The sequence below is a fragment of the Polaromonas sp. P3_B1 genome (genome assembly GCF_056402935.1).
The window spans coordinates 1-40,438 of record NZ_JBFUGK010000048.1 but is presented as its reverse complement, the minus strand read 5'-3'; the positions used below and the strand labels follow the sequence as shown (position 1 = coordinate 40,438).

Genomic DNA, 40,438 nt, shown 5'->3' with positions numbered 1-40,438 from the left:
GTCGTAGCCCTTGGCTTCGCCGCCGAACTTCGATGCCAGAACGGTCGTGATCGCCGCCGTCAGGGTCGTCTTGCCGTGGTCCACGTGGCCAATCGTGCCTACGTTGACGTGCGGCTTGGTCCGCTCAAATTTGCCTTTTGCCATTTTTCAACTCCAGAAATTTATAAAGAGTTACAAACCAATTAACGAACTACAGCCGGCGACAGCGCCTTGCACGCCGCGCCAGCTCAAAATATGGTGCCCTTTGCGGGAATCGGACCCGCGACCTCTCCCTTACCAAGGGAGTGCTCTACCACTGAGCCAAAAGGGCTTAAATTTTCAAAAGTCAGAAGACTTCAATCCCACCGCAATTCAACGCAAGACCAACCAACAGAACCTGCAACACCCCGAAACCGCAGCTTCTTGGAGCGGGAGACGGGAATCGAACCCGCGTCATTAGCTTGGAAGGCTAGGGTTCTACCATTGAACTACTCCCGCGCAGCTCTGCCAATTCAACTCACATCAAACCACTCACAGCCCAAAACCCGCTTTACGCGACTGCCTTGCGCCGTCCGCTTGCCAAAAATCAACAAAAATCTGGTGGATGAGGCTGGATTCGAACCAGCGTAGGCGTTAGCCAACAGATTTACAGTCTGCCCCCTTTAGCCACTCGGGCACCCATCCTTCAAGCGAACCTCGGATTATGCCACGGTTTTATGTCGGACGGAATCCCCGGGCATCCCAAAAAGCATTAAAAATACCTCATGAGCACCCCGCCCCCAATTCCCTCGCCGCCAGACCCATCCTCCCAGCGCCGGGTCAACCTGGCCCTGCAGGGCGGAGGCTCGCACGGCGCCTTCACCTGGGGCGTCCTGGACGCCCTGCTGCAGGACGAGCGCATCCAGTTTGACGGGATCAGCGGCGCCAGCGCGGGCGCGGTCAATGCCGTGGCGCTGGCGCACGGATTCGCCGTCGCCGCGCATAAAAACAGTGGAACGCCCAACCCCCGGGAAGCCGCCCGCGCATCACTGGCGCGCATCTGGCAGGGCGTGGCCGCCATGGGCAGCCTGGGCTCCATGGCCGACGGCATCAGCAGGATGCTGCTCGGTGGTTGGCCATCTGACAAAGTGAGCACAAACTTTTTCAGTAACGCCATGAACCAATGGCTCTCGCCCTACCAGTCCAATCCGCTGGACATCAACCCCCTGCGCAAGCTGCTGCAGGCCGAAATCGACTTTCCTGCCATCGCCGCCTTGCAGTTGCCCAAGGCTTTTGTGTCCGCGACCCATGTCAACACCGGCCAGGCCGAAATCTTTTCAGGCAAGCGCCTGACATTGCAGGCTGTGATGGCCTCCACCTGCCTGCCTACGTTATTCCAGGCGGTGGAAATTGGCGGCCAAGCCTACTGGGACGGCGGGTTTTCCAGCAATCCATCCCTGCTGCCCCTGATCAGCGAATGCAGCAGCCGCGACATCATCGTGGTGCAGATCAATCCTTTGCGGCGGCCCGAGGTGCCCCACACGCCGCACGACATCATGGACCGGGTGAACGAGCTGACCTTTAACGCAAGCCTGCTGTCGCAGATGCGCACCATCGATTTCATCAACCGCCTGCTGGCGGACGGACGTTTGCAGGAAGGCGCGAAGTACAAAAGCCTGCTGCTGCACCGTATCGACGGCGGCGAGGCGCTGGAGAACCTGCCGCCGTCGAGCAAGCTGTCTGCCGATGGGGCCATGATTGAGAAATTGTTTGAGATGGGCCAGGGCGCGGCCAAACGCTGGCTGCGCCGCCACTTTGAAGCGCTGGGCCTGCAAAGCACGGTCAATATCCGGCGTGACTATGTAGGCAGCCTCCCCCAGGAGTTCTAGCGGGGGCCCTCACAAAACCCTCCTGGCGTTGTTGCGCCGCCTAGCCAGGACCGCTTCGCCGGGTTTTGTGAGGCCCCCCGGCGGCTGCCTATCTATCTAGTGGGTTTTTAATGTTCCGCGCCGCGGCAACCATTTCACACCCACACGCCGGCTAGGGTTTCGGGTGCGCGTCGCGCCATTCCCGCGCCTGCGAGAAATGCCCGCAGCCGATAAAAGGCAAAGGCGGCCGCAGGGCCGACAGTGGCGAAGGATGGTTGGCCACCAGCACCTTGTGGCGCTTGGCATCAATCAGAGCCCGCTTGCTTTGGGCATGGGAGCCCCACAGCATAAAAACCACCGGGTGGTCGCCATCGGCCACCTGGCGGATCAGCGTGTCGGTCAGCACTTCCCAGCCTTTGCCGGCATGGCTGGCCGGCTGGCTTTCTTCCACCGTCAGGCACGTGTTGAGCAACAGCACGCCATGCGTAGCCCACTTCACCAGGCTGCCGCCGGGCACGGGAAACGCGGGGGGCGGCGTGCCCAGATCGCGCTGCAGCTCCTTGAAGATGTTGCGAAGCGAAGGCGGCAAAGCCACGCCGGGCGCGACGGAAAATGCCAGCCCCTCGGCCTGGCCCCGGCCGTGGTACGGGTCCTGGCCCAGGATCACGACGCGCACATCTTCGGAGGGCGTGAGTTCCAGCGCGCGCAGCGGCTGGGGCGGGAAGATCACCGCGCCTTGCGCGAGCCGGCCCTGCAGGAAATCCAGCAGCTTGCGGCCGGTGGGGGAAGCGAAAAAGGCCTCGGTGGTGGGACGCCAGCCGGGCGCCACCGGCCAGTCCGCAGGGTCCGCGCTCAGCAGTTGGTCCGGAGGGTTCATCTGCACCGCCTCCTGAATTTACTTACCGCCGAACAGCTGGGCCAGCGCCAGGCCCGGCTCGTCGGCGCGCATAAAGGCCTCGCCGACCAGGAAAGCGTTGACGCCGGCGTCCCGCAAGCGCTTCACGTCGGCCGGCGTGGCGATGCCGGACTCGGTGACCAGCAAGCGGTCCGTCGGCACCTGCGCAAGCATGCCCAGCGTGGTATCCAGGGAGACCTCGAAGGTTTTCAGGTTGCGGTTGTTGATGCCGATCAGCGGCGTCTTGAGCTTGAGCGCGCGATCCAGCTCAGCCTTGTCGTGCACCTCGACCAGCACCGCCATGTCCAGCGACATGGCCAGCGCCTCCAGCGACTTCATCTGCGCGTCGTCCAGGCAGGCCGCGATCAGCAGGATGCAGTCGGCGCCCATGACACGCGCTTCGTAGACCTGGTACGGGTCGACCATGAAGTCCTTGCGCAGCACCGGCAGGCTGCACGAGGCCCGGGCCTGCTTCAAGTAGTCGACGCTGCCCTGGAAGAACTGCTTGTCGGTCAGCACTGAAAGGCAGGCCGCGCTGAGCGTGCCGTCGCCTTCGGCATAACTTTGCGCGATGTCGGCCGGGATGAAGTCGGCGCGCAGCACGCCTTTGGACGGGCTGGCTTTTTTGACTTCGGCGATCACCGCGGGCTGGCCCGCCGCGATCTTGGCGCGCAGCGCGCCCACGAAGTCGCGCGTCAGCACGCGCGATTCGGCGTCTTCACGCATCACGGCCAAGGGTTTCTTGCGAATCGCTTCAGCGATTTCCTGCCGCTTGACGGCGATGATTTTGTCGAGGATGTCGGACATGGTGTTCAGGCCGCGAGTTGTTGGGTGGTGGAAACCAGTTGCTGCAAGCGGGCCTTGGCCGCGCCCGAGGCCAGAGCTTCACGGGCCAGGACTATGCCGGCCTTCATGGAGTCGGCCACATTGGCGGCGTACAGCGCCGCGCCGGCATTGAGGATCACGATGTCGCGCGCCGCGCCGGGCTGGTTGTCCAGCACGCCCAGCAGCATGGCCTTGGACTGCTCGGGCGTTTCCACGCGCAGCGCGCGGTTGCTGGCCATGGGCATGTCGAAGTCTTCGGGATGGATTTCGTATTCGGTGATTTCACCGTTTTTGAGTTCACCGACGACGGTGGCCGCGCCCAGGCTGACCTCATCCATGCCGTCCTTGCCGTAGACCACTACCGCATGCTCGGCACCCAGGCGCTGCAGGGCACGCACCTGTATACCCACCAGGTCGGAATGGAACACGCCCATCAGGATGTTGGGCGCGCCGGCCGGATTGGTCAGCGGGCCCAGGATGTTGAAGATGGTGCGCACGCCCAGTTCCTTGCGGATGGGGGCGACGTTTTTCATCGCCGGGTGGTGGTTGGGCGCGAACATAAAGCCCACGCCGACCTGTTCTATGCATTTGGCGATGGCTTCGGGCGAAAGGCCGATATGGATGCCCAGCGATTCGATCACGTCGGCGCTACCGGACTTGCTGCTGACGCTGCGCCCGCCGTGCTTGCTGACCTTGGCGCCTGCCGCCGCGGCCACAAACATGGAGCAAGTGGAAATATTGAAGGTGTGCGAACCGTCGCCGCCGGTGCCAACGATGTCAACCAGGTGGGTCTTGTCGGCCACATGGACCTTGGTGGAGAACTCGCGCATCACCTGCGCGGCGGCGGTGATCTCACCTATGGTTTCTTTTTTGACGCGCAGGCCGGTGATCAGCGCGGCCATCATCACGGGCGACATCTCGCCGCTCATGATGAGCCGCATGATGTGCAGCATCTCGTCATGAAAGATTTCGCGGTGCTCTATGGTGCGCTGCAGCGCTTCCTGCGGGGTGATTTTGTGGGTATGGGGCATGGCTTGTCTCGCTTCCTGGTGCTTCTTTTACGGGACTGGATGGGATGGCTCAGTTCGCGGGATTATCGGTAAAGGCGAGCTTGAGGCCGAAGGCAATGAACATCGCACCGGCCGCGCGGTCCAGCCAGTGCATGCCGCGCTGCACGGCATCGCGTTTGGCCATCCAGGCGGCCACCAGCGCCCAGCCCGAATTCACCGGGATGGCATTCAGGTTGAACAAGACACCCAGCAGCACAAAAGCCAGGGCTTTGTTGTCGGCGTCAGGGGCGATGAACTGCGGCACAAAGGCGAGGAAAAAAATCGCCACCTTGGGATTCAGGACATTGGTCCAGAAGCCCCCCATGAAAACCGCTTTCAGGCGCCGTTCCGGCTGGGCCGCAGCCGCAGCGACGAGGTCGGTGGTGGCCTGCGGCGCTTTGGACAACAGGATCTTCGCGCCTATCCACAACAGGTAGGCCGCGCCCATCCACTTGAGCACGGTAAAGGCAAGGGCCGAAGTGGCCAGCAACGCGCCGACGCCTACGGCCGCCGCGAAGATGTGGACAAAACAGCCGGCTGTAATACCCAGGCCGGCCACGATGCCGGCGCGCGCGCCTGAACGCAGCGAGTTGGTCACGATGTACAGCACGTCGGGGCCCGGCGTCAGGTTGAGCAGCCAGCCGGCCGCGATAAACAGCAACAAGTGTTGAAAATCAGGCATGGCTTTGTCCTTTAAGCCTTGATATGGAAGAACTGCCGGATGGCGGCCACGGCGCGGTCCACGCCGGCGGCGTCTACATCAAGGTGCGTCACAAAACGCAGCCGGTACAAGCCCGTGGCCTGTATGCCCTGGCTGCCCAGGTGCTTGAGCAGGGCTGCGGACTGCTCGCGCGCCGCGCCCGTCAGGTCCACAAACACGATGTTGGTTTGCGGCACTTCGACCTGCAGGCCCTCGATGCCGGCCAGGCCGTCGGCCAGTTGCCTGGCCAGCGCATGGTCCTGGGCGAGGCGCCCCACGTGATGGTCCAGCGCGTGCGAAGCCGCCGCGGCCAGCATGCCGGCCTGGCGCATGCCGCCGCCGGCCATCTTGCGGATGCGGTGCGCCCGCGCGATGAACTCGCGCGAACCGCACAGCGCCGAACCGACAGGCGCGCCCAGGCCCTTGCTGAAGCAGACGGACACACTGTCGAAACAGCCGGCGATACGTTTGGCTTCGGCCAGAGCGCTGCTTCCCGTTTGCGCGGCCTGCGCGACGGCGGCGTTGAACAGCCGCGCGCCGTCAAGGTGGCGGGCCAGGCCGTGTTTTTTCGCGAGTGCGGTGGCCTGCTGCACATAGTCGAAAGGCAGCAGCTTGCCGCCCAGGGTGTTTTCCAGCGCCAGCAGGCGTGTGCGCGCGAAATGCGCGTCGTCGGGCTTGATCGCCGCCTCAATCTCGGACAGGGCCAGCGTGCCGTCGGTATGGTGGTTCAGCGGCTGTGGCTGCACGCTGCCGAACACCGCGGCGCCGCCGCCTTCCCAGCGGTAGCAATGCGCCATCTGGCCGACGATGTACTCGTCGCCGCGCTGGCAGTGGCTCAAGATGGCGCAGAGGTTACTCTGCGTGCCGGTGGGCACAAACAGCGCGGCTTCAAAGCCCAGCAGGCCGGCGATCTTTTCCTGCAGCGCATTGACGGCGGGGTCGTCGCCGAACACGTCGTCGCCCAGCGGCGCGGCCAGCATGGCCTCGCGCATGGCGGCGGTCGGCCGGGTCACGGTGTCGCTGCGTAAATCCACAAAAGCCTGGCTCATGCGCTTTGCTCCAGGAAATTTTTCAGCATGGCATGGCCGTGCTCGGTCAGTATCGATTCAGGATGGAATTGCACGCCCTGGATGGGCAGCTCCTTGTGGCGCACGCCCATGATCTCACCGTCATCCGTCCAGGCTGTGACAGCCAGGGCCTTGGGGCACGATGCCTTGTCAATCGCCAGCGAGTGGTAGCGGTTGACGACGAACTGCTCGGGCAAGTTGGCGAATACGCCCTCTTGCGTGGTGGTGATCACGCTGGTCTTGCCGTGCATGAGCTGCTGGGCGCGGATGATGTTTCCGCCGAAGGCCGCACCTATGCTCTGGTGGCCCAGGCAGACGCCCAGGATGGGCAGCTTGCCGGCGAAATGCTGGATCGCCGCAACCGAGATGCCGGCTTCGGCCGGCGAGCACGGCCCGGGCGAGACCACCAGCAGGTCGGGCGCGCGGGCGGCGATGTCCGCCACGCTGATTTCGTCGTTGCGAAACACTTCGACCTCGGCGCCCAGTTCACCGAAGTACTGGACGATGTTGTAGGTAAAGCTGTCGTAGTTGTCGATCATCAAGAGTTTGCTGCGCTTCATGGCTCAGGCCTTTCCGCGCAGGCGTTGGAACTCGCCGCGCTCAAAGTCAATGGATGCGGCGATCATGGCGCGGTAAGCCGCTTCCATGACGGCCTCGGGAGCACCGGCTTCGCGGGCCTGGGCGCGTACGCGGTCCACGATGAACTCGATGCGCGCGTTGTCGACGATCTCGCCAGCGTGTTGCTTGATGCGCGCCGCCTGCGCGACGTAAGCGCTGCGCTCTGCGACCAGCGCCACGATGCGGTCGTCGAGCGCGTCGATGTTGCGGCGCACGTCGGCCATGGTGTGGCAGTGTTCGATGGATGGGTAGGTGGCCGCGCTCATTCGAGGCCCTCCTCGACGAGCTCGGACGCCCGCAGCAACGCGCGCGCCTTGGCTTCTGTCTCTTTCCATTCGAGCTCGGGCACCGAGTCTGCCACCACGCCGGCCGCCGCCTGCACATACAGCGTCTGGTCCTTGATGATGCCGGTGCGTATCGCAATCGCCACGTCCATATCGCCGGCATAGCTGAGGTAGCCGCAGGCGCCGCCGTAGAGGCCGCGCTTGGTGGGCTCGAGCTGGTCGATGATTTCCATGGCATGGACCTTGGGCGCACCGGTCAGCGTACCGGCCGGAAAGGTGGCTTTGAGCACGTCCATGCTGGTCATGCCGTCCAGCAGCACGCCTTCGACATTGCTCACGATGTGCATCACGTGGCTGTAGCGCTCGACCGCGAAGGCTTCGGTGACCTTGACCGTGCCGGTCTTGGCGATGCGGCCTATGTCGTTGCGCGCCAGGTCTATCAGCATGACATGCTCGGCGCGCTCCTTCGGGTCGTTGACGAGTTCGTGCTCGACGGCCTTGTCGGCCTCGGGCGAGGATGCGCGCGGGCGGGTGCCGGCCAGCGGGCGAATCGTGATCTTCTGGCCTTCCGCCACCCTCTCCTGCCGCACCAATATCTCGGGCGACGCGCCCACCACATGGAAATCTCCGAAGTGGTAGTAATACATGTAGGGCGAAGGATTGAGGGAACGCAATGCACGGTAGAGGCTGAGCGGCGACTCGGTGTAGCGCTTCTTGATGCGCTGCCCCACCTGCACCTGCATGAAGTCGCCGGCTTCAATCAGGCGCTTGGCTTTTTCCACCGCGGCGATGTAGTCGGCCTTGGCGAAATCGCGCTCGGCCGGGTAGCCCTGCGAGGGCTTGACCACCGGGGCGCTGACCGAGTACTTGAGCTTTTCCTTGAGCTCGCGCAGGCGCTTCTTGGCGGTGGCGTAGGCCTCCGGCTGGGCCGGGTCGGCGTAGACGATCAGGTAGAGCTTGCCCGAGAGGTTGTCGATCACCGCCAGCTCTTCGCACTGCAGCAGCAGGATGTCGGGACAGCCCAGGGTGTCGGGCGGACAACTGGCTTCGAGTTTTTTCTCGATGTGGCGCACCGCGTCGTAGCCGAAATAGCCGGCCAGGCCGCCGCAGAACCGCGGCAGGCCGGGACTTAGCGCGACCTTGAAGCGCTTCTGGTAGTCAGCGATGAAGTCCAGGGGGTTGAGCCCCGAGGTTTCCACGACCCGGCCGTCCGTCACCACCTCGGTGAGGCGGTCTGCGCCGAAGCCCGATGCGCGCACCAGCGTGCGGGCCGGCAGGCCGATAAAGCTGTAGCGGCCAAAGCGTTCGCCGCCGACGACGGACTCCAGCAGGAAGCTGAATTTGCCGCCGTCCTTGGAGTGGGCGAGCTTGAGGTACAGGGAAAGCGGCGTCTCAAGGTCGGCAAACGCCTCCGCCATCAGGGGAATGCGGTTGTAGCCCTGGCCGGCCAGGCTTTTAAATTCGAGTTCAGTGATCACGGTAAATCCTTCGCTAGGGGGCCAAGCGCCTTGGGGCGCGGCCGCCAGTCATTCACACACCCCGAAGACCGGGGCCGGGATGCACCGCCGGGTTGCGGGGCATCGATGGAAGAGGGGAAAGGGGGTGCCGCAGAACCTGCGGCGGTTGTGCGGACCGATGGCAGCGTCTTGACGTGCCGGCCGCATGCGCTTCAGGCGTGCGAGAAATGACAGGTACGCCAGGGCCAGGCTCCCCGGTCGCCACAACCTGTTTGAATGATGCGATGAATAAACATGTAGAGCAAAGTGTAGCAAAGACCGAGGCCGGCCCGGTTAAAGGACGCGGGAAATAAAAGCTGGGCCGGGCCCGGTTGGCTCTGCTAACAGGTCCTAGTACTAATGCTTATCTCGCAAACCCTCTTGCGAGGGGCCGCCGTGGAACTCGAAAATAGGGGATAAAAACGAACGCTCGTTCTATTCCAACCACTCTTTGGAGACAGCCCATGACTTTGACAACGCGATGCATCGCGGGCCTGGCCGGCCTGGTGCTCTCATTCGGCACCTTTGCCGCACCAATGGAGGTGTCGGGCGTCAAGCTCGACGACCCGGTCGAGGTTCACGGCACCAAGCTCCAGCTCAATGGGGCGGGCATTCGCTACAAGGCGGTGTTCAAGGTCTACGTGGCCGGGATGTACCTGCCCAAAAAAGCCACCACCCCGGAAGAGGTCTACACCATGGCCGGACCCAAGCGCATCAGCATCACCCTGCTGCGCGAGATTGATTCCAACGAACTCGGCAAGAGCTTCACCACCGCCTTCACCGAAAACGCGCCCAAGGCGGAAATGTCCAAACTGATTCCCGGCCTCATCAGGATGGGCCAGGTCTTTGCCGACCAGAAGAAGCTGGTGGCCGGCGAAGGCTTCACCATCGACTGGATTCCCGGCACCGGCACCGTGATCTCCGTCAAAGGCAAACCGCAAGGCGAGCCCTTCAAGGAAGTCGAATTTTTCAACGCCCTGGTGCGTATCTGGCTGGGCCCGCAGCCCGCCGACTGGAAACTCAAGGACGCGATGCTGGGTAAAACCAGCTAAAGGTTCGCGGGCTTTCACGCGGTCAACGGGGCGAAAGCCCCGTTGCCGTTTGTGCCGCCGCATTGCGTGTCATCTCTGAAAACGCAGTTCTGCCAGCGAATCGACAAAGCCGTCGGCGTCGACTTCGCGCACCGGTTCGCCATGGTTGTAGCCATAGGTCACCAGCAGCACCGGGCACCCCGCCGCGCGCGCGGCCCGGGCGTCATTGCTGGAGTCTCCAACCATCAGGGTGCGCGCGGGCTCGGTGCCCAGCGCCTCGCAGGTCTTGAGCAAGGGCAAGGGATCGGGCTTCTTGCGCTCGAACGAATCGCCGCCAAACACCTCACTGAAAAAACCGTCAAGGCCCTTGAGCTTGAGCAACTGGCGCGCCATGGCCAGCGGCTTGTTGGTCAGGCAAGCCAGCTTGAGCCCGGCCTGCTGCAGGGCACGCAAGCCTTCCAGTCCTCCGGGGTACACCGTCGAGTGCAAGCCATTGATCGTGGCGTAATGCCGCTGGTAGCTCGCCATGGCGTCGGCATAGCGCTCGGGCATATCCGCCCCGGCATGCGCCAGCACCGCCCTCACAAGATTCTCTGAGCCCTTCCCGACCATACGACCGACGGTCGCCGCATCCAGTTGCAGCGGCACCTGGCCCGGCTTGCGCAATTCGGCCAGCATGGCGTTCACGGCGGCCACGAAGTCGCCCAGGGTGTCAACCAATGTGCCGTCGAGGTCCACCATGGCGGCATCGAAGCTGCCTTGGTTCAAGGTAATAGAGTTCAAATCAAAGTAATAGAGTTCAAAATGCGGCGGTCGCTCAATGAGTGTTGGTGCCAGTTCCAGTTTGATCACTTTCAGCAGTTTGTGCCGATGATGAACTGACCAGTGCTGTCATTGAGAAAACCCTGGTCACTCTGAAACTGGCACACCTGGTCAATTTCGCGTCGGCGGCCACAGTCTATATGCCGAACCAGGCATCGATAGCACACGCCGGATATGCTGGTAGTACTACCAAAGCGGCAGCAAACTGTTATGCACGGCACTACGTCAGGGTCATGGATCTTGCCACGCTGCTCGTAGTGTCGATGGACCACAGCCGTCCTTGCGCATCGAACACCAGGCAGTGCCCGGCGCTCAGGCGGATCTGGGGTTGGGCCTGTGCCGGCCAGTCCAGCTTGGAGCGCACCTGACCATCACTCAGCGACACCACAACCACCTGGCTGCGTGTGTGCCCGCTGACACACAGCAACAACCACGATGCGTCGACGACCGCGTGCACCTCGCCGGTGAGTTCGGCATGGCCCGCAAACGGTTCCAGCGCAAAGGTGCGGGTGTGCAAGCGATAGCTCACGCAGGCACGACCCTGGTCGTCCGGTGCCAGGGTGATGTCGATCACACCGCCGTTGGGGTAGAGCACGCGCAAGGCGGTGTGGGGTAGTCGCTGGGGCATGGTTTCGCCGCGCGCCAGCAGGCGGCGCAATGGCAGGCCATAGCGCCACAGCTCCAGGTTGCCCTGTTGATCTTCCAGCACCAGTTGCTCCACATGGGCGTTGACCGACAGCCCCCGGACCTGCCCGGGCAGATCGGCTACTTGCCACAATACCTCCTGAAGTCCATGCTGGGTGTCGAGCACGCGCAATCGTGTGCCGCTGGCCACTGTCCAGGCAATGCCGTCAAATTCGGTGGCCACATGGGCCAACTCGGCCATGCCCAGGTCCTGGACCTGGCGTTTGGCCAGGTCCAGCCGGCTCACCCGCGAGACGCGGTCGCGCTGCGCCAGCACCAGCGCCATTTGGCGGGTGTGGGCAATCACAATGCGCTCGGCAGGTACGGCAAAGCGCGCCGTGATACGGCCGTGGCGGTCGACGATGGCTGCACCGGCTTCGCCCAGTGCCACCAGGTGGCGTCCGTCGTCCAGAGGCACTGCATCCAGAATCGCAAGGCTACCGGCGTCAGGGCACTGGCCCAGCATCGTGGTTTTTGTCAGTCCCAGTCCTTGCGGGGTCACCGCTGGCAGCGCCGCGTTGGGCAGGTCCGCCTGCAGCCAGGGGTCGGCAGCCAGCGTCACCAGGCGCTGCAGGTCGGTCTTGGTCAGGCGGCCGTGGCGGGCCTGGTCGGCCAAGACCGCCGGCAGCACGATGCGTGCAAGTTGCTTCACCTGTGCCGGCCGTTCATTCAGCGCCAGCAATGCCTGAGCCACTGCATGGCGCTCGTCCTGGCACGCGGGGTCGTCGCGCAAGGTTTGCAGGCGCTGCGCGCAGTCGACCCAGGTTTCGGGCAACAGCACAGCGCGTTTGACGAGCGCCCGTGCACCGAGCTGTCCTTCGGCGGATTCGGCGGTCAATAGCCACTGCGTGGCGCGCGCGCGCTCGGCGGCAAGCGGCCACATGGCGTCCACCGCGCCTAGCCAGTCACCCCCTGCGGCCAGAGTCTGCGCCCATTCCTGGCGCAGGCGCGCTGCGGCGTCTGGCCAGCGTTTTTCCAGCTGCAACACTGCATGGCTAAACGCTTTGTCTCGCCGCGCCACCGCCAGTGCCATGCGCCAATCCCCCGCCAGACAGTGCATGCGCACGATCACATCGGCCGCACAATCCCAGGCCAGCGCGAGTTCCGCAGCTTGTTGGTAGCGCCCATGCTTTTCCAGGTAGTCCAGCGCCTCCTGGCGCGACTTGAGCAGCTCGGCCAGCACGAAAACCGCCTCGTCGACCCGTCCGGCGCGGTCCAATTTCTCGAAGGTCTGGCGGTACAGCTGGCGCAGATGGGCATCCAGGTCGGCGCCAAAGCTGATGCTCGTCGCTGCAGCATTGCTTCGGTTCAGCGAAAGATCGTTGCGCGCGCTGGGCGTTCCAAAAGCCTGCCCCAGCGACTGGCTATCGACCCCCAAGGGAATGGCGTGGCGCAGGGCTTCGTCGAGTTGACCCGATTCGAATAGATCCAGCATTTTGCGCACATAGGCAGCTTGGCGGCGCCCCAGCAGCTGTGACAGTTGGATGGTGATGGCCAGACGGGCCAGTCGTTGGCGCCAGACCTGCGGCATGAACGACCCCTTGGCGCGCTCTGGCAAGGTAAACGGTGGCTTGCCGCCAGCGCGTGCCACGGGCGATGCCGTCGCTGGGGGCGCGGGTGTGGAGTTCCAGGAGGTGCCACTGCGCAGGCCACGGCGCAGAAACAGCGCCAGCAGCACAAAGCCGATCAACTTGAGCAAGCCGACACTGACAAGGCCCGAGCCGTTGAACAGCATCGCCACCAGCAAGACCACCAACAGAACGGCAACCCACGGTGGCCAGCGAAAGACGGATCGCGGTGACGCGCCAAGGCCCGGCGGGCGTGTCGAATCCACGGCGTTGCCGGTTTGGCGATTGGCCATGGCGGCAAGAAATTCGCGTTGCGCTTCGGTGGGCGCGCCAACGCGGCCGTTCAACACATCGCGCACGTCGCGTGCCGCCGTTGGCAACAGGCTGATCGCGACGGGCAGCGTCGCACTGCAGTCATAGGTGTCGTGCAGGGCCAGGCTGTCGACGGCCAGCCACTGCGCCGGGTCCACCGGTCGGGCGTCGCGCACATGCAGTGTGCAGACCTGCGCACCTACCACCAGCCACACATCGGCCGCCGGTAAGGCCGCCGCCTCCTGTGGCGTCAGCGGTGCCGAGCACAGCGTTTGCCCTTGCTGGCGCAGTGGCCAGCCGCCCAGCGACTCGCATTGCAACTCCCGAACCGCAGCAAAGCGCAACAGGTCCCCCTGCGCGAATCGCCACACCGTAGCACCGGGCTGCCAGTGCGCCAGCACCCGTTGGCTGCGCTGTGCTTCATCCAGCCAGTCGTTGGGAAACCAGAGTCCGGCCACCGGCTGGTGACCGAGCAACAGAGGGTGGCGCACACCGGCCGAGGTCACGGTGTCGTCTGCTTCAGCCATGGATTGCGTCCGATTCGGGTGTCGTGGCGCCGCTGTGCACGACCAGGCGCAACACCTTGTCCGCCAGCGAGTACACGTGCAGTGCGCGATCCGCAGTGAGCATCGCCGTCAGACCTGTGTTGGGGCACACGCTGATCCGCGCAATGGCCGATGTCAGCGTGAGCAGCGGTTCGGCACCGGTGCTTGTGTGTAGTGCAAGATCATGGCGGTTGCTGGCCTGCACCACCAGTGCGTAATCGCCCGACGACGCTATCTGCACCAACCCAACCGCCTTGGCACCCGGGGCCAGTTCAATCTGCCAGCGCTCATGGGGCACGTCAACGGCTGTTGATCCGTACTGTACCTGCCAGAGTTCAGGTGCATCTACTGCCGACGTGCGCACCGCACAGCCACCAAACCCCTTGTTCCAGCGCAGTCCTCCGGTCAACAACACTTTGGTCTGCTTGTCAGGGCTCAAACTCAGTTGGTGGGTAATTTGCTCGCGACCATGGGACCCTGCAAAGCGAACCCACAGCTGTTCCTTTTCGCGGCTCACATAGACCAGGCGATGGTCGTCCACGGGTGCCATGGCCAGCAGCCCATGGTCCAGAATCATCGGGCCGCGACGCGCATCGGGAACACTTTTGTGTTGGTGTACGCCGACCCAAAAAACCAGGCGGCCCGCGCTGTCCTGCACAAACAGGCGCGAATGGCTGGCATCGCGCTGCCAGATGCACGGCAACAAGGAGCCGCGCCCCGGTGGCGCGTCAAACGCTTGTTTTAGTGGCCGCGGCTGCGTACCCAGCGCCTGGTTTTGCCAGAAGTACAGCTGCTCTTTTTGGCTTAGCACTGCGGTAAACGACTTGCCGCAGAATGCCGCGCATAGCAGTTCGGCGCCTTTTCCCCAGTGTTGCTGCTTGTGCTTTCCGCGCTTACGTTCGCCTTGGGGTGGTATGCGAAAAATCATGGCCCCTGCCTGATCCAATAGCGGCACCGTGACCAGCAATCCATTGGGCGCGATGATGGGTGCAAACTTCAATGACAGGCGGTCCGACCGTTGCTCGTGCGCCCGGGCTGACGCTTCGGGGAAGAATTGGCCGCGCAGCAAGCGCGCGGCCGGTTGTGCGGGCGGCAAGGGGACTTGCATGGCGCGTGCCGCAGAACCGGTGCGCAAGGCAACCTCCAGCATGTCGCCGTTTAAACCCGCGCGTATCTGTACCGTGTGTGATGGTGGCCTGGCTTGCGCACGTGCGCCGCCCACCGCGTGACCCATCAACCAGGTTTCGCCTACGCCGGTTGCGTTGGCCTCCAGCCACTGCGTCCATTGCGTCCACTGTGCATCTCCCGCCACGTCAAAGCTGCGCGTGCGCAACATGTGTTTGAGCTGCTCGGGCGTGTTTGCGTCATGCCACTGGCCGGGTTGGTGCAGGGCACCCCAGCGCAATGCTCCACCGGCTTCCTGAGCCCGGCGGGCCAGCAAAATCCACAGGGCCAGGTGCGCCAGGCGCGGTGCACCCAACTGCCACGGCCCGGTATCGAAGATCGCGACGATGAGCTTGTCGGCATGCATGGCCCGGGGCCGCGGTGCCAGAAACAGGTGCTCGCCACCGGCTGCGCGGCGCAGGAACTCGTCTGGCAATTCAGTCGCCAGCAACCACTCACTGGACAACAGCCGCTCATACGATCCCCGTCGACGCAAGTCCTCCACGCCATCGGGCTCGGCCACACCGCCTTGGCGGCGACCTTGAAAGCGCCCCAACAGGGGGTGCATGCGGCGCAGCACGTCGCCCACGGCGGCGGCCAGTTCAGGTGCAAACCACGTCAGCCAGGGGTGCCAGGCTTGTAGCGAAGGCGGTAGCGTCATCGCGTCGCTCACGGCCGCCTCCGCCGCGCACCCCAATGCTCGCCAACGCGCAGTAGATGTTCTTCGGACAACGGGAGCTGGCGGTCCAGTGGCACGATGGCCGCTGGCGCGGGCCACAGTAGCAAGGTGCCACGGGGATGGCGTCGCAGCAGGGCCTGCGACAACAGGTCGCCCGGCACGTCAGGCTGGACCAGGGTGGGCAACCACAGCGCTGGGGCTTCGGCACAGGGCGCGGCATACGCAGCCCCGTCTACCCATGGCAAGTCCGCGGTCTGGCCACTCACCACCAGCACGTCGCGGCTGGCCGTACCCTGCAAGCGCATCAAGTGTTCTGCCGACAAGGCGCACAGACGCGCGTGCAGCCGCACCGCGTTGTCGCCCCAAGCAACGACGGCCAAGGGCACTACCGGATGCGTGCGGCGCATCCAGTGCCACGGTGTTCTTCCCTCCAGGCTCACGCCGCCACGTTCAGCACGGCAACCAGTTTGACGCGCCACGGGGCCAGGATGGCGGGCAGCGTGTCAATGCTGAAGTTGGCATCGATTTCACGCAACAAAGCTTCGGCCTCGGCATTGCGCTCTCCGTCAGTACGCGCGATGCAGCCCTGGGCCGATTCCAGAAGCCGTGTCACGCGCGACATCGGTTGCAGCGTTGCTTGCTCCACCGCACTGAGCAGATTCGGGTGCGTGGAATGCGCCAGCAAGTCGCGCAGTACCTCGCGCGCACTGTGCTGGGATTCTTTGGTCGGCAACACATACGAAATGGGCCACAGATCCCCCTGGGTAGCCTGTGTGCGACCCGCTAGTACGGTGGCAGCAGCGATCAGGCGCTGTGCCTTGACAATGCGCCGATCCGATAGCTGTATGCCGGCCTGGCGCAACTGCCGAATGGCATTGGCCAAGGCCGGACGGGCGCCGTCCAGATCGACCTGGTGCAAGGCCTGGCACAACACATCCAGATGCACCATGGCGGCCTGCGGTGCAATCTGGCTGCGGTCAGACAGCCAGCCCCCGGCAAGCATGGCCTCCAGCTGGTGGTCTGGTACCGGTTCAATGAAGAGGTGCAACAAAAACCGGTCGGCAAACGCAGCTAATGCCTCGTCATCCGGTAGACCATTGGCTGCCCCCACGCAAACCCGCAACGGGCACTGGATTTGAGTATGGCCCCGCCGAAAGCGCCGCTCATTGAGCACACTGAGCAAGGTATTGAGAATGGCCGTGGAGCCAAGAAAGACTTCATCTAGAAACGCCACATCGGCCTCGGGCAGCATGCCGGTCACATCGGTTTCCACCGTGCCCTCGCGCAGCTTCTTCAAATCCACCGGCCCAAACAACTCCGACGGCTCCGTGAAGCGGCCCAGCAGGTACTCAAAATAGCGCCCGCCCATGGCCTGGGCCACCCGACGCACCACCGCACTTTTGGCCGTGCCGGGCGGGCCAATCACCAGCAGATGCTCCTGCGCCACGGCGCCCAGGACGATGAGCTCGGCCAGTTGTTCGCGGCCAATCAGACCCGCTGTAGCGGCGCGGATACCGTTGCGTACCTGCATGGCGCAGTCTTGCAAAGAGAGTGTCATACGCTTAACTCCAAGGGGTTGCTTACGTCGAAAGGCAATGAGTATCGCACCTCGCGCAACGCTCAAAACACCCTTCTTCAGATCGGAGGTTTCTTGATGTGCGCCCGCTTTCGCTGCTGCGGTAGGCTACCGATTGTCGCCTCCACAGCGGTCATTCGCGAAAGTCTGCAAGTGGCCCGAAGCAGTCGTTCGCTCGTTCCTCAAGTCGCCAAACTTCTTGTGGGCCATCGCCAGAAGTTCGAAGGCAGGTGGTCAAGAATTTCCGGATCAGATGGTCAGTTATCGTTCGGGTGGCAAGCAAAGAGCCGAGAAGCCCAGAAGCCCAGAAGCCAGTCACGTAATCCGTGTGCGATCGACCCTCGCAGTTGAAGCGCTGACGCTCGTTTCGAACCCCCACTCCATGGGTAGCAAGGCTCACAACGGTCCGGCGCCCCTTGTTTCACACCATGATTCCGAATCCACCTTCGATTCAAACGACGTTTTCAGAAGGACGCGGCAATTTTTCTGTTTCAAACCTTATTTCTTCGGACCATGCCCGCGTCAAACAATTTGTCGGGCATGAATTACTTATAAAGCGCAGGGTCTGGAAAGGGGAGCTGATCTTGCGATGTGCTCGGCTGGGCCACCCATTTATTGCCTCGGCGGTAAAAATCTGCCTGAGTTTCGGAACTGCCAGCCCCGACCTTCAGCGCCACCGTGCAAGCGACTTGACCGGGGTGCTTGCCCTGAACTACTGGAACGCAGGTGCCGAGCTTTGCTTCGGCGTTTTGCAGCTCTTTCATGTCCAGCATCTCAAGGAGTGCCAGCGTAGCTTCTTTTGCGTCGGGTAGTGCGGGTGTGCCGGCCTGCGCCGGGGGCGGAACGGCGGCGGATTGCGACGAGGTTTCGCTGCAGGCGGAACAAAGAAGCAATGCTGACAGGATGATTGTGTAACGCATGAGGCCTCAAACGAATTTCTGCGGACCAGGATCGGGCCAAAGCAGGAGGATGCAAGACAACCCGGAAGGGTTGCAACTGGAGCGGCGATCATGCCAGAACCCCCACTCCCCGACGCCGCCTTTCTGCGCTACGCTAGGCAGGCTTTTTTCCACCGCCGCCCACCCAACTGCCGGGACCGCCATGAATGCTTTTTCTCAAGACCGCCTCCGCAACAGGACGCACAGGCGCCTCGCCGCGGCCTGTGCCGCATTGTTATTCGCGACAGTCCCGGGGCCGACGATGACACAGCCCGCAGCTCCGTCGTTGCCCGTCGCGCCGCCCGGCGCCAACACCTTTGAACGCCTCGCCTCCGGCGCCGGGATCACCAGTTGCTCCAAAGCCCTGCGCACGCTGGGGCCGGTGCTGACGGGCCCCGAGGGAGGCTATGCCGTGATGCTGATGGCCAACCGCGTGGCGCCCGCTGCGTCGGCCTTCTCCGCTTCCATTGAAAAGAGCGGGCCCGCGGGCACTACTTTTGTCAGCGCGTTTTTCAGCCCGGGCTTGATGGGCGGCTGCGACGTGGGCTACGACACCGTCAGCACCTGGAACAAGTCCTGCCAGGACGTTGCACTGCAGGATTTCCGCTATGCGCAGCCGCTCAACGTGATCGGCCGCAACATCAGCGTGCTGCCGTATTCGCCCACCCATCACGTGTACCTGATCCGCATGCCGGGCGGCTGCGTCAGCATCAACAAGGAGATGCTGTACCCCTAGCCAGGAGGTTTTTGAGCGGCTCTAGGAAGAGTTCTGCCTGGCGCGGCGCCTGGCCTGGATGGCACGCTCCAGGCTGTCGAGCAGGCGCTGCGCGTCGAGAGGTTTTTCCAGCCATCCCGAGACCCCGAGCGTCTGGCTGCCGGACTGCTGCCGCGCCTCCGAGGCGGTGACCGACAGCACCAGCACCGGCAAGCGTGCGGTGCGCTTGTTCGCCCGCAGTTCGCGTATCAGCGAGAAACCGGATTCGTAAGGCTGCCTGACGTCCACTGTCATCGCCGCGTACGATTCCATCTTGAGGTAGTCACGCGCCTGTTCGGCGGTGTGCGCCATGTCCGCGGCATAGCCGCCGTTGTCCAGCATCATGCCGATGAGCTGGGCCACGTCGGGATCGTCTTCGTACACCAGCACGCGCGGGCGCGCCACCCCGTCAAGCCCCATGGGCGCGGTGACCGGGGGCGCTTCGCGCCACACGGGCAGCTCGAAGAAGAACGTCGTGCCCACCTGCCTTTCGCTGGTGAAACCTATGCTCCCGTCCATGCGTTCGATGATGGCTTTGGAGATGCTCAGGCCCAGCCCGGTCCCGCCTTTTTGCCGCGTGTCGGAGGAATCTGCCTGTGAGAACTTCTGGAAGATGCGCTGGCGGAACTCATCCGGAATGCCCGGGCCGCTGTCGCTGATCTCCACGCGCGCGCGTCCCGCATCCGTGCGCAGCGACACCTGCACGGCGCCGCCGGGCGGCGAGAACTTGATGGCGTTGGACAGCAGGTTGGTCACCACCTGAATGAGGCGGTCGCTGTCGACGCAGACCTGGACGGGCGCCTCCATCCTGCCCAGCACCAGCGCCACGCGATGCTGTTCCGCGAAACCTTCATTGGCGGCAAGGGCCTGCTCAAGCAGAGGCTCCAGTTCCATAGGCCGCAGCTCAAAATTCATCTTGCCGGATTCGATTTTTTCGCTGTCGAGGATGTCGTTGATGAGCCGGATCAGCCGCTCGCAGTTGCTCTGGGCGATGCCCACCAGGTTCTTGGCCTGCGCCGGCAGCTCGCCCGTCACACCGCCCCAGACCAGGCCGAGCGAACCGCGGATCGACGTGAGCGGCGTGCGCAGTTCGTGGCTGACGGTGGAAACGAACTCGCTCTTCATGCGGTCTATGCGCTTGAGCTCGGTCACGTCGTTGCCCAGCGAGGAAAACCCGATGACCGTTCCCTGCTGGTCCCCTTCGCCGTAACGCGGGAAATGGCTCATGACGTACTCGCGCCGCTCGCCGCCGGGGATTGCCAGCACACATTCATAGCGCACCGAATACCCCGAGAGAGCTTCCCGTACATGGCTTTTGACCTGGTCGTACAGCTGCGGCCCCAGGACTTCGAGCAGGCTCCGGTTCTGTATCTGTTCCGGCCCGAGGCCGAAGGCCTCTTCATAGGCCCGGTTGTGGAACTGGAAGCGCTCCTCCCTGTCGACGTAGGCGATCAGGGCCGGCACCGCGTCGGTCAGTTCGCGCAGCTGGGCCTCGCTGCTGTGCAGGGCCTCGCTGATGCGATTGCTTTCGGTGATGTCGTGGATGATCGCGGTAAACAGCCGGCGGCCGCCGACGTTGACGTCGCCGAAGGACGCATTCACCGGAAACTCGGTGCCGTCGTGGCGCAGGCCCAGGACCTTGACGTCCCATTCGCGGAAACCGCGCTGGCGGCCGCCCAGGCTGGCGAAGAAGGCCTGAAAGCCCATGCGGTAGCGCGTCGGCAGCAGCATGGTCACTTCGCGGCCCACCAGGTCGTCGAGCCGGTAGCCGAAGAGGTGGCGGGCGGCGCTGTTGGCGTTGACGATGATGCCCTCCTGGGTGGCTGTCACCAGGCCCTCGGCCATGCTCTCGGTCACCGCCCGGCTCATGGCCTCGCTGTCGGAAAGCCTGGCCTCGATGCGGCGGCGCTTTTCCTGCGTCCTGACAATCATCTGGATGGCCCATCCGAACACGCTCAGGCACAGCAACCCGCCCAGCAGGATCAGCTGCTTGACGGTCTGCGCGGTCTGCCGCGTCTCGCCTTTCGAATGCTCCAGGGCCTGGGTTTCCGCCGCCTTGATGCGGGCCACCAAGGCTTCTATCTCCTCACGAAGCCGTTGATTGGGCGCGTTGCTCACGATGGCGGCCGCCGCTTCCAGCCCGGTTTGCTGCCGGGCGGCGATGGCCTCCTCCATCAGCTCGAAGCGGCGCGTCATGGCCTCGCCCAGCGCGCGCCAGTCCTGGCTGGTGGCGGCCTGCGCGTGCACCCGCTGCAGCGCCTGCTGGCTCAGCGAGCGGGCCCGCTGGTAGGCGGCGAGGTCTCCGGGGACGTTGGTCAACAGGTAGCGCCGCTGCGAAGACTCCGCCGTCTGGAACTCCGCCACGACCTGCTCGAGCAGCAACACCGTTTCACGTGACTCGGATTCGCTCTGCGTGCCGCTGATGAGCGACGTGATCGTGAAGTAGGAAGCCGCGATGCTCAGGATGATCAGCACCATCCCGGCGCCCAGGGCGACGTTGATGGTGGCGCGAAAAGGCAGTTTCATGGCGTAGCGGCCCGCAGGCCAGGTTTGCCAGGAAATCCGCTCATCTCGCCAAACCCGCTACTGCGTGCCCAGCACGGTGCGAACGGCCTGGATCAGCGACTCGGTCTCCACGGGCTTGGTGATGTATCCGTCGGCGCCGCTGGCCAGGCCCTTGAGCACCGCCTCGCGGGTCGCTTTCGCCGTGAGCATGATCACGGGGATATCCTTGAGTTGGGGATGCGAGCGAATGCGCAGCAGGATGTCGAACCCGTCGGCATCGGGCAGCATGACGTCCAGCAACACCAGGTCGGGAATCGGCGGCTTGCGGAACTCGGCCACGACTTCAGCACGCGAACCCGCCACCCGCACGTCGAAACCTTCGAAGGTCAGGTAGTGGTTCAGGAACTTCGCCAGGTGCTCGTCGTCGTCCACAATGATGGCCGACTGGCGTTCGCCGGGCGCGTGCTGGCGCGGGTGCTCGCGCTTGCGGGCGATGCGGACATAGTAGTTGGACTTCTTGAGCGTGGCCGCGCAGAGATCGGCTTCGGCACCCGCCTCCGTGAGCGCCGTCGGGCTCAGCTGGAACTGCAGCGAAGCGGCGAACGGATCCGGCGCGACCTGCGTCACCAAACCCTTGGCCAGCAACAGTTTGACGGTGTTGTCCAGCGTCGCGCCCACGGCCTCTCCCACGCTTTGGCGTATCTGGGCCATGGACAGGATGCCGTCGAGGCGCACCAGCAGCTCCACCTCGGGCGGTGAAATGGTGGTGGCGGCGCTGCGCAACTCCTGCTGGCCTTTGGGCGTAACTGCGTAGATGTCGTTGTACTGCACGGTGTAGCTCCTCTCTGTTGGTAAGGGGCATGACATGCGCCTGGGCGCCCTGCCCGATTCTAAAGGTCCAAGGCCGGCCCGAATGACGTACGCCCGCAGTAAGAAGATACACCAAGCGGGGCGGGCCGGGTGTTCAAGGCGATTTCACCGGCTCAGGCGGGGGCAAGGCCGATCGCAGCGCATCCATCAATTCCGCAAGCGAGTCCTCCATGCGCAGCAGCAGCTCGTCGATGCTGTCACGCGGCGCGCTGTCGCGCAGCGCCTGCTCAAGCGCCTCGGCGTCCTGCGGCAATTGCGTGGCGCCTATCTGCGCCGAGACGCCGCGCAGGGAGTGGCTCAGAAGTTCCGCCGCTTTCGGGTCGCCGGCCGCCAGCGCTTCGCGGATGCGCGCCGGAGTGTCGGCCCGGCCATCCATGAAGCGGCGCAGCATCGAGATGTAAAAGCCCTTCATGTTCATCGCCCGGCTCAATCCCACGGTCAGGTTGATCCCGGCAATGCTGTCCGGCAGCACCTCATCGCCAGCGCCCGCCGCATCCGCGGCCTGCACGGCGGCGAGGCGGGAAGCCTGCGTGGCGGCTTCGGCAGCAGGTGCAGATACAGGCGCAGGCGCCGGAGTCGGTGCGGCCTGAGGGGGGGGGTCCAGGCTGTCCAGCGCCCTGCGCAACTCGGCGGCTGCCTCCGCGCGCTGCGCGGGCGTGAGGCGGCCCGGGTCCAGCTCCAGCCGCAGGCCCGGCCGGTCGCACTGGATCACTCCCGCGGTCACGGCAGGCGGGGCCGGGGTTTTGCGGACCGCGTAGACCGTGATGGGTTCGGTAAACCCTTTGGCGATCACGGGTTCGCGTTCCTCCACCTCGATCTCGTCCTGCACCAGGTCGTGGGTGTCCCTGGAAATCAGGATGCCGCCGGGCTCCGCGGCCTGCTCCAGCCGGGCGGCGAGGTTTACTTCCCGGCCGATGATGGTGTAGTCCATGCGCAGGTTGCTGCCGAAGTTGCCGACGTCGCAAAATCCCGAGTTGATGCCTATGCGTATCTCGAAGGCCTTGGGAATGCCCATGGCCTTCCAGCGCTGCCGCAGCTCGGCCATTCGCTGCTGCATGGCGACGGCCATCCTGACGCACTGCACCGCGTCCTGGCGCGGGCCCAGGGTGTGGGGGTCGCCGAAGAAGATGACGATGGCGTCGCCGATGAACTTGTCCAGGGTCGCGCCGTATTCCGCGGCGATCTGCGACATCTCTTCGAAGTAACTGTTGAGCAAAAACGTAACTTCCTCGGGCTGCCACTGCGCCGTGGAGGCCGTGAAGTTCTTGATGTCCGAAAAAAACACCGTGAGCCGCTTGCGCTGGGTCTGGATTTCGGCCTGGCGGGACCCATCAAAAAGCGACTGGTAGACCTGCGGCGCCAGGTAGCGCGACAGCTGGTCGGACAGGGTCTTCAGGCGCTTGGCGTTGGCGCTACGCTCCAGGTGCAGCCTCACGCGCGCCAGCAGCACGGGCGGGCTGATCGGTTTGGCGATGTAATCGGTGGCCCCCAGGTCCAGCCCGAACTGCTCTTCTTCCACGCTGCTCAGCGCCGTGAGGAAGATGACGGGAATGTCGGCGGTGCGCGGGTCGCGCGCCAGCCTGCGCATGACCTCGTAGCCGTCCATGCCGGGCATCATCACGTCCAGCAGGATGATTTCGGGACGCCTCTCGGACAACGCCACCTGCAGGCCTTCTTCGCCCGACTCGGCGGCCTCCACCTCATAACCGTCCCGAAGCAAGGCGACAAGGAAAAACCGTACGTCCGCCGTGTCATCCACCACCAGGATGCGGGGGCGGCGCACGGGCGGTCGCCCGTCTTGCTCGCTTACGGCTTCAGTCATGCGGCTCCTCCATGATTGACGGGACCGGCGTCCGGCCTCTGACCGGTTACCGGGATTGGCGCGCGCGGATCCGCATTACCGCGCGCCGGCCTATTTCACCAGTTCCGCCCGCATGGCGTCAATGACCGCCTTGTAGTCGGGTTTCCCGAAAATGGCGCTGCCGGCCACAAAGGTGTCGGCGCCGGCGGCGGCCACGCGCGCGATGTTGTCGGCCTTGATGCCGCCGTCGACCTCCAGGCGTATGTCTTTGCCCGAAGCTTCGATGCGCTTGCGTGCCTGCTCGATCTTGCGCAGCGCGGAATCGATGAAGCTTTGACCGCCGAAGCCGGGGTTGACGCTCATGATCAAGATAAGGTCGATGTCTTCTATCACCCAGTCCAGCACGTCCAGCGGCGTGGCCGGGTTGAACACCACACCGGCCTTGCAACCCTTGGCCTTGATGGCCTGCACGCTGCGGTGCACGTGGCCGGAGGCTTCCGGGTGGAAGCTGATCAGGTCGGCGCCGGCGTCGGCAAAGGCGGCGGCCAGCGCATCGACGGGCTGCACCATCAGGTGCACGTCCACCGGGATTGGCGTGCCGTCGGCCTTTTTGGCGTGCGGCTTGAGCGCCTGGCAGATCATGGGTCCAAAGGTCAGGTTGGGCACATAGTGGTTGTCCATCACGTCGAAGTGGATCCAGTCGGCGCCGGCGGCGATGACGTCCTTGATCTCGTCGCCCAGGCGGGCGAAATCGGCGGACAGGATGGAAGGGGCGATCCGGTAGGTGGGCGGCTGATTTTTGGGCATGGCAGGATTGTCGCAGCAAGCCGCGCGCCCGGGTTTCCGCACTGTTGCTGTTTCGCCCGGCCAACAGCCGGGGCAGGCGGTTAACATGGACAAGAACCTGTTCACGGCCTGTCACGGTCCAGACGGGGCCTCGTTGAGGCCGTGAACGGGGTCCAATACCTTCAGCCATGCCCAAATACCAGTTTTCCTGCGAAGTCGTCCCCCAATACCTGCCCGAGCAATCGGCGCCGGAAGACCATGTCTACGGGTTTTCCTATACCGTCACGGTTACCAACACCGGCGAGGTGACGGCCCAGCTGATCTCGCGCCACTGGGTCATCAGCGATGCCAACGGCCACAACGAGGAGGTCAAGGGCCTGGGCGTGGTGGGCCACCAGCCGCTGCTCAAGCCGGGCGAGTCTTTCCAGTACACGAGCGGCTCGCGCCTGCGCACGCCCAGCGGCACCATGCACGGCAGTTATTTTTGCGTGGCTGAAGACGGCGAACGTTTTGAGGTGCCGATACCCATGTTCGTGCTGGAAGCGCACGGCGGCAATGGCAACGGCGGCACCCCGCCGGGCCGTGTCCTGCATTAAGCCCCCAGCCCTGACCGCCCGATGAAAGACCTGGCCTCCCTGCTCAAGGCGCTGGATCCGGACGCCGGCCTGGCCCAGCGCCACGTCTGGCTGATCAAGCTCTTCGAATGGATACGCGGCGACCAGACTTCCGCCGCGGCCGCCGTGGCCCGGGTACAGGCCTTCATCGATGCCGTCGAGATGCAACCCGAGCTGCGCGCGCGCCTGCAGGCCTGGTGGCAGACGCTGATCCAGACAGTGGACATCACCACCCTGTTGGCCGATTTCGGCTTCGCACCGCGCACGGCCTTCGTCAGTGAACTGGCCGAGCGCCTGCGCCGCAAGTGGCTGCCCGGCACGCCCGAGACCGTCGACGCCTCCGAACTGTTCCCCCTGGTGGTGCCCACCCGCTTTGACGCGCAATGGATGGGGGCGCTCGAGGAAGCGCAGGTCTCGCGGCTGAGCCTGCTGCTGTCGGCCAGCCCCGACTTGGACACGCTGCACTGGCACTACAGCCTGATGGACGCGCTGACCTATTGCACCGCGCAGATTCGCGCCACCGGTTTTGCGCCGGAGTTGCGCCTGCGCATGAACCGCGCCACGCCGCATGCGCGCGCCTTCCATGCGCTCCCGGCCGACATCGACGGGCTGCGCAACGCCTTCTTCAAGCCCGAGCGGGACGAGGCGCAGCTGCAGGCAGCGATCGCGCAATACCGCGAAAGGCTGGACGCCTGCCGGCAGGCGGTCAACAGCATCTACACGCACCTGGAGGACAACGGCATCTCGGTCGGCATGGTGTTTCGCCTGCGCCAGCTGCGCGAGCGCATGCTGCGCGTGCGCGAGCTGCTCGACAGCCTGGTCTCGCCCAAGCCGGCCATGGCGGCCGTCAAGCTGCTGGGGCGCCGCGTCATCACCGCGCAAGAGGGCAAAAGCGTAGGCGCGCTGATCAGCGCCAACTCCACGCTGCTGTCGGCCAAGGTGGCCGAGCGCAGCGCCGAGACCGGCGAGACCTACATCACCCGCACGCGCGCCGAGTACCGCGAAATGCTGGGCAAGGCCATGGGCGGCGGCGCCGTCACGGCCCTCACCACGCTGCTCAAGTTCATGATCGTCGCGATGGGCCTTTCGGCCTTCTGGGGCGGCTTCTGGTCCGGCCTCATGTATGCCGCCAGCTTCATCCTGATCCAGCTGCTGCATTTCACGCTGGCCACCAAGCAGCCGGCCATGACGGCGCCGGCCATGGCGGCCAAGCTCAAGGACCTGGGCTCGGCCGATTCCGCCGGCACCATAGAGGCCTTTGTCGACGAGGTCACGCATCTGGTGCGCTCGCAGGTGGCGGCGGTCTTCGGCAATGTGTTCATGGTGGTGCCGGCGGTGCTGCTGGTCAACACGCTGGTGCTGTTGCTACTGGGCCGGCCCATGATCAGCCACACCGACGCGGAGCATGTGCTGGAGACGCTGACGCTGCTGGGCCCCGCGCTCATGTGGGCGGGCTTTACCGGCGGCATTTTGTTCGCGGCCAGCATGATCGCGGGCTGGACCGAAAACTGGTTTGTGCTGCACCGCCTGGACTCGGCCATGCGGCACAACCCGCGGATTACCGCCGTGCTGGGCAGCGAGCGCGCCGCACGCTGGTCGAGCTTCATGCGCGACAACATCTCGGGCTTCGCCTCCAACATCGCGCTGGGTTTCATGCTGGGCCTGATCCCGGCCTTCACCGGTTTCTTCGGCGCGGAACTCCAGGCGCGCCACGTCACGCTGTCCACCGGCCAGCTGGCCGCGGCCGGCGCCTCGCTGGGCCTGGAGGCCTTCAGGCACACCACCATCTGGTGGTGCGTCGCGGCCATTCCGCTGATAGGCGCGCTGAATCTCGGCGTGAGTTTTTACCTCGCCTTTCGCCTGGCCCTGCAGGCGCACAACGTGAGCAATGTGGACCGCGCGCGTATCCGATCCGCCATCTGGGCACGCTGGCGCAGCCATCCGCGCAGCTTCTTTATGCCCTCTGAATAAGCTCACCCCCGTCCAGGCTCACTGCGTGTAGCCTGTTCCCCCCTCGAGGGGACGGCGCCTGGGGCCGGCGAAGCCGGACCCTCGGCCCCCGCTGGTGAAAACCCCTCCACTGGTTGCGCCGCTGGGCTCTTTACCGAATCAGCATGGGGCGGCATTTCCGACCTTGTCCTACAGGCCACCGCGTGGGGCCCCTGTAAATTAATGCAACAAGTTTCGTTCGCGCAAACCCACCGGGCCTCACGCCGCAAGGCTGGCCGACCAACGCGCAACATGCTGCCTTCAGGCGGTTTGTCTGCAGAAGTTCCTACCAGAGTGGAGACCCTTTCCCCATGAATGAAATTCTGGCCATCTGGGCCGAATGGATCAAACCTTCGGCAGGTTTGCCAACGGTGCAGTGGTCCATCCTTCTTGCGCTGGCCGCTGCCGCGGGCCATCTGCTCAATCGCTATTCCGGCCTGCCCAAGGTGGTCGGCTATTCGCTGGTCGGCGGCCTGGCCGGCCTGGCCGGTTTCACCGGCGCGGTCTGGCCGCTGCAGGGCACGGGGCTCTTCCTGCTGGAACTGGGCGTGGCTGTCGTGCTGTTCGAGGCCGGCGGGCGCATTCCGCTGCGCTGGTTTCGCCACAACCCCATGGTGCTGGTGCAAAGCCTGGCCGAATCGGCGCTGACCTTCATCCTGGTGTACTGGGCGCTGCATGCGATGAGCGTGCGCGAAGCCGTGGCCGAGCCGCTGGCGCTGCTGGCCATGGCCGCCTCGCCGGCCGTGCTGTCGCGCGTGGCCATAGACACGCGCGCCGCCGGCCCCGTCACCGAACGCGCACTGGTGCTGTCCACGCTGGGCACGCTGTATGCGCTCACGCTGTGCAGCGCCCGCGCCGGCATGATGCACCGCCCTGAATCCGGCGTGGCCAGTGTGCTCAGCACGCTCTACCCGGTGCTGGTGGTGCTGGGCCTTTCGGTGGTGGTGGGCGCGGTGCTCGCGCTGACGCTGCGCACCGCGCTGCGCGTGATGAGCCCCACCAGCGAAAACACCGCCATTCTGCTGCTGGCCCTGATTGCCGCGGGCGCGGCGCTGGCCGCCCACTTCGGTGGCTCGGCGCCGCTGGCGGCGCTGCTGGGCGGCATGCTGCTCAAGCAACTCAATCCGCGACCCTGGTCATGGCCGCGGCAGATGGGCACGGCTTCGTCCATGCTGACCATGCTGATGTTCGTGCTGGTCTCGGTGGTGGCGGCGCAGGCCGATTGGAGCGGCCCGGTAGCCGGCCTGGTCATTGCCATGGTCGTCGCGCGCATGGCGGCCAAGATCATGGGTGTCGCCATCGGCAACGTGGGCAGCGGCGCCAGCTGGAAACAAGCCTTGTGGGTGGGCTGCGCGATGTCGCCGATGTCCTCGGTCGCGCTGCTGCTGGTGTCGCAGTTCGCCACGGCCTCGGGCGCCCTGGGCCGGCAGATCGCCAGCGTGGCGCTACCCGCCATCCTGCTGATGGAAGTGCTGGGCGCGGTACTGGCCACCGTGGCCATCTACCGCGCCGGAGAAAGTTCCAAACCCTGGGCGCCGCTCACGCGCGGCCCCGCATCCGGACCCGTCCATGAGCCTTGAACCCTTTCACAAATCGGCCGCGCTGTCGCTGGGCGTGGAGCTTGAGCTGCAGCTGGTGAATACGCACGACTACGACCTCGCGCCGTATGCAGAAGACATGTTGCGCCTGATGGGGAAGTTTTCGTTGCCCGGCGCCGTGGTGCCCGAGATGACTTCAAGCATGATCGAGGTCTCGACCGGCGTCTGCCACAACGCGTCGGAAGTGCTGGGCCAGCTTTCGCAGATCCGCGATGCGCTGGTCAAGAGCGCCGACAAGCTCAACATCGCCGTGGTCGGCGGCGGCACCCATCCTTTCCAGCAGTGGCATGAGCGTCGCATCTACGACAAGCCGCGCTTTCGCGAGCTGTCCGAGCTGTACGGTTACCTGTCCAAGCAGTTCACGATTTTCGGCCAGCATGTGCATGTGGGCTGCCCCGATGCCGACAGCGCGCTGCTCACGCTGCACCGCATGTCGCGCTACATCCCGCACTTCATCGCGCTGTCGGCCTCCTCGCCTTATGTGCAGGGCCAGGACACGGCCTTCGACTCGGCGCGGCTCAACTCGGTGTTCGCATTTCCGCTCTCGGGCCGCGCGCCCTTCGCGCTCACCTGGAACGACTTCAGCGTGTACTTCGACAAGATGACGCGCACCGGCGTGGTCAAGAGCATGAAGGATTTCTACTGGGACATCCGGCCCAAGCCGGAGTTCGGCACTATCGAAATTCGTGTGTTCGACACGCCGCTCACGGTGGAGCGGGCCACCGCGCTGGCCGGCTTCGTGCAGTCGCTGGCTTCCTGGTTCATGCACGAGCAGCCCTTCATGCCCACCGAGGACGACTACCTGGTCTACACCTACAACCGCTTCCAGGCCTGCCGCTTCGGCCTGGACGCGGTCTATGTGGACCCGGCCACAGGCGGCCACATGCCGCTGCGCGAGCACATCCTGCAGACCATGGCGCAAATCGAGCGCCATGCCACCGCCATGGGTGCGGGCGCATCGCTGCACCTGCTGCGCAGCAGCGTGGAGCGCGCCGACAACGACGCCCGATGGCTGCGCGAAAGACAGGGCGAGGAACACCTGCTGGCCGAAGTCATACGCCAGGCGTCGGAACGCTTTCGCGGCGGCGTTTCGCACCAGCAATACCCCTGAGGACCTGTTCACCGTCTAAACGGGCGTGCGGCCGCATGCACACGCGGCGCAGCCTGTATGCTCTGCGCCATGGGTGAATTTGACCTGATCGCACGCTATTTCACACGCCCCACCGCGCGCGCGGCATTGGGCGTGGGCGACGACTGCGCGCTGCTGCAACCGGCGCCCGGCACGCAGCTCGCCGTCTCCAGCGACATGCTGGTCGAGGGCCGGCATTTTTTCGCGGACGTGGATCCTTTCACACTGGGCCACAAGGCGCTGGCCGTCAACCTCAGCGACCTGGCGGCCTGCGGCGCCAAACCCCTGGCCTTCACCCTGGCCCTGGCCTTGCCGCGGGTCGACGAAGCCTGGCTCGCCGCATTTTCAAAAGGCCTGCTGGCGCTGGCCGATGCGCACGGCTGCGAACTGGTGGGCGGCGACACCACGAAGGGGCCGCTCAATATCTGCATCACGGTGTTTGGCGAAGTGCCTGCGCTGAACGGCAAAAGCCAGGCGCTGTTGCGTTCCGGCGCCAAGCCCGGCGACGATGTGTACGTGAGCGGCACACTGGGTGACGCCCGACTCGCGCTGGACGCCTTGCGCGGCGCGCTGGCCTTGCCGGCGGACCTGCTCGCGCAGACGCGCCGCCGGCTTGAGCAACCCACCCCACGCGTGGCGCTGGGCCAGGCCTTGCGCGGCATCGCCTCGGCGGCTATCGACGTGAGCGACGGGCTGGTCGGCGACCTGGGGCACATCCTGCGCGCGAGCGGCGCGGGCGCCACGATGGACACGGCGGCCCTCACGCCGCTGCTAGCCTCCGTCGCCCATCCTGATTGGGCTTTGGCCGGCATCACCGCCGATAAACAGCTGGAATGTGTGCTGTCGGGCGGTGACGACTACGAACTGGCCTTCACTGCCCCGGTGTCGGCGCGCGAAGCCGTACAAGCGGCGGCTCGCGAGGCGAAAACAGCGGTTAGCCGGATAGGCTGTATGGAAGTGAATCCCGGCTTGCGACTGCTGGACGCGGCCGGCACGCCGATGGAGCGGCGCTACGCGTCCTTCGATCACTTCGCCTGAGGGCGCGTGGCGCCATCCGTGCGGACGCAACCGACCAGGCCGCGCGTCAACCACCCGGCCGCCCTGCAAGCCCAGCGTCCGGCCGCCGACCAGAATTCAGCCGGCGCAAGGGCGCGCAGGCGCCGTGCCTCGGCCAGTGCGGCGGCGGCCAGGCGGTTCTCTTCAGAGACGGTGTAGGCTGGATTCATCAGAGCGTCCTTTCAGGTGGGGCAGGGCTCCACTGTGCGCAAAACCACCGCCGCCGGAAACCACCCGCAGAGCAAATACGTCTTGCTCCAGCCGCAAAACAAAATCCGCCGCCGTGGGTAATATGGCCGGCATGCGGAATCTGAACTTTGACGACATGCACCTGTTTGCGCGCGTGGCCGAACTGGGCAGCTTCTCGGCCGTGGCCCGCGCCCGAGGCGTGCCCGTCAGCCAGGTGTCGCGCGCCATCGCCCGCATCGAGAAAACCTGCAACGCGCGGCTGGTGCAGCGCAGTACGCACGCGCTGACCCTCACACCCGAGGGTGAGACCTTTCTCGGCTATTGCCGACGCATGACACACACACTGGACGACCTGGAAGGCGAGTTCGCCAGCCAGAGCGGCGAGGCCCGCGGCTGGGTGCGGGTGGCGGCCAGCACCGTGATGGCCGAATACCTGCTGGTCCCCAGCCTGGAAGGACTGAACCAGCGCCACCCGGGTGTGTGCGTCGAACTGAAAGTGGACGACCGCCTGGTGGACATGGTGCGCGACGGCGTGGACATCGCGATCCGCAGCGGCACGCACACCAACGAAAACACGGTGATGCGCCAGATAGGCACGCACGGGCGGCGGCTGTACGCCACGCCGGCTTACCTGGCGGCCCACGGAACGCCCGAGCATCCCGACGACCTGGGCCGGCACCGCCTGATCACCAACAGCGGCGCGACACAGCTCAACCGCTGGCCCTTTATCGTCGACGGCCAGCCTGTGGTGATCACGGCGGACGGCTGCTGGCGCGCCGACTCCACCGGCACGACCAGCCAGCTGGCCCTGCAAGGCCTGGGCATCGCGCGCTTTGCCATGCTGGCGGCCGAGCCCCTGGTGCGGCGCGGCCTGCTGGTGCCGGTGCTGCCCGGCTTTGTGGATGAGCAACCCGTGCCCATTCACGCGGTGACGCTGGGTGGTCGGCACCGCTTGCCGAAAATCCGCGCCTGCATCGATTACTGGGCCGAGTGGTTCAGCCACGAGGGAGACCTGGTCCGCTGACTCCCCGCCAGTTGTTGGGCCGGGTGGGTTCGGCCGGGTTATCTGGCTTCGACCAGCGCGCGAATATCCAGCAATGTCAGCTCATTGGCATCGGGTTTGCCGATCTCACGGCCCGATGAAAACGGGAAGTTGTTGTCGTTGACCAGCACGATGTGGGTCGCATCAACAATCGCGAGGCCCTCCGGGCCAAGGTGCGGCAGCGAGAACATCGACTCATTGGGTCCCAGCTTCGCCAGGCGCTTCGGATTGGCGATGCGGGTCAGGTCGATATAGGCCACCTTGCGCACAAAGCCGTCCGCATCGGCGGCCGCCAGGTCAATCTTGTAGACGCGCTTGAAACGCGCGGGCCGCGTGAAGCAGTCGGTGCGCGCTTCGCCGGGGCAAGCCGGCGCCTGGCCTTCGGTGCTGTCGTCGCGCTCTATCACCAGGCCGGTCGTGGCGTCCAGCAGCTGGAAGTCGGCGGCGACATTGCCCACTTCCTCGAGCAGGTATTTCCACTGCTTGCCACTGTAGCGACCCGAGGCGGCATCCACCTCATTGATGCGCACATAGGTCTTGTCGCCGATTTTTTCCACGCTTTTCGCTGCGGTATCGAACAGCGGGCCTTCAAACATGGGGTAGAGCTTGCTGCCGTCGGGCGACCTGGCCATGCCCTCAAAGCCGTTGGAGCGCCGCACCTCGAACAAGGCCTCGCCGGGCAGGTTGGGCAGGCGGCCCTGCATGTAGTGATCAGGCGAAGCCAGCAACTTGCCGTTGATGACGGTTTCGATCACGCCCAGTACCCGGCCCTGGAAGTCGGTGCGCAGCAAGTAGGGGCCGTATTCGTCGCCTATCCACCATTCATTGCCCACCACCTGCAGCGATTCAGGGTCGAAATCGATGCCCGTCAGGTAACGGCGCGAGGTGTTCTCGTTCTGGATGTGAAAAGGAATGCGCTTGTGGGGATCGCTCAGGAAAGTCGTGCCGCGGCGCACAACCCGGCCCTTGCCCCAGTCGACCGACAGGCGGTGCACCATCAGCAACGCGTCCTGCGAGTTGACCTTGTTGCCGAAGCCGTTGTCGGTCAGCGCGAGAAATTCGCCCTTGCCCAGAGAGACGATGCCCGAAAAGCCTTGCACCGACTGGCCCTTCATGGGCAGCGCACCGCCGGAGGCGCGCGGGTATTTGGGATCGCCGACAAAGGTGTTGGCGATCTCGCTGCCGAGCTGCTCATTGCGCTGGCGTTTCGCATTCGCAAACTTGCCCGCCGTGGCGAAGAATGCCCCGGCATCGCGGGGCGCCGCCACCGATGCGTCGGCGCCCAGGGCCGCATGGCCGGCCAGCGTGGCCTCCACGGCCGGCGCCGTCTGGGCGCGGCCGCTGCCTGCCGCCAGGCACAGCGCGCAGGCGGCCACCAAGGTCAACACGTTCATCCTGATCAAAACCTGCTTGTGCTTGTTGCGCTTGCTCATCCTCGAATCCCTCTTGTCTGGTGAATCGCTGGACTGTGCCGGCCGCGTGTGAAACCGCTGTGACAAAATCAGCCACAGCAGTGGGCATTCGTCGCCCTCTATCCCCTACATGACCGACACCACCACGCCGCCGTCCACTTTCCGGCCCACCGCGAAATTCCTGCTTTCGCACCCAGCGCACTTCATTGCCCTGGGCTTTGGCGCAGGCCTCAGCCCTATCGCCCCCGGCACGGCCGGCACGCTGTGGGCCTGGCTGGCCTTCCTGGTGCTGCAGCAATGGCTCACGCCGGCAGAGATGGGCTGGCTCATCGCTGCCTCCACCATCGTGGGCTGGTGGGCCTGCACCGTGACGGCCAAGGCCATGAATGTGCTGGATCCGGGCAGCATCGTCTGGGACGAGGTCGTGGCCTTCTGGCTGGTGCTGTGGCTGGTGATGCCCGCCGATTTCGGGGCCCAGCTGGCCGCGTTTGCCTTGTTCCGCTTCTTTGACGCGGTCAAACCCGGGCCTGTGGCCTGGGCCGACCAGGCCTTCAAGGGCTTTAACTGGCGCGGCGGCTTCGGCATTTTGTTTGATGATTTTGTGGCGGCGTTTTGCGCGCTGCTCGTGATCGCACTCTGGAGGTTCTGGTGAGCGGCGCGCCGGCCGGTGAACTCGCAGCCCTGCTGCAGGCCCAGGGCTTGATGCTGGCCACGGCCGAAAGCTGCACCGGCGGCATGATCTCCGCGGCCTGCACCGACCTGGCCGGCTCCAGCCACTGGTTTGAACGCGGCTTTGTCACCTATTCCAATGAAGCAAAAACGGAGTTGCTCGGCGTGCCGCCCCAGCTGATCGCCCGCCACGGCGCGGTCAGCGAGGAAGTGGCGCGCGCCATGGCAGCCGGTGCGCTGGCGCATTCGCGCGCGCAGGTGTGCGTAGCGGTCACGGGCGTGGCCGGCCCGACGGGCGGTAGCGCTGCCAAGCCCGTGGGTACGGTATGGTTTGGCTTCGCGCTGCCGGGGCGGCTGGTGTCGGAGGTGCGGCGCTTTGACGGCGACCGCGCCGCGGTGCGCACCGCCACGGTGCAGCATGCGCTGCAGAGGCTGCTCGAATTGCTGGCTGGGCCGGCTGACGCCTGAGCGACGCCCCCACCACCGCAGGCGCTATAGAGTTCGCGGACCGACCACCCACGATACCCCGACCAGGAGGAGACAGCATGCACCCCAACCAGGCCACACTTGAAAAGTTCTACGCCGCCTTCGCCCGCCTCGACTCCGCAACCATGGCCACCTGCTATGCGCCCGATGCCGAGTTCGACGACGAGGCGTTTTCGCTGCGCGGACACAGGGAGGTGACCGGCATGTGGCATATGCTGTGCGACGTGACCAAGGCCAAGGGCGCCGACGTGTGGAAGCTGGCATACAGCGGCATTGAAGCCGATGCCCGTGGCGGCAAATCGCACTGGGAAGCCGACTACCGCTTCAGCGCCACCGGCCGCATGGTGCACAACGTCATCGACGGCGTGTTCGAGTTCAATGAGCAGGGGCTCATCACCCGGCACCGCGACCGCTTTGATTTCTGGGCCTGGTCGCGCCAGGCGCTGGGCACGCCGGGGCTGTTGCTGGGATGGACGCCCTTTCTGCGCGCCAAGGTGCGCGCCACGGCTGCGGGCAATCTGCAAAAATACCTGGCATCGCGCCAGTAAGCACGACTTGAATCCAACGGGAGTTGCCCATGCCCTGGTTTGACGGCTTTGAATCGCGCAGTTTCGAGGTCAACGGCGCCTCCATCCATGCGCGTGTCTCGAAGACCACCCTGGGCGAGCCCTTGCGCCCGGCGCTGTTGCTGCTGCACGGCTTTCCGCAGTCGCATGTGATGTGGCACCGCGTCGCACAGCGCCTGGCACCGCATTTCTTTCTCGTGATGCCCGACCTGCGCGGCTACGGCGACTCCTCCAAAACAGCCGGCTTGCCGGACCACAGCAACTACAGCAAGCGCAACATGGCGCACGACATGATAGGCGTCATGGATGCACTGGGCGTGAACCGCTTCTTCCTGTGCGGCCACGACCGCGGCGGGCGCGTGGCGCACCGGCTGGCGCTGGACCATGCCGCGCGCGTGCTCAAGCTCTGCGTGATCGACATCGCGCCCACCCTCGACATGTACGAGGGCCGCAGCATGACCGAGCCCTACATGGCTTTCGCCCGCGCCTACTACCACTGGTTCCACATGCTGCAACCGGCGCCGCTGCCGGAGATCATGATGGGCGCCAACCATCCCGAAACCGCCAAAGCCTATTTGCACGCCAAACTTGGCGGCTGGGGCAGCGCCGGGCTGAACTACATTGAACCGCAGGCGCTGGCCGAATACGAACGGAGCTTTTGCAACGCCGAGGCGCTGCATGCCGCCTGCGAGGACTACCGCGCCAGCGCCGGCATAGACCTGGAGCACGACCGCGACGGCCGCTCCCAGGGCCTGAAGCTGGCCTGCGAGCTGCTGGTGCTCTGGGGCGAGCGCGGCGTGGTGCACCGCCTGTTCGACCCGATGGCATTGTGGCGGGCGCAGTGCGGCAGCGAAGTCAGCGGCCAGGCCATGCCGGCCGGGCATTTCATCCCCGAAGAGCAGCCCGAGGCCACGGCGCGGGCGCTGCACGATTTCTTCAACTGATCCACGCCGGAGCCTCAAGAAATGTCGCACTACTCCGCCGAAACCCTGTGGGAGCGCAAGGACGCCAACTTCCTGGACAACCGCTACAGCCGCCGCCACCTGCTGCGCTTTGACGGCGGCCTGGAGGTGCCGGGTTCGTCCTCGCCCAGTGTCGTGCCGCTGCCCATGTCAGACGCGTCGGCGCTGGACCCGGAAGAGGCTTTTGTGTCGGCGCTTTCGAGCTGCCACATGCTGTGGTTCCTCACCATGGCCGTCAAGCGCAAATTCCGCGTTGACCGCTACTTCGACGTCGCGACCGGCGTCATGGAGAAAAACGCGGAAGGCAAGGTGGCCATGACCGTGGTCACGCTGCACCCCGAGGTGACCTTTTCCGGGGATCACCTGCCCAGCCGCGAAGAACTGGACAAGATGCACCACGACGCGCATGAAGCCTGCTTCATCGCCAATTCGGTAAAAACCGACGTGCGCTGCGAGCCCGTCTACGACGACGCGTGAGCGGCCGCGGCGCGGCGATTACTTCAGCCAGCCGCGCTTCCTGAAGTACCACATGGGCACGACGGCGCTCGCCACCATCAGCAGGATGGCGTAGGGGTAGCCCAGGGACCAGTCGAGTTCGGGCATTCCCTTGAAGTTCATGCCGTAGACGCTGGCGATCAGCGTGGGCGGCAGAAGCGCCACGCTGGCCACCGAGAAGATCTTGATGATCTTGTTCTGGTTGATGTTGATGAAACCGACCGTGGCGTCCATCAGGAAGTTGATCTTGTCGAACAGGAAAGCGGTGTGCGAGTCCAGCGAGTCGATGTCGCGCAGGATTTGCCGCGCCTCCTCGAACTGCTCGGCATTGAGCATCTTGCTGCGCATCATGAAGCTGACGGCGCGGCGCGTATCCATCACGTTGCGGCGTATGCGGCCGTTCAAGTCTTCGTGGCGGGCGATGGCGCCCAGCACTTCGCCGGCCAGCGCGTCGGTCACATCGCCGGACAGCACCTGGGTGCTGACTTTTTCGAGCTCGACGTAAATGCCTTCCAGCGTGTCGGCTGAATATTCGGCGTCGGCGTCGAACAGCTTGAGCAGCACTTCCTTGGCATCCTCGATCAGCCCGGGGGCGCGGCGCGCGCGCATGCGCAGCAGGCGGAACACCGGCACATCCTCGTCGTGGATGGAGAACAGCACGCCCTTGCTTTTGAGGTCGTCGTTGACCAGGTTCAGGATGAAGGCCACGCGCACGGTCCGGGGCTCGGCGTCATCGGCAATCAGGAAGTCGGAGCGGATGTGCAGCTCGCCGTTGTCTTCCTCGTAAAAACGCGCAGACTCCTCGATGTCCTCGTCCATCGCGTCTTCGGGGATGGACAGGCCGTAGTACTGCTTGATCCAGCGTTTTTCTTCGAGGGTGGGGGATTCCAGATCCACCCAGATGGGCTGGAACCTGGAGAGTTCTTCCAGGGATTCGATTTCTTCCTGGAAAAGCCGGCCGTTGGCGAGCGTGAAAATATTGAGCATGACTGGCTGCCTATCGGTTCAGTGCGCTGCACACAAGGCTTACGCTCGGGCCTTGCGCGAAAGCGGGATAAAAGGGCGGTGGGATGATGGCATCGCTTTCAACCCCCTTTTTGAACGTGAGCCTTTGCAGGCCCGCGCCAGTCTGCGGTGTTGAAAGCTAGCGACTAGGGCTGCTTTCCAAGGATTTCTCCGTCGTTGAAACAGCGGCGATTATGGCACTTCAGGCCCGGCTTAGCCACCGCGCGGGCTACATAAAAAAGGCGATCAACTCGTCCTTGCGCGCATAGGCATCGCGTTCGCCCAGCGCCATCAGCGCCTTCACAAAACCCGGCTCAAACAGCAGGTAGCTGGCCAGCGCGGCGCCGCCGGGGCTGCCCTTTGCGCCAAGCGCGCCCAGGCCCGCCAGGGCGTTGTAGGTGCCGGCGGGCAACTCGGCCGCATGGGCCTGCGCCAGCGCATCCAGCGACTGCGAGGGCGCGATCGCGAGGATATCCACCGGCCGGTAGGGCATGATGGCCGCGATTTCGCGCGGCATCTGGCGCACGGTCTTGCTCACGCGCTGCGCTTGCTCCACGTCGGCCTGCAGCGTGTCCTGGAAGACGCTGGCCATGGCGTGGCCGGCAATCGCACCGAGCGAGGGCCGGCCGGTGACGCTGGCGCCGTTGCCGCCGCCCACAAAACCGGCGCGCTCGGGCTGGCCGACGCCTATCACCAGCACCTTGCCGGCACCCAGGTGCAGCGCGGGCGACAGCGGCGAACTCTGGCGCATGGAGCCGTCACCGAAAAACTCGGGGTGGCCGTCCACCCACAGCGGCGTGGACGGAAACAGGAAAGGAATGGCGCTGGAGGCCATCAGGTGTTCGATGGTGATGGGCTGGAACTCTGCGCGGCGCCCGGGCCGGCTCCACAGGTCGGACTGCCGGCCCGCCGCCATCTGGCAAAAGGTCCAGTGCACGCCGCTGCTGTAGCTGGACGCCGTGACGGCCACGGCGCGCAGCGTCCTGTCCTGCAGGGCCTGCTCGATGCGGCCCAGCGAAATGGCGCGATGCAGGGTGTCCACCAGCGGCGTGTTGTCCAGCAGCGCCTGCTGCGCCCGCACCTGCTGCGACAAAAACAGCGCCGCCGCGATGCGGCTGGAGCGTATCCAGGCCGGCACCTTGAGTTTATAGACCTGCGAGGAACGCAGGGCAGTCCAGAAAGCCGCCAGCTGGGCGAAAGCCTGCAGGCCCTCATTGGCGCGGCTTGCGAGGAAGGCGGCATTGAGCGCGCCGGCCGAAGTGCCCACCAGGATGCTGAACGGGAAGCGTTCGCCGGCCGCACCGCCCTGCAGACTCAGCATGGTCGACAGCGCGTGCAGCACACCGGCCTGGTAGGCGGTGCGCGCCCCGCCGCCCATGAGCACCAGCGCGTTGCGGTCCTCGTCGGGCCGGGTCAACGCGGAAGAAATAATCGTCTCAAGCGACATGGCGGGGCCGCGGCTGCGCCGAATGGACTGTGGACAGGCGATGCATGATCGTGATGAGGCCGGTTGTTATGGTTTTCCTCCGCCCCGGACGGGCCCAATGCATGCCTGCCGGGCCTGTCCCGCTCCCCGGGCAGCGAGCTTGAACGATGTCCGAATGATGCCGCCCGCGTGAATTTCCTGCAAGCCGGATGCACATTCGCGCCCTGCATTGCTTGCAAAAAACCCAGCGAAATCAAGCGCTTGCCGCATTGGAAGGAACGGCTTTCCCTGCCGGCGCCGCGGGCCAAATGCGGGTCAAGGGGATTTTCAGAAGGTTTCATTATTTATTGCAAGCCCGGTTGCAAATGACGGCCTTCGGGCGCATAGTGAATCCAAGAGCGTTGTCCCCGTCTGCCACCCTCCCTTCAAGGCCGGGTGGTGTTTTCAAAAACCCAGATCCAATTTTGGAAAAGGAGTCTCTTTATGAACTTGACGATCAGCGGTCACCATCTTGAAGTCACCCCCGCGCTGCGCGGTTATGTGACGAGCAAGCTGGATCGGATTACCCGGCATTTCGACCAGGTAGTGGACGTAAAAGTCCTGTTGACAGTGGACAACATGAAGGAAAAGGAAAGACGCCAGCGGGCCGAGTGCAATGTGCATGTCAAGGGCCGCGACCTGTTTGCCGAGAGTTCCCACGCTGATCTCTACGCCGCCGTTGACGAGTTGACCGACAAGCTGGACCGCCAGGTCGGACGTTACAAAACCAGAACCCAGGACCACCACCACATTGCCGCCAAGCGACAGGCCTGAAGGGCCCTCCCGTTTTTTGCTTCTTTGTCTGCTTCAAGCGGTGCGCTGCCCTTTCCAGGGGGTGCATCGCTCCCGGCGCCGGGTGATCGAATCCGCTTCCCTTGGCCGGTACAGGGTTAGTGCGAGTTGCATCGCTCCCGGCGCCGGGTGATCGAATCCGCTTCCCTTGGCCGGTACAGGGTTAGTGCGAGT

Annotated in this window: 38 protein-coding genes and 3 tRNA genes; 15 read left to right on the top strand and 26 right to left on the bottom strand. The window is 64.7% G+C overall.

Annotated elements, in window-relative coordinates; all coding sequences use genetic code 11:
* From AC1DXS_RS22280 to AC1DXS_RS22265, 4 genes are all read right to left on the bottom strand, one after another.
* A partial coding sequence (locus AC1DXS_RS22280) for a GTP-binding protein (RefSeq protein ID WP_477664961.1) occupies positions 1–144 on the bottom strand: 144 nt, incomplete at its 3' end.
* A 91-nt stretch (positions 145–235) separates the two neighbouring features.
* Positions 236–310 (bottom strand) — tRNA-Thr (locus AC1DXS_RS22275).
* Positions 311–403: 93 nt separating this feature from the next.
* Positions 404–477, bottom strand: a tRNA-Gly gene (locus AC1DXS_RS22270).
* Positions 478–577: 100 nt separating this feature from the next.
* A tRNA-Tyr gene (locus AC1DXS_RS22265) sits at positions 578–663 on the bottom strand.
* A gap of 80 nt (positions 664–743) precedes the next feature.
* Between AC1DXS_RS22265 and AC1DXS_RS22260 the strand changes: the two genes are divergently transcribed.
* Positions 744–1,847 carry a patatin-like phospholipase family protein gene (locus AC1DXS_RS22260; protein ID WP_477739631.1) on the top strand — a complete coding sequence of 368 codons (1,104 nt, stop codon included), beginning with the start codon at positions 744–746 and terminating at the stop codon, positions 1,845–1,847.
* A gap of 151 nt (positions 1,848–1,998) precedes the next feature.
* Here the strand turns inward: AC1DXS_RS22260 and AC1DXS_RS22255 are convergent, their stop codons facing one another.
* Genes AC1DXS_RS22255 through trpE form a run of 8 tightly spaced genes read right to left on the bottom strand, consistent with a single transcriptional unit; the run spans position 1,999 to position 8,742 of the window.
* Entirely contained in the window at positions 1,999–2,703 is a 705-nt protein-coding gene (locus AC1DXS_RS22255; RefSeq protein ID WP_477739630.1) for a uracil-DNA glycosylase, read from the bottom strand.
* A gap of 18 nt (positions 2,704–2,721) precedes the next feature.
* Positions 2,722–3,528 carry an indole-3-glycerol phosphate synthase TrpC gene (gene trpC / locus AC1DXS_RS22250; protein ID WP_477739629.1) on the bottom strand — a complete coding sequence of 269 codons (807 nt, stop codon included), beginning with the start codon at positions 3,526–3,528 and terminating at the stop codon, positions 2,722–2,724.
* A gap of 5 nt (positions 3,529–3,533) precedes the next feature.
* Entirely contained in the window at positions 3,534–4,577 is a 1,044-nt protein-coding gene (trpD, locus tag AC1DXS_RS22245; RefSeq protein WP_413328541.1) for an anthranilate phosphoribosyltransferase, read from the bottom strand.
* Positions 4,578–4,626: 49 nt separating this feature from the next.
* Positions 4,627–5,277, bottom strand: a complete 651-nt coding sequence (locus AC1DXS_RS22240; RefSeq protein WP_477739628.1) for a LysE family translocator — start codon at positions 5,275–5,277, stop codon at positions 4,627–4,629.
* An 11-nt stretch (positions 5,278–5,288) separates the two neighbouring features.
* Entirely contained in the window at positions 5,289–6,344 is a 1,056-nt protein-coding gene (gene ltaE, locus AC1DXS_RS22235) for a low-specificity L-threonine aldolase (RefSeq protein WP_477739627.1), read from the bottom strand.
* Positions 6,341–6,922, bottom strand: coding sequence for an aminodeoxychorismate/anthranilate synthase component II (locus AC1DXS_RS22230; RefSeq protein ID WP_477739626.1), 582 nt, complete (start codon positions 6,920–6,922; stop codon positions 6,341–6,343). The genes ltaE and AC1DXS_RS22230 overlap by 4 nt, the downstream gene beginning before the upstream one ends.
* A gap of 3 nt (positions 6,923–6,925) precedes the next feature.
* Entirely contained in the window at positions 6,926–7,246 is a 321-nt protein-coding gene (locus AC1DXS_RS22225; protein ID WP_477739625.1) for a chorismate mutase, read from the bottom strand.
* Positions 7,243–8,742, bottom strand: a complete 1,500-nt coding sequence (gene trpE / locus AC1DXS_RS22220; RefSeq protein ID WP_477739624.1) for an anthranilate synthase component I — start codon at positions 8,740–8,742, stop codon at positions 7,243–7,245. The genes AC1DXS_RS22225 and trpE overlap by 4 nt, the downstream gene beginning before the upstream one ends.
* A 482-nt stretch (positions 8,743–9,224) precedes the next feature.
* On the opposite strand from trpE, the gene AC1DXS_RS22215 reads away from it, so the two are divergent.
* Positions 9,225–9,812: a chalcone isomerase family protein gene (locus AC1DXS_RS22215; RefSeq protein WP_477739623.1), complete on the top strand. Its 588-nt coding sequence runs from the start codon at positions 9,225–9,227 to the stop codon at positions 9,810–9,812.
* Positions 9,813–9,881: 69 nt separating this feature from the next.
* Here the strand turns inward: AC1DXS_RS22215 and gph are convergent, their stop codons facing one another.
* From gph to AC1DXS_RS22185, 6 genes are all read right to left on the bottom strand, one after another.
* On the bottom strand, positions 9,882–10,532 hold the full coding sequence (gene gph, locus AC1DXS_RS22210) for a phosphoglycolate phosphatase (RefSeq protein ID WP_477739632.1): 651 nt from the start codon (positions 10,530–10,532) through the stop codon (positions 9,882–9,884).
* Positions 10,533–10,833: 301 nt separating this feature from the next.
* A complete protein-coding gene (locus tag AC1DXS_RS22205; RefSeq protein WP_477739622.1) occupies positions 10,834–13,704 on the bottom strand; it encodes a bpX6 domain-containing protein in 2,871 nt (956 codons plus the stop codon).
* Positions 13,697–15,559: a hypothetical protein gene (locus tag AC1DXS_RS22200; protein WP_477739621.1), complete on the bottom strand. Its 1,863-nt coding sequence runs from the start codon at positions 15,557–15,559 to the stop codon at positions 13,697–13,699. Before AC1DXS_RS22200 ends, AC1DXS_RS22205 begins: the two co-directional genes overlap by 8 nt.
* Complete coding sequence (locus tag AC1DXS_RS22195; protein WP_477739620.1) at positions 15,556–15,972, bottom strand: bpX5 domain-containing protein; 417 nt, start codon at positions 15,970–15,972, stop codon at positions 15,556–15,558. Before AC1DXS_RS22195 ends, AC1DXS_RS22200 begins: the two co-directional genes overlap by 4 nt.
* 29 nt (positions 15,973–16,001) lie before the next feature.
* Positions 16,002–17,123 carry an AAA family ATPase gene (locus tag AC1DXS_RS22190; protein ID WP_477739619.1) on the bottom strand — a complete coding sequence of 374 codons (1,122 nt, stop codon included), beginning with the start codon at positions 17,121–17,123 and terminating at the stop codon, positions 16,002–16,004.
* A gap of 563 nt (positions 17,124–17,686) precedes the next feature.
* A complete protein-coding gene (locus AC1DXS_RS22185) occupies positions 17,687–18,061 on the bottom strand; it encodes a hypothetical protein (protein ID WP_477739618.1) in 375 nt (124 codons plus the stop codon).
* 280 nt (positions 18,062–18,341) lie between these two features.
* Between AC1DXS_RS22185 and AC1DXS_RS22180 the strand changes: the two genes are divergently transcribed.
* Entirely contained in the window at positions 18,342–18,815 is a 474-nt protein-coding gene (locus AC1DXS_RS22180; RefSeq protein WP_477739617.1) for a hypothetical protein, read from the top strand.
* 21 nt (positions 18,816–18,836) lie between these two features.
* Here AC1DXS_RS22180 and AC1DXS_RS22175 read toward each other — a convergent pair whose 3' ends face one another.
* The 4 genes from AC1DXS_RS22175 to rpe all read right to left on the bottom strand — a co-directional run bounded on the left by AC1DXS_RS22175 (position 18,837) and on the right by rpe (position 24,816).
* Positions 18,837–21,359, bottom strand: a complete 2,523-nt coding sequence (locus AC1DXS_RS22175; RefSeq protein ID WP_477739616.1) for a PAS domain S-box protein — start codon at positions 21,357–21,359, stop codon at positions 18,837–18,839.
* Between the two features lie 57 nt (positions 21,360–21,416).
* Positions 21,417–22,169, bottom strand: a complete 753-nt coding sequence (locus tag AC1DXS_RS22170) for a response regulator (RefSeq protein WP_477739615.1) — start codon at positions 22,167–22,169, stop codon at positions 21,417–21,419.
* A gap of 133 nt (positions 22,170–22,302) precedes the next feature.
* Positions 22,303–24,030, bottom strand: a complete 1,728-nt coding sequence (locus AC1DXS_RS22165; RefSeq protein ID WP_477739614.1) for an adenylate/guanylate cyclase domain-containing protein — start codon at positions 24,028–24,030, stop codon at positions 22,303–22,305.
* A 90-nt stretch (positions 24,031–24,120) separates the two neighbouring features.
* The gene (rpe, locus tag AC1DXS_RS22160; RefSeq protein WP_477739613.1) at positions 24,121–24,816 is read right to left on the bottom strand and encodes a ribulose-phosphate 3-epimerase; all 696 of its coding nucleotides are present in this window, start codon (positions 24,814–24,816) and stop codon (positions 24,121–24,123) included.
* Between the two features lie 167 nt (positions 24,817–24,983).
* Between rpe and apaG the strand changes: the two genes are divergently transcribed.
* The 5 genes from apaG (at position 24,984) to thiL (ending at position 31,163) form a co-directional block, all read left to right on the top strand.
* The gene (gene apaG / locus AC1DXS_RS22155; RefSeq protein ID WP_477739612.1) at positions 24,984–25,391 is read left to right on the top strand and encodes a Co2+/Mg2+ efflux protein ApaG; all 408 of its coding nucleotides are present in this window, start codon (positions 24,984–24,986) and stop codon (positions 25,389–25,391) included.
* 21 nt (positions 25,392–25,412) lie between these two features.
* On the top strand, positions 25,413–27,380 hold the full coding sequence (locus tag AC1DXS_RS22150) for a site-specific recombinase (protein ID WP_477739611.1): 1,968 nt from the start codon (positions 25,413–25,415) through the stop codon (positions 27,378–27,380).
* Between the two features lie 329 nt (positions 27,381–27,709).
* Entirely contained in the window at positions 27,710–28,978 is a 1,269-nt protein-coding gene (locus AC1DXS_RS22145) for a cation:proton antiporter (protein ID WP_477739610.1), read from the top strand.
* Positions 28,968–30,107 carry a YbdK family carboxylate-amine ligase gene (locus tag AC1DXS_RS22140; protein ID WP_477739609.1) on the top strand — a complete coding sequence of 380 codons (1,140 nt, stop codon included), beginning with the start codon at positions 28,968–28,970 and terminating at the stop codon, positions 30,105–30,107. Before AC1DXS_RS22145 ends, AC1DXS_RS22140 begins: the two co-directional genes overlap by 11 nt.
* 69 nt (positions 30,108–30,176) lie before the next feature.
* Entirely contained in the window at positions 30,177–31,163 is a 987-nt protein-coding gene (thiL, locus tag AC1DXS_RS22135; protein WP_477739608.1) for a thiamine-phosphate kinase, read from the top strand.
* Here the strand turns inward: thiL and AC1DXS_RS22130 are convergent.
* A complete protein-coding gene (locus tag AC1DXS_RS22130; protein WP_477739607.1) occupies positions 31,151–31,351 on the bottom strand; it encodes a hypothetical protein in 201 nt (66 codons plus the stop codon). The genes thiL and AC1DXS_RS22130 overlap by 13 nt on opposite strands.
* Before the next feature lie 131 nt (positions 31,352–31,482).
* On the opposite strand from AC1DXS_RS22130, the gene AC1DXS_RS22125 reads away from it, so the two are divergent.
* The gene (locus AC1DXS_RS22125; RefSeq protein ID WP_477739606.1) at positions 31,483–32,394 is read left to right on the top strand and encodes a LysR family transcriptional regulator; all 912 of its coding nucleotides are present in this window, start codon (positions 31,483–31,485) and stop codon (positions 32,392–32,394) included.
* Between the two features lie 38 nt (positions 32,395–32,432).
* Here AC1DXS_RS22125 and AC1DXS_RS22120 read toward each other — a convergent pair whose 3' ends face one another.
* Positions 32,433–33,845 (bottom strand): esterase-like activity of phytase family protein, encoded by a 1,413-nt coding sequence (locus AC1DXS_RS22120; RefSeq protein WP_477739605.1) that lies wholly within the window; start codon positions 33,843–33,845, stop codon positions 32,433–32,435.
* A 109-nt stretch (positions 33,846–33,954) separates the two neighbouring features.
* Between AC1DXS_RS22120 and AC1DXS_RS22115 the strand changes: the two genes are divergently transcribed.
* The 5 genes from AC1DXS_RS22115 (at position 33,955) to AC1DXS_RS22095 (ending at position 36,984) form a co-directional block, all read left to right on the top strand.
* A complete protein-coding gene (locus tag AC1DXS_RS22115) occupies positions 33,955–34,476 on the top strand; it encodes a phosphatidylglycerophosphatase A family protein (RefSeq protein WP_477739604.1) in 522 nt (173 codons plus the stop codon).
* Complete coding sequence (locus AC1DXS_RS22110; RefSeq protein WP_477739603.1) at positions 34,473–34,961, top strand: CinA family protein; 489 nt, start codon at positions 34,473–34,475, stop codon at positions 34,959–34,961. The genes AC1DXS_RS22115 and AC1DXS_RS22110 overlap by 4 nt, the downstream gene beginning before the upstream one ends.
* A 77-nt stretch (positions 34,962–35,038) precedes the next feature.
* Entirely contained in the window at positions 35,039–35,527 is a 489-nt protein-coding gene (locus AC1DXS_RS22105) for a nuclear transport factor 2 family protein (protein ID WP_477739602.1), read from the top strand.
* A 29-nt stretch (positions 35,528–35,556) separates the two neighbouring features.
* Positions 35,557–36,489 (top strand): alpha/beta fold hydrolase, encoded by a 933-nt coding sequence (locus AC1DXS_RS22100; RefSeq protein ID WP_477739601.1) that lies wholly within the window; start codon positions 35,557–35,559, stop codon positions 36,487–36,489.
* A 21-nt stretch (positions 36,490–36,510) separates the two neighbouring features.
* A complete protein-coding gene (locus AC1DXS_RS22095) occupies positions 36,511–36,984 on the top strand; it encodes an OsmC family protein (RefSeq protein WP_477739600.1) in 474 nt (157 codons plus the stop codon).
* Positions 36,985–37,002: 18 nt separating this feature from the next.
* Here AC1DXS_RS22095 and corA read toward each other — a convergent pair whose 3' ends face one another.
* Both corA and AC1DXS_RS22085 read right to left on the bottom strand, forming a co-directional pair.
* Entirely contained in the window at positions 37,003–37,989 is a 987-nt protein-coding gene (corA, locus tag AC1DXS_RS22090) for a magnesium/cobalt transporter CorA (protein ID WP_477739599.1), read from the bottom strand.
* A 247-nt stretch (positions 37,990–38,236) separates the two neighbouring features.
* The gene (locus tag AC1DXS_RS22085; protein ID WP_477739598.1) at positions 38,237–39,454 is read right to left on the bottom strand and encodes a patatin-like phospholipase family protein; all 1,218 of its coding nucleotides are present in this window, start codon (positions 39,452–39,454) and stop codon (positions 38,237–38,239) included.
* A gap of 462 nt (positions 39,455–39,916) precedes the next feature.
* Here AC1DXS_RS22085 and hpf point away from each other — a divergent pair, with 462 nt between their 5' ends.
* Positions 39,917–40,246 (top strand): ribosome hibernation-promoting factor, HPF/YfiA family, encoded by a 330-nt coding sequence (gene hpf, locus AC1DXS_RS22080; RefSeq protein WP_411879632.1) that lies wholly within the window; start codon positions 39,917–39,919, stop codon positions 40,244–40,246.
* The last annotated feature ends 192 nt before the right edge of the window (positions 40,247–40,438 follow it).

What these genes read in the sequence shown, in the direction of transcription:
- AC1DXS_RS22260 (WP_477739631.1), top strand. Translation starts at nt 744, where the DNA reads ATGAGCACCCCGCCCCCAATTCCCTCGCCGCCAGACCCATCCTCCCAG.
- AC1DXS_RS22255 (WP_477739630.1), bottom strand. Translation starts at nt 2,703, where the DNA reads ATGAACCCTCCGGACCAACTGCTGAGCGCGGACCCTGCGGACTGGCCG.
- trpC (WP_477739629.1), bottom strand. Translation starts at nt 3,528, where the DNA reads ATGTCCGACATCCTCGACAAAATCATCGCCGTCAAGCGGCAGGAAATC.
- trpD (WP_413328541.1), bottom strand. Translation starts at nt 4,577, where the DNA reads ATGCCCCATACCCACAAAATCACCCCGCAGGAAGCGCTGCAGCGCACC.
- AC1DXS_RS22240 (WP_477739628.1), bottom strand. Translation starts at nt 5,277, where the DNA reads ATGCCTGATTTTCAACACTTGTTGCTGTTTATCGCGGCCGGCTGGCTG.
- ltaE (WP_477739627.1), bottom strand. Translation starts at nt 6,344, where the DNA reads ATGAGCCAGGCTTTTGTGGATTTACGCAGCGACACCGTGACCCGGCCG.
- AC1DXS_RS22230 (WP_477739626.1), bottom strand. Translation starts at nt 6,922, where the DNA reads ATGAAGCGCAGCAAACTCTTGATGATCGACAACTACGACAGCTTTACC.
- AC1DXS_RS22225 (WP_477739625.1), bottom strand. Translation starts at nt 7,246, where the DNA reads ATGAGCGCGGCCACCTACCCATCCATCGAACACTGCCACACCATGGCC.
- AC1DXS_RS22215 (WP_477739623.1), top strand. Translation starts at nt 9,225, where the DNA reads ATGACTTTGACAACGCGATGCATCGCGGGCCTGGCCGGCCTGGTGCTC.
- gph (WP_477739632.1), bottom strand. Translation starts at nt 10,532, where the DNA reads ATGGTGGACCTCGACGGCACATTGGTTGACACCCTGGGCGACTTCGTG.
- AC1DXS_RS22205 (WP_477739622.1), bottom strand. Translation starts at nt 13,704, where the DNA reads ATGGCTGAAGCAGACGACACCGTGACCTCGGCCGGTGTGCGCCACCCT.
- AC1DXS_RS22195 (WP_477739620.1), bottom strand. Translation starts at nt 15,972, where the DNA reads ATGCGCCGCACGCATCCGGTAGTGCCCTTGGCCGTCGTTGCTTGGGGC.
- AC1DXS_RS22190 (WP_477739619.1), bottom strand. Translation starts at nt 17,123, where the DNA reads ATGACACTCTCTTTGCAAGACTGCGCCATGCAGGTACGCAACGGTATC.
- AC1DXS_RS22185 (WP_477739618.1), bottom strand. Translation starts at nt 18,061, where the DNA reads ATGCGTTACACAATCATCCTGTCAGCATTGCTTCTTTGTTCCGCCTGC.
- AC1DXS_RS22180 (WP_477739617.1), top strand. Translation starts at nt 18,342, where the DNA reads ATGACACAGCCCGCAGCTCCGTCGTTGCCCGTCGCGCCGCCCGGCGCC.
- AC1DXS_RS22175 (WP_477739616.1), bottom strand. Translation starts at nt 21,359, where the DNA reads ATGAAACTGCCTTTTCGCGCCACCATCAACGTCGCCCTGGGCGCCGGG.
- AC1DXS_RS22165 (WP_477739614.1), bottom strand. Translation starts at nt 24,030, where the DNA reads ATGACTGAAGCCGTAAGCGAGCAAGACGGGCGACCGCCCGTGCGCCGC.
- rpe (WP_477739613.1), bottom strand. Translation starts at nt 24,816, where the DNA reads ATGCCCAAAAATCAGCCGCCCACCTACCGGATCGCCCCTTCCATCCTG.
- apaG (WP_477739612.1), top strand. Translation starts at nt 24,984, where the DNA reads ATGCCCAAATACCAGTTTTCCTGCGAAGTCGTCCCCCAATACCTGCCC.
- AC1DXS_RS22150 (WP_477739611.1), top strand. Translation starts at nt 25,413, where the DNA reads ATGAAAGACCTGGCCTCCCTGCTCAAGGCGCTGGATCCGGACGCCGGC.
- AC1DXS_RS22145 (WP_477739610.1), top strand. Translation starts at nt 27,710, where the DNA reads ATGAATGAAATTCTGGCCATCTGGGCCGAATGGATCAAACCTTCGGCA.
- AC1DXS_RS22140 (WP_477739609.1), top strand. Translation starts at nt 28,968, where the DNA reads ATGAGCCTTGAACCCTTTCACAAATCGGCCGCGCTGTCGCTGGGCGTG.
- thiL (WP_477739608.1), top strand. Translation starts at nt 30,177, where the DNA reads ATGGGTGAATTTGACCTGATCGCACGCTATTTCACACGCCCCACCGCG.
- AC1DXS_RS22130 (WP_477739607.1), bottom strand. Translation starts at nt 31,351, where the DNA reads ATGAATCCAGCCTACACCGTCTCTGAAGAGAACCGCCTGGCCGCCGCC.
- AC1DXS_RS22125 (WP_477739606.1), top strand. Translation starts at nt 31,483, where the DNA reads ATGCGGAATCTGAACTTTGACGACATGCACCTGTTTGCGCGCGTGGCC.
- AC1DXS_RS22120 (WP_477739605.1), bottom strand. Translation starts at nt 33,845, where the DNA reads ATGAGCAAGCGCAACAAGCACAAGCAGGTTTTGATCAGGATGAACGTG.
- AC1DXS_RS22115 (WP_477739604.1), top strand. Translation starts at nt 33,955, where the DNA reads ATGACCGACACCACCACGCCGCCGTCCACTTTCCGGCCCACCGCGAAA.
- AC1DXS_RS22105 (WP_477739602.1), top strand. Translation starts at nt 35,039, where the DNA reads ATGCACCCCAACCAGGCCACACTTGAAAAGTTCTACGCCGCCTTCGCC.
- AC1DXS_RS22100 (WP_477739601.1), top strand. Translation starts at nt 35,557, where the DNA reads ATGCCCTGGTTTGACGGCTTTGAATCGCGCAGTTTCGAGGTCAACGGC.
- AC1DXS_RS22095 (WP_477739600.1), top strand. Translation starts at nt 36,511, where the DNA reads ATGTCGCACTACTCCGCCGAAACCCTGTGGGAGCGCAAGGACGCCAAC.
- corA (WP_477739599.1), bottom strand. Translation starts at nt 37,989, where the DNA reads ATGCTCAATATTTTCACGCTCGCCAACGGCCGGCTTTTCCAGGAAGAA.
- AC1DXS_RS22085 (WP_477739598.1), bottom strand. Translation starts at nt 39,454, where the DNA reads ATGTCGCTTGAGACGATTATTTCTTCCGCGTTGACCCGGCCCGACGAG.
- hpf (WP_411879632.1), top strand. Translation starts at nt 39,917, where the DNA reads ATGAACTTGACGATCAGCGGTCACCATCTTGAAGTCACCCCCGCGCTG.